Below are 42,087 nucleotides of genomic sequence, written 5' to 3'. Positions count from 1 at the left end.
TTTTACAACAACATCGTAGGTACCGTTTTCTTGGTTTACATTTTTAATTGTACCTTCGATTGGTTTAACTTCTTGAACTGCTGCTTGTACGGCTACCTCAGAAGTCGTATTGGCAGTGTTTGGCGCAGTAGATGTTGTTTCCTCAGATTTGGTAACTGAGGTTGTGGAAGTTGTAGTCGAAGTTTCATTTAATGCATTCGTTGTACTTATTGATTGCGTATCATCGGCGTGCACGGATTGAAAAGTAGGATATATCCCTGTTAGCATTGATAGTGTTGTGACACATACACCTAAAGTCATCCATTTTTTCATTTTCATAAATTCATTTATTCCTCCTAAACGTATTATTTTATCCCATTTCAACCTTGTTCTATTCTTCTTGTGCAACTGCTGCTAGCATGCCTTGAAGTGCTTCTTGCCATGTAGGAATATGAAATCCAAGTGCTTTGGCTTTAGATAAGTCCATGACTGAATATTGTGGGCGAGTTGCTTTTTGTGGAAATTGTTCTGAAGTGACTGGTGAAACTTTAACATCCGTATCTTTCAAAATTTCCTTAGCAAACTCATACCATGAACAAGCATTGTCATTTGATAAGTGATAAATGCCAAATGGCGCTTTTTGATCAATCACAAAGTACATAAACTCCGCTAATGTACGTGTCCAAGTTGGGCGGCCGAATTGATCATTAACGATTGTAAGTTCATCACGCGTTTCAGCCAATTTTTGCATCGTAAAGACAAAGTTGTGACCATACTTACCAAATACCCAAGAAGTGCGGATAATGTAGTAATCATCCATAATCTCTTGAACCGCTTTTTCTCCTAAAGCTTTTGTACGTCCATATTCGTTTAATGGATTGATTGGGGCATCTACTGCATATTCGCCATCCTTTAACTTTCCGTCAAATACATAGTCCGTACTGATATAAACTAATGTAGCACCTACTTCTTTAGCTGCTAGTGCAACATTACGTGTACCATCCACATTGATTTTTTCATCTAATGCTTTTCCTTCATCTTCTGCCTTATCTACTGCAGTATAAGCAGCACAATGATAGATAACAGTTGGTTTTAGATTAGTGATATAATCCATTGTCGCTTGAGCATCCGTAATATCCATTTCCTTGGCATCAGTAGAGACATACTTCACTCCTTTTTCATCAAGTAAATGACGTAATTCGGTACCTAATTGACCATTTCCACCAGTTAATAAAATCATATTTTTCTCTCCTTTAAAAATCTTTTAAATGACTTTATACTTTGAATCGTTGAAAAAGGCTGCTCAGATTGATTCGAGCGAGCCTTTTAAAAGTTTTTATTGAGTTTTTTATCAGTCGGATTGCTTATTGACCGTTTTTCGCATAGTTTGCTTCCACAGCTTGTTTTTCAGCTTCCCACCAACCGCGGTTTTCTTGATACCATTTAATTGTATCAGCTAAACCATCTTTGAAGTTAGTGAATTGTGGTTGCCAACCTAATTCTTCGCGAAGTTTGGTTGAATCAATGGCATAACGTAAATCATGTCCTGGACGATCATTGACATGGTCATAAGCTTTTGGATCTTGACCCATCAATTCAAGAATCAATTCGATGACTTCTTTATTATTCTTTTCACCGTCAGCTCCGATTAAGTAAGTTTCACCAATACGGCCTTTAGTAAGAATCGCCCATACAGCTGATGAATGATCATTGGTATGAATCCAGTCACGTACATTTTTACCATCGCCATATAATTTTGGACGAATACCACTTAAAATATTGGTAATTTGACGTGGAATGAATTTTTCAATATGTTGGTAAGGACCATAGTTATTTGAGCAGTTTGAGATTGTTGCTTGTAAACCAAAAGAACGAACCCAAGCTTTTACTAAAAGGTCTGAACCAGCTTTAGTTGAAGAATATGGGCTTGAAGGATTATAAGGTGTTTTATCCGTGAATTTTTCGCCTTCTCCTTCACCATGTCCTGGTAAATCTTCGCGTAATGGTAAATCACCATATACTTCATCAGTTGAAACATGGTGGAAACGTACATTATGTTTGCGACATGCTTCAATCAAAGTATACGTACCGATTAAGTTGGTTTGTACAAATGGGAATGGATCTTTTAAGGAATTATCATTGTGTGATTCAGCAGCATAATGAACAACAGCATCTGTATCTTTAACCAATTCATCGACTAATTTCGCATCCGCAATATCACCAACTACCAATTGTACACGGTCTTCAGGTAGTCCTGCTAAGTTTGCTTTATTCCCAGCATAGGTTAATTTATCCAAAACAGTGACATGCACTTCTGGATGATTATTGACAACATAATGTACAAAGTTTGAACCGATAAAGCCGGCTCCTCCAGTTACGATAATTTTCTTCATTTCTCTCTCCTTAAATTTCACCATATACAAATGGGTTTTCTGCTTCAAATTCTTTCAAAGTAGGATGTTTTTTGTCCTTGTCAGATAGAATCGCTTTAGAAATATCGATTGGCCAGTTAATTGCCAAATCTGGATCATCAAAAGCAATTCCACCATCTGCAGGGGCATTATAATAATTATCACATTTATATAAGAAATTCACATTATCTGTTAAAGTTACAAAACCATGCGCAAAGCCTTTTGGTACAAGTAATTGACGATGGTTATGTTCTGAAAGGATATAACCTTCCCATTGTCCATAAGTTGGGCTACCTTTACGAATATCCACAATCACATCTAATACAGCACCAGTGACGACACGAATTAATTTGGTTTGTGCTGCTTCTCCTTTTTGGAAATGTAGGCCACGTAAGACACCCGCTTGTGAAGATAAGGAATGATTATCTTGCACAAAATCATAGTCTAATCCATGTTCTAAAAATTTAGCTTTTGAATAACTTTCTGTAAAGAAGCCACGATGATCTCCAAAGACGTCCATTTCAATGATTTTTACGTCTTGTAGCTTTGTATCATAAACTTTCACAACAAATCCTCCTAGTTTTGCGCTGCTAATCGTAATAAGTATTGTCCATATTGGTTTTTCTTCAATGGTTGAGCTAATTCAACCAATTGTTCTTTTCCGATATACCCCATACGATAAGCAATTTCTTCTAAACATGCGACTTTTAAGTTTTGGCGTTTTTCAATCGTTTCGATAAAGGTAGAAGCTTCTAATAAAGATTCGTGCGTACCTGTATCTAACCATGCAAAGCCACGACCCATCACTTCAACAGATAATTTACCGCGCTCTAGATATACTTTATTGACATCAGTAATTTCTAGTTCACCGCGCGCAGATGGTTTGATATTTTTAGCAATTTCAACCACTTCATTGTCGTAGAAGTAAAGACCCGTTACTGCATAATTTGATTTTGGATGTTCTGGTTTTTCTTCAATTGAGATAGCTGTCATATTTTCATCAAATTCAACCACACCAAAACGTTCTGGATCGTTGACATGATAGCCAAAGACCGTCGCACCTTCTGTTTTGCTAGCAGCACGTTGTAACATTTTTGATAAACCGCCACCATAATAAATATTATCTCCTAAAACAAGGCAGACACTATCATCACCGATAAATTCTTCACCGATAATGAAGGCTTGTGCTAATCCATCTGGACTTGGTTGTACAGCATATTCAATATGAATTCCTAGCTCATGACCATCACCGAATAATTCTTCAAATCGTGGTGTATCTTGAGGGGTAGAAATAATCAAGATTTCCTTAATTCCTGCCAACATCAAAGTAGACATTGGATAATAAATCATTGGTTTGTCATAAATTGGCATTAATTGTTTTGAAGTTGCACGAGTTAATGGATATAGACGTGTGCCACTTCCGCCAGCTAGAATAATTCCTTTCATAAGTAAAAATCTCCTTCAACTTTTATTTACTATCTGATTATCTCATTTTACCAAACATTTGTCACAAGTTTCTATATTTTGATAAAAAAATGTAAAAAATTTTTATTTTCTAATGAATTTCTTGTAAATAATGGCCCAAATCAGATTCACACGCCAGATGAGTTGCTGTAATTTTGACGATTTGGTTTGTAGTTGGCTCGCGTTGTCCTCGTGACGACGATAATCGGTCAATGCTTCTGGTAAAAGTGCAACATTGGGTTCAGCCATAATTCCGATAAACATATCATGCATCGGTACATGTTTAGGAATTGGTAGAATTTCGTGCTTTAAGTCTGCGCGAAAGGCCATCCCTGCACCGATATAGCGATTGCGAATAATATTGGCAATCGTTCCTGTTTTGACCTTTTTATACTGAAAATAAGAAGCATGCACAAGTTTTAAATCAGAATCGACAATGGCTAAATCACTTAAAATCAACTTGGTTTGTGGCTGCAGTTGAAATAAAGCTAATATTTTTTCTACTTTATTCGCATGCCAGACATCATCTTGATCCGCTAAAAAGATAAAATCTCCTTTACTTTGAGAGATGCAGTAGTTGAAATTAGCAATGACACCTTTTCTTGGCCCCTGTAACAAGCGAATTTGTGGGTATTTATTTTGAAATTCTTGAATAATTGCAATCGTGTGATCAGTGGAGCCATCATCAGAGATTAAACACTCATCGTCATAAGAAAGCTGACTGAGGATACTTGATAACTGTGCTTTTAAATATTTTTCTCCATTATAAGTCGTCATACAGACCGAAATCATAGTTACTTCCCTCGTTTCAACTCAAAATAACTTCGTAAAGTCATCTTCCAAATTTGGCGATTTTTAACCTTCACCCATTGTTTGAGTGTTCGTTTTAATAATTGTTTGAGATGATTGTCAAGCTGTTGTGTTTCATAATTTTGATAATAATTTTTTTCTGCTTGTAAAATAGATTGGTAGCGTTTGGTTGTCATGCTTTCATAATGCATGACTGATAATTCATGCTGTAGTTTAGATTCAAGGACATAAACTGATTTTTGTTGCTGAAAAATTTCAAAAAATAGCCAATGATCCAAGAAGTCTAGTGGAAATTGCGTATTAAATCCCCCAAGCTGCAGAAGAAAAGATTTACGCAAAACAGTCGCAGAATTAATAGCCATGACTCTTTGCTGATACAGACCAGTAGTTAGTGCTTGAAAATGGCGATTAATATATTGATTTGCTTGAATGGGTGAGATTTGACGCTTTTCTTCAAAGACTTGTGGACAAAGCGCGACACAATCTTGTGGTACGTGTTGACTTTGTTGGGCTACTTCTTGTAAATAGGCACTTGTAATTGTGGTATCATGATCTAGTAAGATAAGCCATTGCGCATCCCCCATCCTCTCAAGTGCTATATTATATGCTTGGGCTAATCCAGCATTTTTAGGACGATGAATATACGTAATCGGTAAATCAGCCGGTAATTTTTGGGCAAATGAACTATGATCAATCAATAAATAGCCGCTAATCGTTTGACCGACTTGCTGGGCTGTTTCTTTAATATTCGGTATGTCTTGCCAGTTTTTTTCGTAACAAACTTGCACCAGATAAGGTAATGTTAAAACCATCGCCATCCCCACTTATTGAAAAATTTTGCCATTGATTGCATAAAGACCATAAATAATTTTCGACTACGATGTGCGCCCTTACCATACAAATGAATCACCGTATCAAATGGTGAATACAAAATATGATTGCCCGTTTGATTCAGGCGTAAACAAAAATCATTATCTTCAAAATACATAAAGAAGCGTTCATCATAGCCTTGAATTTGTTTAAATACATCGACATCTACTAGCATGAAACAACCTGAACCCATCGTAATGATACTACTTCTATCATCAGGTAAATTGCGACACTCATAATCCGCTAGCCGCGCGTCAAATAGCTTTTTGACAAATTGAAAAGGCACAAAGCGTAAAAAATAATCGAAAACCGTTAACTTATGCCGTACCAAATGTTGGGTCGTACCATCTTCATTTAAGACTTTCGGACTCACGGCAGCAATTTTATCTCTTCGAATCAGCGTCAACATATGCGTCAATACTTCTTTTGTCACAATGATGTCTGGATTGCAGATAAACGCATATTTACTTGAGGTATTTAGCAAGACTTGGTTATGTCCGTGACCAAAACCTAGATTTTCTGATGCTTCAATTAAGCGGATAAACTGATATTTTCGTAATTTTTCACGATAGCTTTCCTCTGAGGCATTATCATAAACGACCACTTCAAACCGCTCATCTTGGCCCACTTCTCTTTGTAGACAATCAAGCGTCCGAAATATATCGCTACTATTATGACTGACAATGCTTATCAATACTTTTTCCATAAATTCTTCCTATTCTTCTCTTTCAAAAGCCAATGATGGTTTCGCATTAAGACTTAAATCAGCAAAATCGCCTTTTTTCATAGCAGTAAAAGCGTAACTAGCCACCATTGCTGCATTATCCCCACATAATTTTAATGGTGGGATTAATAAAGTCACTTCTGGTAATGCTTCGGTCATGGCTTCTCGTAGTGCTTCTCTTAGTCCTTGATTGGCAGCCACGCCTCCTGCAACGATTAATTGTTTCACAGGATATTCTTGGCAAGCACGAATAGTTTTCGTTACTAGTACTTCGACGACACTTGCTTGAAAACTTGCGGCTAAATCTTCTTGAACAAGGCTTTCATTACGCTGTTTGGCATTATGCACTAGATTAATAAAGGCACTCTTTAAGCCACTAAAACTAAAATCAAAATTATCTTCATGAATCATCGCTCTTGGAAAATGATAAGTATCTTTCCCACGGTGTGCTAATTCATCGATTTCTTTCCCGCTTGGATAGCTTAAGCCCATCACACGACCGACTTTATCATAGGCTTCTCCAGCGGCATCATCACGGGTTTCACCGATAATCTCAAATTCACCATCTGCTTGCATATAGACTAATTCTGTATGACCGCCACTAACCAATAAAGCCATTAAGGGAAACTCTAGTGGTTGCACAAACTTGGCGGCATAAATATGTCCTGCCATGTGATTAACTGGAATTAAATGTAATCCATGCGCCCAGGCAAAAGCTTTAGCCGCTGACAAACCAATGAGTAACGAACCTACTAAGCCTGGTCCAAAGGTTACGGCCACCGCTTTTAAATCATCTGGTTTCACGTTCGCCTCACTTAATGCTTCATTGATACACAAAGTAATTTGCTCGACGTGATGGCGGCTGGCTACTTCAGGCACGACCCCGCCAAAACGACGATGGCTTTTAATTTGAGAAGCAATCACATTACTTAATATTTCATCCTCACTAGAAACCACAGCCACTGAAGTTTCGTCACAAGAACTTTCAATAGCTAAGATTAATTCTTTCATGTTGTTACTAATCCTCTCTTTGATATTGATAAATCCAAGCATCTTCTACTGGATGTTGATAATAATTTTTACGTTCCGCTATTTGTTTAAACCCACATTTTTCATATAGCGCAATGGCTGGCAGATTACTTTGACGGACTTCTAAAAAAATAGTTTGCCCTTGTTTTTCAAAAGCCTCTTGTAGAAATTTTTGCATCAATTGATAGCCAAAGCCCAGATGTTGAAACTCTTTGAAAATTAGGACTTCATCAATTTCGATTTCATCTAGAATTTGACGATAACTAACAAAGCCAACCAATTTTGCTTGTACTTCCAAAAACAAATAATTGGTCGCTGTACTATTCAAATCAGCCATAAACTGTTCCAACGTCCAAGGTGCCCCATGCGTAAAGGCTTGATTCATTTTTTGATAGATTTGAATGATTTGTTCTTCTAAAAATTGTATCTTGCTAACTGCATTTTTTTCATCAATTTTGCTAATCATCTAACATTTTCACCATTTCTAAGGCATCTTCATGATTTTTATCATAATAACGTGGTAAGCGTCGTCTGGAAATGAATCCAAATTTGCGATATAAGCGTTGGGCATCTAAATTGGTTACACGAACTTCTAAACTCATTTGCATACAGACATTTTTTCGTGCAAACTTCTCCACTTCTCCTAATAAAAAAGAAGCAATTCCCTGTTTTTGATATTGTGGTAAAACCGCTAAATTAGTCACATGTCCATCATAAATATCTACGCGCATCCCGATAAAAGCTACTAATTCACGCTTATCAAACACGCCAAGATATAAGTGTGGCTTTTTCGAATAGAGCTCAGACAAGAAAATACTTCTCGTCCATGGTAAATCACCTTCATACACCACACGTTCAATCCGTAATAATTCTTTCATATCTGTTGGGAAAATTTCGCGCACCAAATAATCAAGTGCATTAAAGCGTACGAGTTTGGCGTGATATTTGCGTTTTCTACGAGTAATGAATGAAAAAATGAAATTTTTAGATTTTTTCCACATATTCCTGATCGCTCTTTTCTTGTGCGTGGGTCTGCAACCACTTCTCCTCAGCTTCTACTAACTTCAAATATGTTGGTAAAAAGCTAGCTACATCCGCTACTGGTGTTTGAGTACAACCTAATTGTGCTAATATACTTGCACTTGGATATTGCCAGTTTTCGATGGTGTTCACTTTCGCTTGTGGTGCATACTGCGTAATTTCATCAGTGAACTTTGCTACATCTTTGCCGACTAAATAAATGGCTTGATCTTTAAAATGCGCTAACACTTCAACGATTGGATAATGTCCGGCTGGCATCACTTCTACTAGTTCATTTTCTTGCCATACAAAAGCTTGTGCATACACATTTTTCCGTCTAGCATCAAAAATAGGCACAATAATTTCTGAAATATTGACACAATTTGCAGCGAGCACTTTCAAACTAGATACGCCCACCAAATCAATATTTAAGGTATCCGCTAATGTTTTGGCCGTGGTTACTCCAATGCGTAGACCGGTATATGAACCTGGACCTTGTGCCACGACAATTCGATCAAGCTCCGTTGGTTTTACATTGACCATTTGCATTAATTGATCAATTGCTGGCATTAATGAGATGCTGTGATTTTTATTTACTGTGGTCTGAATTTGACCGAGTAGTTGATGATCTTCATGTACAGCCACTGCCAAGGTTGCATTTGAAGTATCCATCGCTAAAATTTTCATGTTTTTTCCCTACCTTTTCAATGTCTTTTCTATTATAACAGAAAACTGTGACCATGACTAACTTTCATTAAAGGATTTCAAATTCTTACATTATTCAATAAAGTAAACATACAACAATCTTTCATCAATAAAAAAAGAACCGAACATCTGCTGTATACAAATTCGCATACAGTTTGGATGTTCGGTTTGAATTGATTAGATTTTTTGCCATCTTAGAATCTGCCAAATATACATTGCAAGAATTCCTCCAACGACTAGTAATGACAAGAGCATATTGGGCCAAAAAGCACCAAAAAGCGCAACTAAAACAACCGCAACCACCACTGTGATAATTGTTGCAATCCATTTAGCAAACATAATTAAAACCATCTTGGCATTACTTCGACCACGATTAATTAACTGGATATAATCACTCCACTCAAAGAACGGTTGAAGATAATCTTTTAGTAAATAATTGGCTGTTGCTGGAATCGTATATAAAACACCGCCTAAAACAAATACGGTTGCACTTAATAACGTAAATTTACCAACCAATGCAATTCCAAGTAAAATAAGAAGTGTGAGTGCTCCTTGAATGATTAAGATAAATTGGAATTTCAAGCGCAAATATTTTTTTTGATCTTGTGGTGTAGTAGCCAAAAAGTGAAAATTTTGCCGTTCAAGCGAAACTAATATGGCCGGTAAACTATTTGGTGTAACCATTAAGCTAGCCAATAATACACCGACCAATAAAAAGATACCATAATACTCAGTGCCAGCTTTTAATTCTGCTATTACCTGCATAAAACTAAAGCCAAAAAATAATGGTAATAAAATTGTCGCACTAAAAATTTGAAATAATAAAGTACTTTCTCCTATTAATCGCCATTGATAGCGCCAAAGAATAGAATGGGCGTTGTCTTTTTGACCAACTGCTTTTTTCGTCGCTTTGGTTACTACATTGACTTCATTTTGGCTCAATAATGGATAGATTTTGCTACGTGTAAGAATGACCATCAATGCAACCACCATCACAAGGCCAAGCAGACTGCTCACTCCTGAAATGGCAAAAGGTTGCGCTAGTGCAAATAACAATGGACGGATAAAGAAAACTGGTGCAGCTTCTAAATTTTGCGCTGTGTAACTATTCATTAAGATGGCAATCACGACTAATACTGAGGTAAGAATCATCATCACCTTAGCTACTTGTTTGAGGCGATGCTTGAAAGCCGGAATCAAACTCAAACCAAAAAGCAGCAATAATGAAAGCAAGAAGATAAAAACGATAAGTACAATCCATAAAAAGATGGAAAGAATGATAGCAAGTACAGGATTCGTCCCTGCGTGTAGACTGTAGTTTATAAAGGCAGCTAAACAAGGGAACAGATAGATGATTATCGTAAAGACCGTGATAAAAGACTTACTCAATATCACTAAATTTAGCGGAATGGGCAAGGTTTTATAATGATCAAAATCATTATTATCAAAAAAAGTATTGTAAATCAGAGAAATACCTTGAGATAGCGAAATACCTACTAAAACTAAAAATAAACCATTGAATTGCCCAGGATATTGATAAAGATTTTGTACCATGAATATACCGCCATACAAAATAACGATAAAAATTGGGAATATCAGATTTTGCAATACCAAACCTTTGATTAAATCATCGCCATACTTTCCTTTACTGCGGAGACGATTGGTCATTTGGGGATTGCTTTGGATTAATCCTAGTTTGAGCAAGGCCACAAATTGTTGTTTATTCATGTGCCTCACCTACTTTTTCTTCACCAGTCATCGATAAGTAGATTTCTTCTAATGTTTTTCCTGGTTGACTAGCTAATAAATCCTCCACAGTTCCGGAATAAATGACTTCTCCTTTTTTCAGGATAGCCAATTCATCACAAACTTCTTGGGCAATAGCTAAGATATGTGTTGAAAAAATAACTGTATTACCATTTGCTACATGTTTTTTAATCAATTCTTTTAATTCGAATGCTGACTGAGGATCTAAGCCCGTCAATGGTTCATCTAAAATCCAAATATCAGGATCTAATGTCAGAGCACCAATTAATATGACCTTTTGGCGCATCCCATGAGACATACTAGAAATTAAAGTATTTTGGTCGGCTTCCATCGAAAACAATTGAATATATTCTTGCATTTTTGCTGCTACATCTTGGTAGTTGATGCGGTAAATATCAATCATTAACCGCCAATATTCCATCGCTGTTAATTGTAAAAAGAGGTCAGGACTATCAGGTACATAACCAATTTTTTGCTTAATTTCTTGGCGATGCGTCGTTAATTCTTGACCATCTACTTTAATTTGACCTTTTGTTAAATCATGGGCACTGACTAAACTCTTAATCAGCGTGGACTTTCCTGCACCATTATGTCCCAACAGACCAAACACCGTACCATTTTTAATTGTAAGGTTCACATCTTTGAGCGCTTGTTTTTGGTCATAAAACTTATCCGCATGAATCACTTCAATCATTTTTCATCACTCCTTGTCAATATAGAATAATTGTACCATACATCACAGACGCCAGTCATCAAACCTAAGAACTAGATTTTGCAATAAAATAGAAAAACACGCACTTGATGAAAAGCACGTGTTCATTTCTTATTTTGTTGAATCGCGTAAAATTAATTTTGTCGCAATGGTAATCTTTCGCGGAAACGGGGCCTCTTCTTTGGCTAACTGAACCATCGTATCCAGTGCTAATTCCCCCATCCATTCGGTAGGCACTTGGATGGTACTTAAGCTCGGGCTGACATATTTAGCCACAGAGATATCATTAAATCCTATCACAGCAATATCTTCCGGCACCCTTAATCCGTGTTCTTGAATTGCTTGCATCGCACCAATTGCCAAGGCATCACTAGCAGCAAAAAACACATCTGGTAACACATCAGGCTGTTTGGCTAGAAATTTTCGCATCGCTTGTTTGCCACCCTCTACTGTAAAAGGCGCAAACAGATAATTTTCCTCATGTGAGAGTTTTAAACGTTCTAAATTCGCTTTAAAATATTGATAACGTTTGTCTGCTACTTGATGGTGATTGGATTTCGTATATTCTACTCCGCTAAGCATACCGATATTTTCATACCCAGATTTCACGATATAATCCACCACTTGGGCCACACTTTGTTCAAAATCGATGACTAAAGAATTATACCCCGATATCAGTTCATCGGAATCGACAAATAAAATCGGTTCATTGGTTTGCGCAAGTAGTTTGATTTCTTGGGCTTCAAATTTACCTAAAGCGATAATGCCATCTGTGGTTTGTTCCGATAGATGATGCAAAGACTCTTTTAATAAGCCAATATTTAATTCTTCCGCTTTTTTCTCAATACCTAATCGAATCGCTAAATAATAAAGATCGGCAAGTTCTTCTTCGCTGTCATACCACTGCACTAAACGAAAGGTCATGACTTCTTTTTTCTTATTTTTGTGCTTGGTATAATTGAGCTGTTCGGCAACCTCAAAGATTTTTTGACGTGTTTCTTGGCTCACCGAAAGCTCCATATCATAATTTAGGACTCTAGACACCGTGGCTGGTGAGACTTGAGCAAGATTTGCAATATCCTTGATTGTTGCCATAAACTTCTCCTCCTAAAGCGTTTGAATGAAGCGCATGAAGGCTGCTTGACCTTGTTCATTACGTTTAAACACACCAGCATCTGCTAAAACTTGTGAGAAAATTTGTCCTACTTCTTGGCGGATGATTTCTGTTGCATTATCTTTGGTGAATGAATATTTCTTCTTCATTTCATCTGCCCAAGGACGATGATAATCAGCTAGCTCATTTTCTTGATTTAACACATATTTTTCAACTTCGACTAATTCTGCTTTTAGTCTTGGTGGTAAGACTGCCAAGCCCATCACTTCAATTAAGCCAATATTTTCTTTTTTAATATGATGAACTTCTTTGTGTGGATGGAAAATACCGTCTGGATGTTCTTCAGAGACGTTATTATCGCGCAATACTAAATCCAATTCAAACAAGCCTTCTCGTTTTCTAGCTATCGGTGTAATGGTATGGTGTGGCGTACCATCTGGCGTAACTGCTATCACTTGCACATTTTCATCACTATATTCACGCCATTTGATTAAAATATCATTGGCAGCTTTCACTAAAGGTTCTTTTTCTAAGCCTTGCAAACGAATCACTGACATTGGCCATTTCACGATACCCGCTTTGATTTGGGGGTAATTTTCAAGTTTAATTTCTTTTTCGATTGGTGCTTTGGCCATCGGAAACTCATGACGGCCACCTTGATAATGATCATGCGTTAAAATCGAACCACCCACAATTGGTAAATCCGCATTCGAACCGACAAAATAATGCGGCAATACTTCAACGATACGTAATAATCTTTCAAACGTTGCCTCATTAATTTGCATTGGGCGATGTTCTTCAGAAAGGATGATGCAATGTTCATTATAATAAGCATATGGTGAGTATTGGAAGCCCCAACTTTGACCATCTAAATTCATACGGATAATACGGTGGTTCGCTCTAGCTGGAAAATTACTGCGACCTTGATATCCCTCGTTTTCCATACAAAGCATACATTTTGGATAGCTTACAGACTGAACTTCACGCGCCTTCGCAATGTCTTTAGGATCTTTTTCTGGCTTGGATAAATTAATCGTAATCTCCAAATCTCCATATTCTGTTGGTGCGGTGTAAACAATATTTTTAGCAATATCACGCGTTTTAATATAATCGTTTTGCTTAGATAATTGATAAAAATAATCCGTTGCCGCTTCTGGTGACTTAGAATAATGTTGTGCAAAAAAGGCGTTCACAACAGATGGCGGTGGCGTTAAAAAGTCCATTATCTGTGCTGTTAACTGTTCTTTTTCGCTTTGGCTATTTTCAATGACCTGATTTGTTAAAGCTTGTTCTAATAGTTGATCCAATAACTCCAAAGAAGATTGTGTAACCGGGCGCACTTGGGTATTTTCTAACGCGTCTTCACCGATTAAATGTAATAATCGGTTTTGTACATAAATTCTATCCATTTCCATCCAGCCACCTGCTTGAATGGCAATTGTTGTAAAATCAGTAATCACTTGACTAATTGACATCTTTTCACCTTCTATTTAGTAAAGCGATAACCTAAAATAGATTATCGCTTGACTTTTTTATTTTTTATCATCGTAACCATGTGGATGGGATACATGCCAATTCCACGCAGTCTCAATAATTTTTTCGATATCTGTGTATTGTGGTTGCCAACCTAAGATTTCTTTGGCTTTTTGACTTGAAGCCACCAATGTACTTGGGTCCCCCGCTCTTCTTGGGGCAATTGTAGCGGGAATTTCTTTACCTGTAACCTTGCGTGCAGCTTCTAACATTTCTTTTACAGAATAGCCTTGATTGCTACCAAGGTTAAAGAAGTTGCTTTCATTGCCAGCATTTAGATATTCAAGCGCTAAAATATGGGCAGCAATTAAATCTTCCACTTGTACATAATCACGAATACAAGTACCATCTGGTGTTGGATAATCATCACCAAAGATTTTTAATTCTTTGCGTTGACCTAAAGCGACTTGTAAAATGATTGGCACTAAATGTGTTTCTGGTGTATGGTCTTCACCAATACTTGCATCACTTTTAGCCCCAGCGACATTAAAGTAGCGCAAAGCAACATATTTCATGCCATAAGCGTTATCGGCCCATTTCATCATTTTTTCCATCATTAACTTACTTTCACCATATGGATTTTTCGGATTGGTTGGTGTTTCTTCAGTAATGGGACTTTCTTTAGGCTCACCATATGTAGCTGCCGTTGAAGAGAAGACGATTTTCTTCACATCATGTGCTTCCATCACTTCAAGTAAGATTTGCATCCCGTAAACATTGTTATTAAAGTATTTTAATGGATTTTCAACGGATTCACCAACTAAAGAACTAGCTGCAAAGTGCACGACTGCATCAATGCTTTCTTTTTCAAACACTTGACTTAAAAATGCTTTATCACGGATATCGCCTTCATAAAAGGTAGCATCTTTGTGTACAGCTTGACGGTGACCGGTTAATAAATTATCCACAACCACCACTTGATAACCTTTATTAATTAATTGATCTACAGCATGTGAACCGATATAGCCTGCCCCACCTAAAACTAAAATTGACATGATTTTTTCACCCTTAACTTATTTACTTAATTTACGTGCACCATCATCAATCTTCGCTAAATAAATATCGGCATCATAACCAACGACTTCACGATATTTATGTTTGACTTCTTCGGCAAAGGAATCAAATGCACTTTGTTTCACTAAAGCAATCGCGCAACCACCGAAACCAGCACCTGTCATCCGCGCGCCTAAAACAGCAGGATTTGCTTGAGCCGCAGCGACTAAAGTATCTAATTCAACCCCAGTTACTTCATAATCATATTGCAAAGATTCATGTGATTGGTTTAATAATAACCCAAATTTTACTAAATCTCCAGTTTGTAATGCATTTTTTGCTTTTAATGTTCTTTGATTTTCAGTTACTGCATGTTTTGCTCGTTTGATTAAGGTTGCATCACCAATTAAATCTGTATTGGCATTAAAGGTTGCTTCATCTAAATCACCCAATGATTGAATATCTAATTTCTTTTGTAGGCGGGATAAAGCTTCTTCACATTCAGCGCGACGTTCATTATATTTAGAGTCTGCTAATTCTCGACGTTTATTCGTATTCATAATCGCTACGACATATTCACCGAATGCTGCTGGAATCACTTCATATTCTAAAGTATTGGTATCTAGTAATAAGGCATGATCTTTTTTGCCCATACCAATAGCGAACTGATCCATAATACCTGAATTCACACCGATAAATTTATTTTCAACTTTTTTACCAATTTTTACTAAATCTAACATTTCAAATGGTAAGTCAAATAAATCACGTAAAATGACTCCGGTTAATAACTCAATTGATGCAGAGGAAGAAAGCCCGGCACCGTTTGGAATATTTCCGTTATAGGCAATTTCAAAACCTGAGTCAATGTTACCGCCAGCTTCGATTAAGAACTTCACCACCCCTTTAGGATAATTAGCCCAATCATGCACTTTTTGATAGCTTAAATCTGCTAATTCAAATTCAATAATCCCTTTTTCTGGGAAGTTGGCAGAATATAAGCGGATTTTTTGATCGTCTCGTTTGCGCGCTTGACCGTATGTTCCGATTGTAATAGAAGCTGGAAAAACATGTCCACCATTATAGTCCGTATGCTCACCAATCAAATTAATTCGACCTGGTGCAAAGTAACTTCCAGTTGGTGCAACGCCAAATTGTTCAGTAAAGATTGCTTTTAATTCATTTTCCATTATGAACGCCTCACTTATAAAAGTTTTAGTAAATTTATTATAGTTTATTTACTAAATATTTTCAATAGCTTTCTATCAAAAAAATTAAAGGCTTTCATTTTTTGTTAAATTCATGAGATATAAATGGAGTTATATATTATCTTTTGTTATAATAGAGCTAGGAAATAAATGAGGTGATTGCAATGAAAAAATTTTTTAGTGGATTTTTAACAGGTACTGCAGCAACTGTTTTAGCTGCGTTAGGTACGGCTAAATTGGTGAAAAAAGTTTATATTGAACCAATGGAAGAAAAAGAAAAAGAATTAGAAGAAAAACGACGTCGCGCACACCGAAAAAGCTTTGCACGATAAAGGTTGTGAAGCAGCTCGCCCAGACATGAAGAAATTCGTGTGCTTACCTACCGCTGAGAAAATCGGATGAAAGGAGATTTTCTCAAGCGTTAGGGCGAATTTCACAATGTCTAGCTGCTGAACACCGTCTATATCTAAGTTGTGAGGCAATCAAGAATCTCTAAAAAAGCGGTTTATCATTTACGACAAACCGTCTTTTTTTATTCGTATTTCTTTCCTTTAGTTTTGCCTGTCCAGCCTTCAAAACCATCTTTTAAAATAAAGATATTGTTGTAGCCGTTTTTGCGTAATTTCTTAGCAGCCCGGGTACTTAAAGCTGTACGGGTATCATAAAGATATACAGGTTGATCTTTGCGGATACTTGCCAAAGATTGCATCAACATTGGATAAGGAATACTACGCGCACCTAAAATATGTCCGCTATCAAATTCATTTTTTTCGCGTACATCAATAATTTGTGCTTTACGCATTCCTTCTTTAAATTCATCTTCTTCTAATACTGTTGCGAATCGACGTGCCATATATTTATAGTACGCCCAATTCAAAATCAACGCTATTAAGATAGCAAGTAATATGATATTTACCCAAAATAAAACTGACATTGATTAGACCTCTTTCACACTTTCAATAAATTGTAAGGCTAAAGATGCAGCGCCAATTACCCCAGCATCATTACCCAATTGCGCTAATTTAATTTCTGTACTTTGACGTACTTGTGGGAAAGCAAACTCACGGAAGTATTTTTCAACACGACTGCGTAAAAATTCACCAGCTGCTGAAACGCCGCCGCCAATCACGATGCTTGCTGGATTAAGTGTATTTCCGATATTACCTAAAGCTAAACCAAGATAGTAACAAACTTGGTCAACTACTTTTAAGGCTAATGGATCATTATCGTTGGCTAATTCAAAGACATCCTTACTTGTGATATCTTGACCATCATCCAAGCGACGTTTTAATTCTGAATCGCCAGCATATTCTTCAGCTAATTTACGTGCAACACGAACAACACCTGTAGCAGATGAAACTGTTTCTAGACAACCTTTCTTACCACAAGTACATTCAAAGCCGTGTGGATCAACTGTTACGTGGCCGATTTCGCCAGCACAGCCAGCTTTTCCGTGTAATAGATTGCCATCCATGATCACACCGCCGCCAACACCTGTTCCTAGTGTGACGAACACAACATCTGGATTATTATCACCGGCACCTTGCCAACGTTCACCTAAAGCCGCAACATTGGCATCATTATCTAAAGTAAACTTAATGCCTGTTCCTTTTTCGATTTGTTCACGAACAGGTTGTAATGTTTTCCAGTTTAAGTTGTAAGCACCGATGACCGTACCTGCTTCACGATCAACGCTACCTGGAGTCCCCATACCGATACCGATAAAGTCACTTGGTTTTAAGTCATATAATGATAAATGATGATTAATTGATTCAATAATATCTGGTACGATATGGCTACCTTCGTCCAAGATATTTGTTGGGATACTCCATTTTTGTTGGATTTCCCCTGTTAATGTTAAAATTGCAAATTTAACCGTGGTACCACCTAGGTCAATCCCGATTATTTTTTTAGCCATTTAAAGTCATCTCCTCTACTTTCCTCAAGTGTGTGTTCGCGTTTTAAGATTGCCCATGCAGTCAGATAAGTTTCCTTGTCAATCAGATGGCTGTCAAATAACTGTTTCACTTCCATGCTCATTAACTCGATATCATAAATCCGCTTACCTACATAGACATAAATGCCAAACTGTTTAAGCAACTGTTGCACATCATACAAAGTTTTCACCTGACACACTACCTTTCCATTATACTAGCAATTGATATTTTTTGAAACCATATAATAAGCAAAAAATGCATAAAAAGACAAAAATTAAGGCAAATAATACTTGCATCGATTTTCGATAGCTGTCTTTTTGATAAGGCACCGCAATCGTTTGCCCTAAAACAAAGCCACCCAGCACCCCGCCAATGTGTCCAAAGATATCAATGCCGTTTCCTACTAAGCCAAATGCAAGATTGATTCCGATTAAAATTAAATATTGTTGCGTTAGTTCTTTAAAGCCAGGATAGTGCTTAAAGTGCATGCCCATCGCCACAAATGCCCCAAATACCCCAAATAAAGCAGTAGAAGCCCCAGCAGATGAGACGTTTACCTGATTAAAGGCAAAACTCGTCATATTACCTAAAATCCCGCTCAATAAATAAATGGCTAAAAAACGCCAATGCCCATAAATCGCTTCAAGCTGTTGCCCCATATAATATAAAACAACTGAATTAAAGACAATGTGCATCAAGCCATAGTGAATAAAAATTGGGGTAACAAAACGCCAATATTCATGTAAGTAGGCAACAAATGGACCATACATGCTACCTAATTGCTTCACTGGTAAAAGGTACTCCAATAAAAATACGACCACTTGAATCGCAAATAAGGTGTAAGTAATAAAAGGACCGTTTTTATATTTTTCTAACATTTCTTCACCTCTCAACCTATAATGAGTTCACTAACTGGCACATCATAATCATCAGCTTGCCAATTTTCATTAAGCTGCTCTTTAAATACCAGACTTAGTGTATCATGAGGGTAATTTGCTAAGTAACAATCAAAATAACCGCCACCATAGCCAATCCGATAACCATCTTTACGAAAGACGACTCCCGGTACAATTAATAAATCAATTTGTTCAGCTGTAACTTCATGACTACTATGCGGTTCTTCTACCCCAAATTTGGTCACGTAGTAGTCTGTTTTTTCAGTTACTTGATAAAAAATCATTTGGTGGTTTGCCAAACTTTTGGGTACGACGACTTTTTTTCCTTCTAGAAAAGCTTGTTGCATGATAGGTTTGGTATCTAATTCTAAATCCGTTGAGCGAATCATGCCAATACAAGTAGCTGCTTGCCATTTAGGATGAGCAAATAGTTCTTGATAAATCGCCGTTTGACGTTGTTTTTTTTCAGTCGTGCACTCCCTTAATTGACTTAAACGCGGCAATACTTGTTGTCTTAAGGCTTTCTTTTCCATTTGTTCACCAACCTTTTGAGCTTATCATACCTTTAAAAAAGAAAAAAAGCTAGAATGGTTTAACCCATCCCAGCTAACTTCAATTATTTTGTTTCACGGTGTAAAGTAACTTTTCTTTCACGTGGGCAATATTTTTGCTTTTCTAAACGATCTGGATTGTTACGTTTATTTTTGCTTGTTAAGTAGTTACGTTCTTTACATGAAGTACATTCTAAAGTAATGTTTACGCGCATGTTATTCCCTCCTCGTACTTGAATACTCTAAGAAATCTCTCAGACTGAATTATCATACCATGTTTAAAGAAAGAATGCTAGTCTTTTTCTAAAAAAATGTTAAGTAATTTTACTTGACGCTCGAAATTTTAAGGGGCTTTCTTAGCCACGCCGGTCAAATAATTAATTTCATAGCCTTTTTCGGCATTATAGATAAAGACATGATAACTAATTTCATCTGTTTCGATACTTTTAGCTTGCATTTCTACGCCTCGACAAACAAGTTCATCGCCAACAAAAATAGGCTTCACTTGATAGCGAACATGATTGCCAGTATTCTTCACATAGCTGGCTACCTGCTGTTCATAAATCGTCATATACTCTTGATTCATTAACTCTGTGCCAGTAAATAAATTCTTCCAGTTGGCATCCTCACCCGTTAATTGATGGGCGATTAAATGGGAGCGATTATACAGAAACTCACCATTACTCATTTTCTTTTGCTTCCAACCGGTTGGATACACTTTTGAGATGTCGCCACGTTTTTCATGAGGCAGTAAATCTTTTCCTAACATCGCATTGGCCACACCAACACGATTTAACCGGTCCAAATCACTAAACGTTTGCCAACTCCCATTTTTTAAGGACAAGTCTGCTTTGCTAAAAGTCGGCTGATTGTGATTGACTTGCAGTACCATTTCCCCACTAAAGATAGGAATTTGATCCGTATTATCAATATTTTGGGCTTTGGTCGTTTGCGTAACTTCCACTTGATGATTATTAGATGTGGTTTGACTTGGTTGGTCAAAAAAGACATACCATATTCCTACAATAATGATTAGAAGAATCGTTGCACCTAGACTGTGTTTTTTCTTCAAATGCTTCATCCTTTCTAAAAGAAGTAACGATTCCATTTAACCAATTTTTTATTGAATTGTCTAGTCAAAGAATCCTTGTTCGCACAAAAAAAGAGGAGTACTTGCCCCCTCTTTTTAAAATCATTTTAGAAATTTGCACCATACACATCATCAACATTTTTAGTTGGGTCGATGACAATATATAGACAACCATTCTTTTCGCTTACTTTGGTTGATTGATGTACGTTATCTAAGCCATCGCCATCTTTGTCTTCATATGGGAAGTAAACAATATCTGGCGTACCAGCACGATAGATAATTTCCATTCTTTCAATATCTTCATATTTTAAAGCGCGATCAAACATACCAAGTTCAAGACCACCTAAGTTGATATCCGTTGTTGCCACATTATCAGCTTCAGGATAGATTTCAATCTTGAAACCAGCACATGGATGAATTTCTACAAATTCGCTACCATTGATACGTCCATAGCTTGTAGTGATTTGTTTAATCCACAAATCGCCAATGTGACGGCGTTCAATCGTCCATGTTTCACCATTTCTAAATAAAAATTTTAATGCTTTCATTTCTCTTGCCATAAAAGATTCACTCCTTCAATTAAAAGACAGCACCAAAAAAGCGCTATCTGAAAGTTCTTACATTGTTAGTTTAGCATAGGTTTTAGAAAACGTAAACAACGTGCAATCTTCACAAAAAAACGATTTTTAGAAAATAATTTTTATTTAAAATAAATAAAGATTACAAATGTGATAATTCGGTATTTTTTATCTTTTTATAGTCATTGATAGATAACAACGCAAAATATAAGAAAATTCTTAGTCAGCAGTCTTATTACTCAAATTCACAAACTCTCGGGCATAATTTAGCAATGCCTCACGTTCATTAGCCACTTCTTTTAATAGGACGGCTCGCTCACAGTGTGCAAGGGTTTCTTTTAACCATAAGCCACCACGACGATTCATAGCCTGCATTAAATCATTCCCATTAATTGCTAAATCTTTGAGCGAATGAATGACAAGCAAACGATATTGATTCAGCAAACTTTCTTTTGATAAGGCTAAATCATAAAACGGAGCAATATAGAAAAGTTGAGTCAAACAAGTTTCATTCAATTGATAATAATCCAAGACATTCAATGGTCGTTGTTTGATTATTTCTAGCGCCTCACGTAAAAGTAGTACTTCATGTATTCTCTGATTGGACAACTTCCATTCTTTTAAAAAGGCTTTTTGATGTTTTATCGCAATTTCTAATTGATCGATTAATAAACACCAGGCCACCGATAAATCCTGAATAGGAAAACGCAAAATTTCACTCATTTGTTGTAAAAAATGCTGTTTATCTGCCAGTTGTGGACAATATTTAAAGCAATCAGTTGTAATAAATAATTGAAAAGCTTGTTGCGCATTTTGGCCTAATAATAATTTTTCAAACTCAATACAAATTCGTTCAACAGAAATTTTACTCAATAATGGTGCGTGTGTAGTAATGGCTGCTTGCGTCTGTTCTTCTAAATCAAAACCTAATTGCGAAACAAATCGTAAGCCACGCATCATCCGCAAAGCATCTTCTTGAAAGCGTTCGGCGGCAATCCCCACTGCTTTTAATCTTTTATTTTGTAAATCTTCCAGGCCATGGAACAAATCAATAATCTGACCTTGGGCATTTAGGGCTAAAGCATTAATCGTAAAATCACGTCGTTTTAAATCTTCTTCTAAACTACGAACAAAATCCACATGATCTGGCCGACGATAATCTTGATAGGTCGATTCTGTACGAAAAGTGGTGATTTCATAGCTTTCATCTTGATGTAAAACTAAAACCGTACCATGCTCAATGCCAACATCAATTGTTTTTTCAAAGACCTCTTTAATTTCAGCCGGAAAAGCACTAGTGGCGATATCAACATCATGAATCGGTAAGTTTAAGATGCAATCACGGACACTGCCGCCAACAAAATAAGCCTCATAGCCTGCTTGATTCAGTTTGTCAATAACTGGTAATGCTTTCTTAAACTCTTGAGGTAAGTTATTTATTCGCATTGCTACTTCCTTTCTATTCGTTTCATACGTTTTTCAACAAATCCCTAATCATTATAACATAAGTTTACATTTTGACTAGCAACAATCAAAAACTAGAAAATGAGAGATTTACTTATTTTTCAGTATTTTTTAGCACATTTATTGTATTTCATGGTTGTTTCTGCTACATTAATATCGTTGAGTAAATTTTAGGGGAGGTATTCAAATGCAAAAGAATTTATCTTGGAAAGTGTTTTTTGATATCTTTGTCATTATTTTAGGAACAGCCATTTTTAGTTTTGGCCTTGTTTTTTTTAACATTCCTAACAAATTAGCTGAAGGTGGTATCGCCGGGATTACCTTGATTTTAAAAGCTTTATTTAATTATAATCCTGCTATCACAAACTTGTTATTAAATATTCCTATTGTATTGTTAGGTGGCAAGATTCTAGGACGTCAAACATTAATTTATACAATTTTTGGTATTTTTGGTGTTTCTTTCTGGTTAGATTTCTGGCAAAAAATTCCAATTGTAATTGATTTAGATCATGACTTATTAATTGTCGCACTCGTTGCTGGGATTGTAATGGGTTTTGGTAGCGGGATTATCTATCGCGTGGGTGGAACCACTGGTGGTAGTGATATCGTTGCGAGAATTTTAGATAAAAACTTTGGGATTCCCTTAGGACGTGGGCTTTTTGGATTTGATGTGGTAGTCTTAGTTGCTTCCTTGACTTATGTTGATTTACACCGCATGATTTATACTTTGATTTTTAGCTTCGTCTTCTCTCGTGTCGTTGAAGCAGTCATCAATGGTGGTTATTCTGAAAAAGGAATTTTAGTCGTTTCAGATAAAAGCAATGAAATCACTGAATATTTGATGGCTAACGTGATGCGTGGAATTACTTATATTAAAGGAGAAGGAGCTTACTCAAAAGTCCAAAAAGATATTATTTATATGGTAGTCGGCGTTAGAGAATTACCTGCCATTAAGCGAATGATTCATGAAGTGGATGAAAAAGCCTTTATTTCTATTATCAATGTTCATGAAGTGATTGGCGAAGGATTTACTTATCTTAGACCGAAAAAAACCGTGCTAAAGAAAAATAAATAAAAATAAGGCCACAGCGCAAAACAAATGCTGTGGCCTTTTTGTTAACTTAATGCTTTTAATTCAGAAGATAATTGAGCAAAAGTAGCTTGATCATTTTCTTCCAATGCTAAATTGATTCGTAATAATAACTCCTTCTTCTGACTTTCCCTTGCTAATTCATCAAAGTAATCTTCTACTTGGCGATCAAATTGTGGATCTAAGGTTTCGTTCCAACTAGCATAAGGATTATCTTCCAAAACACCCAGATAAATGGCTTCTTGCCAGGCATCTTTAAACCGACATTCTAAATACAAATCTTCTTGCCAATGGAAACGAATCTCATGGAAAATCTGATCCACATCTGCAAATTCAATCTTTTCTTTATATAAAAGAATGGGCGTATCAGAATAATCCGCTGTTTGAATGACTAATCCTCTTGGTGTTACCTCTGCTTTTTCAACAAAGTGGACGTTTTCTAAAATGGCTTCGTGACTAATTAAATAATTGACTAACCATGAAACTTCGCGACGTGTAAATGATTGACTCGTTACAAACCAAGCCAGAAAATTCTTCTTTTGTGCCAATGTGATTGCCATTTGCTTCACCTTCTTTATTAGTAATCCCAATCGCTTTGTTTTAATTCATCATAGAGTTGGTGTAAAGATTCATCATGTATTTCTTTGGCTAAATGACTCTCAAGTAATGCCAATGCCTCTTTTAAGCGACCTTCATCACGTAAAAAGTAACAATAATCGCGAATAAATTCAGGAACTTCTTGCATTTCTTCTAAAGCCATTTCATAGTAATGGGCTGCCTTTTCGAACTCTTCCTCTTCATTATAGATTCGAGCAACCATCCAAAGTAATTCGCCTTGATAGGCATTTTCGATTCGTTCAAAATAGTGCAATGTTTGCTCATATTCTCCTTGATAAAAGGCATTTTTAGCCAAAGCCGTCAACACACTATCTTCCTCTTCATCTAATAAGAGTGCTTGATTCAGATAAAGGTTGGCTTTTTGATAGTCTTCCAACTCTTCTAGCACTTCAGCCAAATGTAGGTAAAAATGCACATAATATGGATTCTCTTTAATCGCTTGTTCCAATAATTGCGCTGCTTTTACTGGCTGTTGTTCATGAACATAGATGTCGGCTAACTCTAGATAAGCTTCTTTAATATTTGGATTTTCTTTGATTAGCTCTTCATAATAGATAATCGCTTCATCCATTTCATGCATTTGTTGATTCAAACGAGCTAAGTTTAATAGAATTTGATCATTTTTCTTATGGCGATATGCTTCTTTATAGTAGTCTAAGGCCTCTTCAAACTTCCCTTGATGTGCAAGTGTGGTCGCTAAACGCTCTAAAATTGACACATTAGAAAATTCCGTATAGCCAGCATCTAATAAAAGTTCATACATATTTTGCGCTAGCGTCAATTTATTGGCTAACAAAGCAATTTCTGCATAGGCAAATTGAACGGTTTCATCCTCGGGTAATAAAGCGAGCAACTCTTGCAATTTGGCTAGACTCACTTCGATAAACCCAATCGCTTGGTAAGCATCAGCCATCATAAAGAGTGCGCGTGGATAATATTCGCTCGTCTCTTTGATTTGGTCTAAGTATTCAAAGGCGCTTTCGTAATCATCTTCTTCAATTGCAATTTCAGCCAAATAGGTTAATACCAAATCTTTTTCAGGTATTTGACGCTCCACTAAATCTAAAAAGACTTCCTTAGCCTCAATCAAGAATCCTTTTTCAATTAATACTTCACCCAACTCAATTAATACAGGTAATTCATCATGGGTTAAAGCTTGTTGTAATAATAAATCAGCGCCGTCTAAATCACCATCAGACAACGACTGTAACATTTTTTCACTAAAAGACATCGTATATCTCCTTTAATCTAGTCTAGCTTTATTTTACCACAATTTGACTGGCAATGCTCTTATTTATTATTTTTAGATTATCGTAAAAAAAGCATAAACCAAGAGAATCAGTTCTCCTCTTGATTTATGCTTTATCATTATACTAACAAGGTGTGCAAAGTTGGATGCTCACTTAATTTCAAGAAGTTTGGATCAAATTGTTCGATTCTAACCAATAAACCGGGAACATCTTCTTTTTGTTTAGATAAAACGCCCAAGACAACCGGTCCTGTTCCGCGATTGACTTTTTTCGTGTATTCAAACAAGGTAATATCATCATTTGGACCTAAAACTTCGGTAACAAACTCTTTCAAAGCACCTGGACGTTGTGGAAAGTTTACTACAAAATAATTGATTAATCCTTGGTACATCAAAGCTCGCTCTTCAATTTCAGCCATACGATTAATATCATTATTTCCTCCACTGATGACGCAAATGACCGTTTTTCCTTTGATTTCTTCTTTCAGCAATTCCAAAGCAGCTACACTCAATGCGCCGGCTGGTTCTGCTACGATAGCTTGTTTACTATAAAGATCTAAAATAGTGGAACAAACTAAACCCTCATCCACACTTATTAGTCGATCAACAAAAAGTTTAGCAATTTCAAAGGTATGTTGCCCAACTTCTTGAACAGCTGCCCCATCGACGAATTTATCGATACGTGGCAATCTCACTGGATGTCCCGTCGCAAAAGCCGCTTGCATACTAGGCGCTCCCGTTGGCTCAACACCAATGACTTTCGTATCTGGACTCACTGATTTTACATACGTACTCACGCCACTAATTAAGCCGCCACCGCCAATCGCTGCTAAGACATAATCAGCTATTAGATTTTTATCAGCCAAATCATTCATCATTTCTAAAGCCAATGTCCCTTGTCCAGCAATGATATCTACATCATCAAACGGATCAATAAAGGCCATTTGATTTTCTTTTGCATAATCTTTGGCTGCTTGAGCGGAGGCATCAAAAGTATCCCCCACTAGTTTGATTTCAACATAGTCCCCCCCGAAAAAGGAGACTTGGGAAATTTTTTGAGCGGGTGTCGTTGTTGGCATAAAAATGACTGCTCGAACTTTGATTTCGTTACAAGTATAAGCCACGCCTTGTGCATGATTACCCGCACTCGCACAAACAACGCCATTTGCTAATTCAGCTTGAGGTCGATTTTTGATTGCGTAATAAGCCCCTCGTAATTTGAAGGAACGGACCTTTTGTAAATCTTCTCTTTTTAGATAGACATTTGCTTGATATTTTTCTGAAAGGTAGCGATCATGTTGCAAAGGGGTATGACTAACCGCCTCTTTTAGTACCTCGTAGGCTTGTTCTACCGATTCTTTGGTTATTAGCGTCAAATTCTCTCACTTCCTACTTTCTAGTCGTTTGGATTTTGCACAAATGGCATCATCTTACGTAGTTTAGCTCCTACTTCTTCGATTGGATGGCCTGCATTTTTCGCACGCATTTCTTTAAATTTAGGGAAACCAGCTTTGTTATCTTCAACAAAACCTTTGGCAAATGAACCATTTTGGATATCTGCTAAAACAGCTTTCATATTCGCTTTTGTTTGTTCTGTAATGACGCGTGGTCCGGATACATAGTCCCCATATTCTGCTGTATTTGAAATAGATTGACGCATTTTATCAAAGCCACCTTCATAGATTAGGTCTACAATCAATTTCATTTCATGGCAAACTTCAAAGTAAGCTAATTCTGGTTGATATCCTGCTTCCACTAAGGTTTCAAAACCAGCTTCAATCATGCTTGTTAAACCACCACATAAAACAGCTTGTTCACCAAATAGGTCGGTTTCTGTTTCTTCTTTAAAGGTTGTTTCTAACACCCCAACACGTGTTGAACCGATTCCTTTAGCATAAGATAAGGCAATATCACGCGCATTGCCGGTAGCATCTTGTTGGACCGCAAATAATGAAGGAACAGCAAAGCCATCCACAAAAGTACGACGAACAAGATGACCTGGTCCTTTAGGGGCAACTAAGAAGACATCCACATCTTTTGGTGGGTGAACAACATCAAAATGAATATTAAAGCCATGTGCAAAAGCTAGGGCATTTCCCGCTTCTAAGTTTGGCGCGATTTCATTTTCATAAAGGGCTCCTTGGATTTCATCTGGTGCTAAGATCATGATTACATCCGCTTTTTTCGTTGCTTCTGATACTGGAAAAACTTCAAAACCATCTTCGCGAGCTTTTTGTGCTGATTTTCCTTCACGTACACCGATAACGACTTTGTTACCATTATCGCGTAAGTTTTGTGCATGGGCATGACCTTGTGAACCATATCCTACAACTGCAATTGTTTTTCCTTCCAATGCATTTTTTTCTACTGAATCATCATAATAAACTTTAACCATTTGAATACCTCCAATAATATTCCTTTTTATTTTTTTATATTAAAAGCAAAATTGCTTCTAACCACGAATTAAACTTGTGACTCCTGTTCTTGCCATCCGCTTAATGCCATAAGGTTTTAATATTTCAATACAAGCTTCTACTTTATCAGGATGTCCGACTACTTGAATCGTAATCGTTGAAGCAGCCACATCCACGATATCTGCTCTAAAAGGAGAAACCATTGCTTGAATTTCTAATCTCGTATTTGCTGGTGCATTGACTTTAATTAAGGCCAATTCTCTTTCCACATGTGGCGTATGTGTTAAATCAGTCACTTTCAGCACTTCTATTTGTTTATTTAACTGCTTGATGACTTGTTCGGCATCAGCTTCTGATTCGACATTAAAAGAGATTGTCATGCGTGAAATGTCTTTTCGTTCCACAGTACCAACAGAAATACTTTCAATATTGACTTGGCGACGATTTAAGGTACTGGTAATGCGACTTAAAACCCCCGCTTGATTATAGACAACTGCTGTAACGGTTCTTCTCATTTACTTCACCCCAATCATCTTATGGTTTGGTGCTCCGGCGGCAACCATTGGTAATACATGTTCTTGAGCTGGAATTTCCACTTCGATTAAGACTGGTCCTTCTAAGGCAAAGGCAGCTTTTAAGTCTTCTTCAATCGTTTTTGGATTACTTAAGCGCACCCCTTTGACATGATAGGCCTCAGCAAGCTTCATAAAATCTGGCTGCGTCTTAAATTCAGAGGATGAAAAACGTGCGCCATGGAATTTTTCTTGCCATTGATGCACCATGCCTAGCACATGATTATTCATTAACACAAATTTGATATCTAAGTTGTGTTCATTTAAAATCGCAAATTCTTGGTTTGTCATTTGGAAACCACCATCGCCCACAAAGACGACAACTTGGCTTTCAGGATGCGCAAATTTCACCCCAATCCCCGCAGGAATACCATAACCCATTGTTCCCAAGCCACCAGAAGTAATCATTTGTCTAGGGAAACTAAATGGATAAAATTGGGCTACCCACATTTGATGCTGACCGACATCGGTAACAACATAAGCTTTAGAATCGGTAATCTCACCCACGATTTCAACCACTCGTTGGGGCTTAATTTCTTCATCTGTCTCATCATAATATAATGGATGTTTAGCTTCTCTTTCTTGACATTCTGCAATCCATTCACTGTAATCGCCTGGTTTTGTATCAAGTGCGAGCATTTTTTCTAGCGCATCTTTGGCATCGGCTACTACAGGAATATCGGTACGAATGACTTTACCAATTTCTGCTGGATCAACATCAATATGGGCAATCTTCGCATTTGGGGCAAAACTATTTGGCGAAGTAGCTAAACGGTCTGCAAATCGTGAGCCAATATTTATCAAGTAATCACAAGTTGATAAAGCCATATTTGCTGCATAAGTTCCGTGCATACCACCCATTCCTAAATTGAGTGGATTTTTGCTTGGCACTGTTCCTAAAGCCATCATGGTTTCAACGACTGGAATTTGATACTTATCGACAAAGGTACGTAATTGCTCGGTTGCATTGGCATAACTTACTCCAGCTCCCACTAGAAGTAATGGCTTTTTCGCGCGTTTTAATTGTTTCATGACTTTTTCAATTTGTGGGAGTGAAGCTGAAGTATTAGGTTGATAACTTGGAATATCCACTTCAAAATGTTCCAGAAACTCGCCCATCGATTGGCTGATATCTTTCGGCAAATCAATTACTACTGGACCAGGTCTACCCGTAGAAGCAATATGGAAAGCTTCATGGACAATCCGTTGTAAATCATTTACATCGCGCACTTGGAAGTTATGCTTGGTGATCGGTAAGGTAATCCCTAGAATATCAGCTTCTTGAAAGGCATCAGTACCAATCCCGCCTGTTCCGACTTGACCCGTAATCACAACTAAAGGTAGCGAATCACTCATCGCATCAGCAATTCCGGTAATCGCATTGGTTGCTCCAGGACCAGATGTAACAACCACAACACCAGGTTTGCCCGTTACTTTGGCATACCCTTCTGCTGCATGTACGGCCCCTTGTTCATGTCTCGTTAATACATTTGGAATTTCAAAATCATACATGGCATCATATAATGGTAAGACCGCACCGCCAGGATAACCAAAAATCAATTCAACCTTTTCTTTTTTCAAACATTCTAACAAAAGCTCGGAACCATTTAGCTTTGTTTGATTCTCCATATAATCCCCTCTATTCTTTTATTTACTCCGTTACTCTCATAATTCCGCCAGTATTCGCTGAAGTAACTAAGGCTGTATATCGTGCTAACCAACCTTTCTTCACTTTAAATTCAAATTTTGGTAAGTTTTCGCGACGTTTGGCTAACTCTTCTTCGCTAACCAATAAATTCAAGGTACGATTGGTCAAATCAATGGTAATTTCATCACCATCTTCAACTAAAGCTAATGGACCCCCGGCAGCGGCTTCTGGTGAAATGTGACCAACCGCAATACCGCGTGTTGCTCCTGAGAAACGACCATCTGTAATCAAGGCCACTTCTCGACCTAAACCACGACCGACAATACTTGAAGTAGGAGCTAACATTTCCGGCATTCCTGGTCCGCCTTTTGGACCTTCATAGCGAATAACGACTACGTGGCCTTTTTGTACGCGACCATCATCAATAGCTGCCACGGCTTCATCATGAGAATTAAAGCAAATGGCCTTACCAGTAAAGCTCTTAATATCTGGATCGACACCACCCACTTTAATGACTGAACCATCTGGCGCAATATTTCCATAAAGAATGGATAAACCACCAACTGGACTATAAGGATTTTCTTTGCTACGGATCACTTCTGGATTATTGATTTTCGCATCCTTGACATTTTCACGAATCGTTTTACCAGTGACAGTGATACGGTCTGGATGGATTGCACCAGGTACATCAATTAATTCACGAATAATCGCACTTACCCCACCTGCTTCATGAACATCATGCATCGAATAAGCGGATGAAGGTGCAATTTTTGATAAGTAAGGTACCCGTTTGGCAATTTCATTGATATCTTCTAAGTTATAGTCAATTTCGGCTTCATTCGCAATGGCCAGTGTGTGTAGCACTGTATTGGTTGAACCGCCCATCGCCATATCTAAGGCAAAGGCATCATCAATGGCTTCTTTCGTGACGATATCACGTGGCTTGATTTGCTTTTTCACTAAATCCATTAAATGAAAGGCTGCTTGACGAACTAATTCACGACGGTCTTGTGAAACAGCTAAAGTCGTACCATTACCTGGTAAAGCAAGTCCTAAAATTTCTAATAAACAGTTCATAGAATTTGCTGTAAACATCCCCGCACAAGAACCACAAGTCGGACAAGCATTTTGTTCCATAAATTGAAATTCGTCATTCGTTAAATTACCAGCTTTATAGGCACCAACTGCTTCAAACATCGTTGATAAAGTCATTTGATGGCCACGAGGATCGACATCGGCTTTCATTGGACCACCCGAACAAAAGATAGCTGGTACGTTGGTTCGCATCGCTGCCATAATCATTCCAGGCGTAATTTTATCACAGTTAGGAATATAAAATACGCCGTCAAACCAGTGCGCATTAATGACAGTTTCAGCTGCATCGGCAATTAATTCACGACTTGGTAAGGAATAGCGCATGCCAATATGGCCCATCGCGATTCCATCATCGACGCCAATAGTATTAAACTCAAAAGGAATTCCACCAGCCTCACGAATCGCTTCTTTGGCAATTTCCGCTAATTCTCTTAAATGAACATGTCCGGGAACGATATCAATATAAGAATTGCAAATAGCAATAAATGGTTTTTCCATGTCTCTAGCACTTTTCACTTGTCCTGTCGCATACAACAAACTTCTTGCTGGTGCGGCATCAATACCTTTTTTGATTTGATCACTTCTCAATTGCATTTCCTCCGTTTATCAAAATTTTGATTGTAAAGCTATCATCATTATTACAGCCTGTGTTTCATTTTGAAGTACTTTTTAGTTTCAAAGATTTTTCTTAAAAACAAAGAAGCATCCCACCCAATGATTTATCAGTGAGTGGGATGCTTAGTAAGAATCCCATTCACAATGCACAAATAGGACTCAAACATGTGGGAAATTTTTCCATGTTCTAAGTCCTCTAGGTAATAATGACAATTAATAATAATCCTGTTAATTTTTGTTGCATATGAATCGTCTCCTTACAATTCAATGTATTTTTTAATTTTTTTACAATATACTTCTAATTTAATTAAATGTCAATAGTTTTTCTAAACATTTTTTAATTTTTCGGGTAATTTTCTGAATTTTTTTATTATTTTCCGTATTTCTTTCAAACAAAAAAAGAAATGCCCCTTCGATATCCCTCGAAAGCACATTTCCTTTACCATTGCCAAAGTAGTGCCAATATCAAACTTGGCAGTAGATTGGCTACCTTGATTTGCGGTCCAAAAAATAAGTTGATACCGACACAAAAGATTAAGATGGAGCCGATGAATGATAATTGACTCAAGCCTTGATTACTGATAAATGGGGCTAAATAATGAGCAAGTAAAGTCAAACTCCCTTGGAAAATGCCCACGGGGATGAATGAAAATAAGCTTCCTTTCCCCATTGAACTCGCCATAATCAAGATAATAATTAAATCAAGAATCGCTTTAGCAAACAAAATGGCATAATTATGGTGTAATCCATCCTCAAAGGCGCCAACCACCGCCATCGCCCCAATACAAACCGTTAAAGAACTAGTCACAAAGGCTTCTAAAAATTGAGAATCGTTTTCGGAATGACTTTTCTGCTTTAAAAATGTCCCGAATTGAACCAATCGCTTTTCTATATCAAGCCATTCTCCAACCATTGCGCCGATTGTCAGGCAAAATATCAACATCATACTGCCTTGACTACTTAAGCCAGTTTTAGTTACTTGTAGCATTTTTTCCATTGTGCCACCTAAACCTAACATCAACACGGCTAAACCAGCTGTTTTCGTTAAAGTTTCCTGCATAGAGGCTTTTAATCGTTTGCCAAAAAATAAACCAAAAATTCCGCCAATAATAATTGCGAATACATTTACAATTGTTCCTAAACCAATCATCATCTGACCTCGAAAAAATGAATAAAAAAAGAGCCCCTGAATCATCAAGAGCTCCATAGATAGAATACCTTATTTAACGGCTTCCTTCAAAGCTTTACCTGGTTTAAATGCAGGAACTTTGCTTGCTGGAATAATAATTTCTTCGTTCGTTTGAGGGTTACGTCCTTTACGTTCTGCACGATTGCGAACTTCAAAGTTACCAAAACCGATTAATTGAACTTTTTCACCGTTAGCTAAAGCGTCTTGGATTGCTGAAAAAACAGCGTCTACTGCAGCAGTAGCGTCTTTTTTAGATAAATCTGTAGCCGCTGCAACTTTTTCGATTAATTCTGCTTTATTTGCCATGGATGATTCACCTCCTGATTTTTGATGTGATGTTAAACACCATTCACCATCCTTGAGTGGTCCAAGGCTAGTGAGAAATATTGAATAATGAATCAATATCCTGTTACTAAGTTATCACAAGAAGCCTTTAATATCAAGACTTTTAGTTGTATTTTCGTGGGTTGTTTGTTTCATTTTGATTACAAACTAAGAAAATAATTGAAAGTATTCCCGTTATTTTCTTTTTCGTGCAATAATTCTTATCGGTGTACCTTCAAAAGTAAATGCTTTACGAATCTGATTTTCTAAAAAGCGTGCATATGAGAAATGCATTAATTCTTCCTCATTTACGAATATGACAAAGGTTGGTGGTTTCACGCTAACCTGAGTCGCATAAAAGATTTTGAGACGTTTGCCTTTATCTGTTGGTGTTGGATTAATAGCCACAGCATCCATAATAATATCATTAAGGACTGCAGAAGGTACGCGTAAGTTTTGATTTGCACTTACTTCTTCAATCATCGCTGGCAACTTATTCAAGCGTTGTTTTGTTTTCGCTGATACAAAAATAATTGGTGCATAATCTAAATATTGAAATTCTTCTCTAATTTCTAATTCAAAATCGCGCATCGTATTCGTATCTTTTTCGACAAGATCCCACTTATTCACCACGATAATGACACCTTTACCTGCTTCGTGTGCAAAACCAGCAACTTTCTTATCTTGTTCACGAATCCCTTCTTCAGCATTAATCACAAATAATACCACATCCGAACGGTCAATTGCTCGCATCGCCCGCATGACACTGTATTTTTCTGTTGATTCATAGACCTTGCCTCGTTTGCGCATTCCGGCTGTATCGATCATGGTAAATTTTTGACCATTTTCACTGATAAAATGCGTATCAATGGCATCACGGGTTGTTCCTTCGACATCAGAAACAATCACCCGTTCTTCCCCTAAAATCGCATTAATGAGTGACGATTTTCCGACATTTGGTCGTCCAATCAAACTAAATTTGATAACACTCTCATCTTCAGGTTCAATCTCAGTGCTGAAGTGTTTGACAGCTTCATCTAAGACATCCCCGATTCCTAAACCATGACTCCCTGAAATTGGAAATGGTTCGCCTAAACCTAGCGCATAAAATTCAAAGATATCATTTCTTAATTCAGGATTATCTACTTTATTTATTGCCAATATCACAGGTTTTTTACTTTTATAAAGCATGCGTGCAACCATTTCATCCGCATCAGTAATCCCTTCACGAACACTGGAAATAAAAATAATTACATCTGCTTCTTCAATCGCAATTTGGGCCTGGGCTTTAATTTGCTCCATAAATGGTTCGTCACCTAGGTCAATCCCACCAGTATCAATAATACTAAACTCACGACCTAGCCATTCGCCTGTTGCATAAATACGATCTCGCGTCACTCCAGGAGTATCTTCAACAATTGAAATACGTTCCCCGGCAATTCGGTTAAAGATAGTTGATTTACCGACATTTGGACGACCGACAATTGCAATAGTTGGATTTGCCATTTTCTTCCCTCCATTTTTATCAATCTCAATTAGTTTACCGAAACTTTCATCATCTTGCAAGTAAAAAAGGCGCAATACCTTGAAAAATGGATAAATTGCGCCTTTACTATTCTTTTTGGTATACAGAACAAGAAAATTTAGTTGGTTTTTATCTAAAGACTTATTCTTCAGTTTTTAAAGCTTCTCCTAAAATATCACCCATAGTAAAACCAGTTGATTCTTCAGGTAGTTCATAGCTTTCTTCTTCAGCGACTACTTCTTCAACTTTTGGTTCTGGTTTTTCTTCAAGTGCTTTGATACTTAAAGCAATACGTTGATTTTCTGGAGATACTTCCAAGACTTTAACTTTAACTTCTTCGCCTTCTTTTAAGACTTCATGTGGCGTAGCAATGTGTTTGTGAGCAATTTGTGAAATATGCACAAGACCTTCTACACCAGGGAATAATTCCACGAAAGCGCCAAAACTTGTCAAGCGTTTCACTGTACCCGTTAACACACTGTCAACTGGTGCTTTATCTTCAATATCATCCCATGGTCCAGGTAAAGTATCTTTAATAGATAAAGAAATACGATCACTAGCTGGATCAACAGATAATACTAAAACATTTACCTTTTCACCGACTTTTAAGACATCACTTGGTTTGGCTACATGTGTATGAGAAATTTCAGAAACATGAACAAGTCCATCAACGCCACCTAAATCAATGAATGCGCCAAAGTTCGTTAAGCGAGCGACAGTCCCTTCAATTTGATCTCCTTTATGAATTGAAGCAAATACCGCTTCTTTTTGTTTTTGCTTTTCTTCTTCAGCAACAACTTTATGTGATAAAATTAAACGATTTTCGCTTGGTTCGATTTCAACAATCTTACATTTTAAGGTTTGGCCTTTATATTTACTAAAGTCCTTAACAAAATGGTCTTCAACCATTGAAGCAGGAATAAATGCACGAATACCTAAATCTGCCACTAAACCACCTTTAACCACGTTGGTAATAGTTGCATCAACGATTTCACCTGCAGCATATTTTGCTTCGATTTCTTCCCATAATTTTTTAGCATCCAAGCGACGTTTAGATAATAAGTAGCTACCATTTTCTTTATCATTACCGATTCTTGAAATCACTACTAAATCTAATTCATCACCGACTTTTACCAATGATTCTAAATCATCAGTTGGTGTTGTAGATAATTCTCTTGATGGGATTACACCTTCTAAGCCTGTTCCCAAAATTGCAACAATGACTTGCTTGTCTTCAATAGCTAACACTTCACCTTTGACCGTATCGCCAATATGAATTTCTTGTACGCTATTTAAAGCTTCTTCCATTGTTTCTGTTACTTGTCCTTCAAATTCCGTCATACCTAATTTCCTCCTGACCAACATTTGTTCATGTATACACTACAATATCTAGTTTATTGCAATTTCACAAAAAAATAAAGCGATTTCCAATAATTTCTTTTATTTTTTTGCTGAATTTTCGTCATTTACTAAATTAATGATAGCTTGAACGACTTCATCGATGCTCATTCCCGTTGTATCAATACTTACCGCATCTACAGCTTGCACAAGTGGCGAATTTTCGCGATGAGAGTCAAAATAATCTCTTTTTTCAATGGCGACTTTCAATTCTTCAAAATCACTTGGGATGCCTTTTTCTAGATTTTCTTTATGACGTCTTTTCGCACGTTCTTCAACACTAGCGACTAAAAAGACCTTCACTTGCGCATCAGGTAAAACCACGGTCCCAATATCACGACCATCCATGACGACCCCACCATCTTTAGCAATGGCTTGTTGTTGTTTCACTAATTGCTCACGGACTAACTTGTAAGCAGCCACTTTGGAGACATTTTTGGTTACCTCTGGCATCCGAATCTCCTTAGTCACATCCTGACCATCCACAAAAACAAGTTGTTGTTCACTTCCTTGTTTAAAAGTGATAGGAAAGCGTAAAATAAGTGAAACTAGAGCTTGCTCATCATCCAAACTGACTTGATGTTTTAAAGCTAGATAGGTCACTGAACGATACATCGCTCCTGTATCGGTATAAATAAATCCTAATTTTTTGGCAATTATTTTCGCAACGGTGCTTTTCCCTGATGAAGCCGGACCATCGATTGCAATATTTATTTTTTTCATTCCATTACCCCTAACTAAATCACTATTTACACAAAAAGAGACTGAGGAGACACGCCCCCAGTATCTCTATTTTTATTTAATTCGAATTTGTTGTCCTGGTGTTAAATGGAAGTTATCAGCAGTCATTCCATTTAAACGATAAATATCTTCTACGCTGACACCTGTTCGACTAGCAACTGTTGCCGGACCTTCACCAGCTTGAACAGTTGTATATTCTGCGCCATTTTCAGTAGTTGTTTCACCATTTTGGCTATTTTGGCCCTCTTGATTTTCTTGGGTATTTTGTTCAGCAGCATTTTCAGTTGCTTCTTGGTTTTCTGCAGTGGTTGCTTCACTTGAACTTGTTTGGTTTTCTTCAGTTTGAGTGGTTGATTCACTCGTAGTTGCTGAACTTTCTTTTGTTTGTGAGGCACTTGATTTTTTCGTGCTTGATTTGGTTGTTTGCGTTTGTTTGGGTTGATTATCTACATAATGTTTCCAAATACCAAATGCGGCCGGACATGCGGCAATTAAGAATAACAAAAGTAAGACAATGGTTAAAAACTTACTATTCCCTCTTTTTCTTCTTCCTTGTTGTATCCGACTTGGCATTTGATTTTCTTGGTCATCTACATTGTAAATAGGTTGTTCCCATGGTTCATTAAGCTTTTTTGTTTCTTTTTTCTTATCTTTGTTTCGCAAAATAATTCCCTCCTACAATCTTTCCGTCTCATTATATCATAGCAAAGATTGCTTGTGTTCAAAAAATTTAGGAGAATCGATTAACTTAAAAAATTTTTAGCAAAACATCTTGCCAACTTGCTATTTTTTCATTTTGAATTTTAGACTTTATCAATAATTGATAATCAAAAGGCCCATGATTATCACAACATATCGCTTGTTTGCCTGGCAATGAATTGTCAAAATATCGGGCAATGAAATCACGACGACATTCGCTAGTATGAATATAAGCTAACATCGTCTGCAATTGCTCTTGCTTTACTTTCTCATTATCTTTGATTTCTTCCATAAACAAATGATAATCTTCACGTTGAATTTGACGAAACCATTTTTGTTGCAATTCGCTAAAATATTTTTGTTCACCATTTTTTGCAACATCTAACAACTCAAAGACTTCACGTTCATTTCTTGTTTGATTTTGCATATAATAATGAATTTGTTCGTCATGGTTTTGATAAAGTAAAATTGCGATACTTGGCTCGCCATCTCGTCCTGCACGACCAATTTCTTGTACATAGCTTTCCAAATTATCTGGTAAATCATAGTGAATCACAAAACGTATATCTGGTTTATTTATCCCCATTCCAAAAGCATTGGTAGCCACAAGTAACTGTAATTGATTTTTTTGAAATTGCGTTTGAATTAAGCGTCTTTGATTACTAGAAAGTCCACCATGATAAAACCCAATTGCATAGTCACTTTTTAAACGTTCATACAATTCTTCCACTTGCACACGGGTAGCGCAATAAATAATCCCTGTCCCCGATAATTCTTTTAAATATTTCAACAATACGGCTTCTTTATCATTTGTTTTTTCAACTTGTAAATAGATATTTGGACGGTTCACTGGCAATTCAAATACTTGAGCATCAGGATGTAGCAACAACTCTTGAATTTCCGCTTTAACTTTTGGGGGTGCACTTGCGGTTAAAGCTAAAGTGGTCGGATTATGTAATTGCTTTTTCACCCATTTTAAGTTGCGATACTCTGGTCGAAAATCCACACCCCACTGAGAAAGACAATGGGCTTCATCAATAACAAAAAGGGCAATCTTTTGTCTGCTAAGTGCTTGAATACACTCAGGCTGTGAGAGCATCTCAGGGCTTAAATAAATATATTGATACTCCGATAAATGTGTCAGAACATATTCTCTTTCAGCTTTCGTTAATAAACTATTGATAGCCACTGCCGAAAACTTTTTCATTTGTAATAAACCATTCACTTGATCTTCCATTAAAGATAAAAGCGGTGAAACAATCACAACAAGTCCTTCAAGAAGTAAGCCAGGTAATTGATAACACAAACTTTTACCGGTACCTGTGGGTAATATCGCTAAGCAATCCTGATTGGCTAAAACAGTTTGAATAATTTCTTCTTGTAATCCACGAAAAGAATCATAGCCAAAAGTTTCTTTTAAAACTTGTTCTAAATTATGATTCATGCTTATTTCTTCCCTTCAATATTGCGATTTGACTTAAACGATACTGTAAAAATGAAATTTCAGGATTTTCTTCTACAAGTTCTTTATATCGATAATCTAATATTTTTTCATCTTGTGTCAGTAATCGAAAATCTTTAAATGGAAATTTATCATCTAAAATTGCCCATTCAATTAAATGGTCTGTTATTGTCCCTTCTTTCAATCCTCTTATCTGCGCAATTTTCTCTACGTCATAACCAAATTTATAATATTGACGCGTAACAAGCATACTTTGTTTATAATTTTCTAAAATAAAGGTTTTGAATAATTGAAATAATACTAGCTCCGTATGTGTCATCAAATAAGACCAAAATCTTTCCACACACGCCAAGGTGTAACAAATATCAAAGGGCGAATGCAAATCTTCAGGTAATACTTGATAGAAAGTTTTTCCAGAAATTTGTTTTCCAGAAAAAGTATTTGCTAAAAAATCAGCCTGGTCTTGCGGCATCTGCGAGAAAACATGACTCAGCTCTTCATAAATTTTTTGTTTTTGCTCTTCATCCATTTGCGCTATCATCTGATCCACATTTAGCAAATAAAATGGACTGTTCTCTAATACTGGTCCTTGATAATCTGCTGGCCAATAAGATAATCGACAAAGAAATAATTGTAACATACGCCATAATGAAAGACTATTTTTAATGCGAAAATGGTTGAGATGGCAATAAGGTTCTTGATTTAATAAAAAAGGTTGGATTTGTACACGTACAAGTTCATTTCCAACTATTGATAATGCTTTTTGATTGATCAATTGTTGGATTATTTTTTCGTACTCTGCTTTTGATAAATGTGGAAAAATACCTACAATATCTAATAATTGATGATCATAAGCATAGTACAACATCGAAGCTGACTTTCTACCTACCAAGATCTGATATAAGGTATTCATCCTTAACTTGTCATTTTCACCAAACAAAGCTAAAATAAATTCATACATATTAACCTCCAGAAAGTAGTGATAGAATGCGTACCAAACGCTGCGAAATTATTCCAGAACAATGTATTGCCTGTGGACTTTGTGCGCTTTATGCCCCAGATATTTTTGATTATGATGAGGAAGGAATCGTTCTATTCAAGCAAGAAAAAGAGACCAATCATCAATATATTCCCAATGAGGCGTATTCATCTGTATTACAAGCTTACCAAAAATGTCCAGTGCGAGCAATTATACTAGAAAGATAATCTCTCTAGTATATTAATACGCAAAAAATTAAAAAAAGCGCTAAAAATCTGTCAAGAAAATTCCTGACAGATTTTTTATTTATCAACTTTTTTTACGAGTTCATAGCCATATAAACCAGCAATTTGATTTAATATTTGAATGATGGATGTCCGCATATAATTTGGTTTATTAACTCTCATTGAATTCGATTGACTTAAAATCCACATTTTAGTTCCATAGCCATCATTGGTAGGGATAACCATTTTTGCAACCTTCTTTTCCTCATCTTGAGAGATTATCTTCGCATCAGGAAATCTATCTAGAATATAAGAAGGATCAAATAGACATTCTACTTCTAATTCAATCGGCTTTCCTAAAAATGCCCAACGACCTGTTTGATTTCTAAACTCACCTAATTTTGGAAATTGTGAATACTGTAGACGAGGAACCGAAACCTTCTCATCAATCCGCAGATTTGACATATTATTGATACGAAATTTATTGGCATGTTCAAAATCTAAAAAATCTTCAGAAGTATGAGAAGAAGAAATCATATAAAAATAGATATCTATAAATACCACACCTAAAGGGATTCGATTATATTCAAAGGTCTGAAAGTTCTTTTGATAGGTAAAAGAAACTGGAATTTGATGTTCGGTCGCATATTGAATCAATTTGATACGTTCGAGCATATCCACACATTTAGGCACACCCATATAAGCAAACTTTTCACTTTTTACCATGGTTTCTAGTCTTTTAGGTTCACTCGATTGTTTAATTAACTTATCAATAATCGGCAACATTTCTTCACGATGTAAAGCGCGACTTGAGAGCAAAACCTTAATCATCGCAATTCTTTCATCATCAGTTAAGGTAAAAGAACGGTCTAAATAAAATCCTACACCATGTTGATAAGCCATTTGTCCAAATAATCCACGATCTAAATCTTTTTCTGCTAAAAAATCACGAATAGAATCTTTATCTTTACGAATTGTGTCTTCAGTCCCATATTTTTTATCAACTAATTCACTAATTTTAATCGGTTTTCCTTCCAATAGTTGTGTAAATATATCTAGTAATCTCCATCGGTTGTCCTTCATTTTATCCATCCCCAAACAAATAAATTGTGTAACTTTTTCATCCTCGAATATTTACAAATAAATAATATTATATATTATTTAATCACCATTATTTTACCATAGTTTTCGTAAAAAAAATACGCAGACAGACCGACCTCTTTAACTGATTAATGAACAAAAAACTGTATCTAAATAAATTAGATACAGCATTAGTTAATTTGGGTCTAAGATATTTAGTGTTGTTACTCAAACGGAGGATAACACTAAATATCTTTTTTTATACTCATAATAATAGAAAAAGACATCTGTTTCCTCTATAATTAAGTCGACC

Annotated in this window: 45 protein-coding genes and 1 pseudogene; 3 read left to right on the top strand and 43 right to left on the bottom strand. The window is 36.6% G+C overall.

The genetic code is table 11. From position 1 onward, the window contains the following. The 18 genes and pseudogenes from ACTQZM_RS07110 to ACTQZM_RS07025 all read right to left on the bottom strand — a co-directional run. Positions 1-318: pseudogene (locus tag ACTQZM_RS07110) on the bottom strand (GBS Bsp-like repeat-containing protein); the annotation flags it as partial. A 52-nt stretch (positions 319-370) separates the two neighbouring features. Continuing rightward, positions 371-1,219 carry a dTDP-4-dehydrorhamnose reductase gene (gene rfbD, locus ACTQZM_RS07105; protein ID WP_441653331.1) on the bottom strand — a complete coding sequence of 283 codons (849 nt, stop codon included), beginning with the start codon at positions 1,217-1,219 and terminating at the stop codon, positions 371-373. Between the two features lie 124 nt (positions 1,220-1,343). After that, positions 1,344-2,372: a dTDP-glucose 4,6-dehydratase gene (gene rfbB, locus ACTQZM_RS07100; RefSeq protein ID WP_047242458.1), complete on the bottom strand. Its 1,029-nt coding sequence runs from the start codon at positions 2,370-2,372 to the stop codon at positions 1,344-1,346. A gap of 10 nt (positions 2,373-2,382) precedes the next feature. Beyond that, positions 2,383-2,955 carry a dTDP-4-dehydrorhamnose 3,5-epimerase gene (gene rfbC, locus ACTQZM_RS07095; protein ID WP_047341304.1) on the bottom strand — a complete coding sequence of 191 codons (573 nt, stop codon included), beginning with the start codon at positions 2,953-2,955 and terminating at the stop codon, positions 2,383-2,385. A gap of 11 nt (positions 2,956-2,966) precedes the next feature. After that, complete coding sequence (rfbA, locus tag ACTQZM_RS07090; RefSeq protein ID WP_441653330.1) at positions 2,967-3,836, bottom strand: glucose-1-phosphate thymidylyltransferase RfbA; 870 nt, start codon at positions 3,834-3,836, stop codon at positions 2,967-2,969. A gap of 102 nt (positions 3,837-3,938) precedes the next feature. Beyond that, positions 3,939-4,646, bottom strand: coding sequence for a glycosyltransferase family 2 protein (locus ACTQZM_RS07085; RefSeq protein ID WP_349279219.1), 708 nt, complete (start codon positions 4,644-4,646; stop codon positions 3,939-3,941). A 2-nt stretch (positions 4,647-4,648) separates the two neighbouring features. Next, positions 4,649-5,476, bottom strand: a complete 828-nt coding sequence (locus ACTQZM_RS07080) for a glycosyltransferase (RefSeq protein WP_441653329.1) — start codon at positions 5,474-5,476, stop codon at positions 4,649-4,651. After that, a complete protein-coding gene (locus ACTQZM_RS07075) occupies positions 5,467-6,240 on the bottom strand; it encodes a glycosyltransferase family 2 protein (RefSeq protein WP_441653328.1) in 774 nt (257 codons plus the stop codon). The genes ACTQZM_RS07080 and ACTQZM_RS07075 overlap by 10 nt, the downstream gene beginning before the upstream one ends. A gap of 9 nt (positions 6,241-6,249) precedes the next feature. Next, positions 6,250-7,269, bottom strand: coding sequence for a tRNA (adenosine(37)-N6)-threonylcarbamoyltransferase complex transferase subunit TsaD (gene tsaD, locus ACTQZM_RS07070; protein ID WP_441653327.1), 1,020 nt, complete (start codon positions 7,267-7,269; stop codon positions 6,250-6,252). 7 nt (positions 7,270-7,276) lie between these two features. After that, positions 7,277-7,753, bottom strand: a complete 477-nt coding sequence (rimI, locus tag ACTQZM_RS07065) for a ribosomal protein S18-alanine N-acetyltransferase (RefSeq protein ID WP_171309650.1) — start codon at positions 7,751-7,753, stop codon at positions 7,277-7,279. Then, on the bottom strand, positions 7,746-8,288 hold the full coding sequence (gene rimI, locus ACTQZM_RS07060; RefSeq protein ID WP_171309649.1) for a ribosomal protein S18-alanine N-acetyltransferase: 543 nt from the start codon (positions 8,286-8,288) through the stop codon (positions 7,746-7,748). Before rimI (ACTQZM_RS07060) ends, rimI (ACTQZM_RS07065) begins: the two co-directional genes overlap by 8 nt. Continuing rightward, entirely contained in the window at positions 8,272-8,994 is a 723-nt protein-coding gene (tsaB, locus tag ACTQZM_RS07055; protein WP_441589997.1) for a tRNA threonylcarbamoyladenosine biosynthesis protein TsaB, read from the bottom strand. Before tsaB ends, rimI (ACTQZM_RS07060) begins: the two co-directional genes overlap by 17 nt. Before the next feature lie 195 nt (positions 8,995-9,189). Beyond that, a complete protein-coding gene (locus ACTQZM_RS07050; RefSeq protein WP_441653326.1) occupies positions 9,190-10,740 on the bottom strand; it encodes a hypothetical protein in 1,551 nt (516 codons plus the stop codon). Beyond that, positions 10,733-11,473, bottom strand: coding sequence for an ABC transporter ATP-binding protein (locus tag ACTQZM_RS07045; protein ID WP_441653325.1), 741 nt, complete (start codon positions 11,471-11,473; stop codon positions 10,733-10,735). Before ACTQZM_RS07045 ends, ACTQZM_RS07050 begins: the two co-directional genes overlap by 8 nt. 129 nt (positions 11,474-11,602) lie before the next feature. Beyond that, positions 11,603-12,586, bottom strand: a complete 984-nt coding sequence (locus tag ACTQZM_RS07040) for a LacI family DNA-binding transcriptional regulator (protein WP_441653324.1) — start codon at positions 12,584-12,586, stop codon at positions 11,603-11,605. A 12-nt stretch (positions 12,587-12,598) separates the two neighbouring features. Then, on the bottom strand, positions 12,599-14,080 hold the full coding sequence (gene galT, locus ACTQZM_RS07035; protein WP_441653323.1) for a UDP-glucose--hexose-1-phosphate uridylyltransferase: 1,482 nt from the start codon (positions 14,078-14,080) through the stop codon (positions 12,599-12,601). Positions 14,081-14,137: 57 nt separating this feature from the next. Further along, positions 14,138-15,133, bottom strand: a complete 996-nt coding sequence (gene galE / locus ACTQZM_RS07030) for a UDP-glucose 4-epimerase GalE (RefSeq protein ID WP_060470892.1) — start codon at positions 15,131-15,133, stop codon at positions 14,138-14,140. 18 nt (positions 15,134-15,151) lie between these two features. Continuing rightward, positions 15,152-16,318, bottom strand: a complete 1,167-nt coding sequence (locus tag ACTQZM_RS07025; protein WP_441653322.1) for a galactokinase — start codon at positions 16,316-16,318, stop codon at positions 15,152-15,154. A gap of 182 nt (positions 16,319-16,500) precedes the next feature. On the opposite strand from ACTQZM_RS07025, the gene ACTQZM_RS07020 reads away from it, so the two are divergent. Beyond that, positions 16,501-16,668, top strand: coding sequence for a DUF3042 family protein (locus ACTQZM_RS07020; protein ID WP_016252474.1), 168 nt, complete (start codon positions 16,501-16,503; stop codon positions 16,666-16,668). A gap of 200 nt (positions 16,669-16,868) precedes the next feature. On the opposite strand, the gene ACTQZM_RS07015 is transcribed toward ACTQZM_RS07020, so the two are convergent. The 9 genes from ACTQZM_RS07015 to ACTQZM_RS06975 all read right to left on the bottom strand — a co-directional run bounded on the left by ACTQZM_RS07015 (position 16,869) and on the right by ACTQZM_RS06975 (position 22,834). Next, positions 16,869-17,270: a rhodanese-like domain-containing protein gene (locus ACTQZM_RS07015; protein ID WP_016252473.1), complete on the bottom strand. Its 402-nt coding sequence runs from the start codon at positions 17,268-17,270 to the stop codon at positions 16,869-16,871. Between the two features lie 3 nt (positions 17,271-17,273). After that, positions 17,274-18,254: an ROK family glucokinase gene (locus ACTQZM_RS07010; RefSeq protein WP_113785187.1), complete on the bottom strand. Its 981-nt coding sequence runs from the start codon at positions 18,252-18,254 to the stop codon at positions 17,274-17,276. Continuing rightward, the gene (locus tag ACTQZM_RS07005) at positions 18,239-18,463 is read right to left on the bottom strand and encodes a YqgQ family protein (protein ID WP_087402416.1); all 225 of its coding nucleotides are present in this window, start codon (positions 18,461-18,463) and stop codon (positions 18,239-18,241) included. Before ACTQZM_RS07005 ends, ACTQZM_RS07010 begins: the two co-directional genes overlap by 16 nt. A 19-nt stretch (positions 18,464-18,482) precedes the next feature. Next, a complete protein-coding gene (locus ACTQZM_RS07000; RefSeq protein ID WP_441653321.1) occupies positions 18,483-19,151 on the bottom strand; it encodes a rhomboid family intramembrane serine protease in 669 nt (222 codons plus the stop codon). A gap of 11 nt (positions 19,152-19,162) precedes the next feature. Further along, the gene (locus tag ACTQZM_RS06995; RefSeq protein ID WP_441653320.1) at positions 19,163-19,702 is read right to left on the bottom strand and encodes a 5-formyltetrahydrofolate cyclo-ligase; all 540 of its coding nucleotides are present in this window, start codon (positions 19,700-19,702) and stop codon (positions 19,163-19,165) included. Positions 19,703-19,785: 83 nt separating this feature from the next. Beyond that, positions 19,786-19,935 carry a 50S ribosomal protein L33 gene (rpmG, locus tag ACTQZM_RS06990; protein WP_002296119.1) on the bottom strand — a complete coding sequence of 50 codons (150 nt, stop codon included), beginning with the start codon at positions 19,933-19,935 and terminating at the stop codon, positions 19,786-19,788. Positions 19,936-20,063: 128 nt separating this feature from the next. Further along, on the bottom strand, positions 20,064-20,792 hold the full coding sequence (locus tag ACTQZM_RS06985; RefSeq protein ID WP_441653319.1) for a DNA/RNA non-specific endonuclease: 729 nt from the start codon (positions 20,790-20,792) through the stop codon (positions 20,064-20,066). A gap of 125 nt (positions 20,793-20,917) precedes the next feature. Further along, positions 20,918-21,370, bottom strand: a complete 453-nt coding sequence (locus ACTQZM_RS06980) for a hypothetical protein (protein WP_016252467.1) — start codon at positions 21,368-21,370, stop codon at positions 20,918-20,920. A 237-nt stretch (positions 21,371-21,607) separates the two neighbouring features. Then, entirely contained in the window at positions 21,608-22,834 is a 1,227-nt protein-coding gene (locus tag ACTQZM_RS06975) for a CCA tRNA nucleotidyltransferase (protein WP_441653318.1), read from the bottom strand. Positions 22,835-23,039: 205 nt separating this feature from the next. Between ACTQZM_RS06975 and ACTQZM_RS06970 the strand changes: the two genes are divergently transcribed. Then, positions 23,040-23,927 (top strand): YitT family protein, encoded by an 888-nt coding sequence (locus ACTQZM_RS06970; RefSeq protein WP_016252465.1) that lies wholly within the window; start codon positions 23,040-23,042, stop codon positions 23,925-23,927. Positions 23,928-23,968: 41 nt separating this feature from the next. On the opposite strand, the gene ACTQZM_RS06965 is transcribed toward ACTQZM_RS06970, so the two are convergent. The 15 genes from ACTQZM_RS06965 to ACTQZM_RS06895 form a co-directional block, all read right to left on the bottom strand. Beyond that, positions 23,969-24,502 carry a ReoY family proteolytic degradation factor gene (locus ACTQZM_RS06965; protein ID WP_113842510.1) on the bottom strand — a complete coding sequence of 178 codons (534 nt, stop codon included), beginning with the start codon at positions 24,500-24,502 and terminating at the stop codon, positions 23,969-23,971. A 17-nt stretch (positions 24,503-24,519) separates the two neighbouring features. After that, positions 24,520-25,791, bottom strand: a complete 1,272-nt coding sequence (locus ACTQZM_RS06960) for a tetratricopeptide repeat protein (RefSeq protein WP_441589985.1) — start codon at positions 25,789-25,791, stop codon at positions 24,520-24,522. Positions 25,792-25,928: 137 nt separating this feature from the next. Beyond that, on the bottom strand, positions 25,929-27,185 hold the full coding sequence (gene ilvA, locus ACTQZM_RS06955; protein WP_349279183.1) for a threonine ammonia-lyase IlvA: 1,257 nt from the start codon (positions 27,183-27,185) through the stop codon (positions 25,929-25,931). Between the two features lie 20 nt (positions 27,186-27,205). Beyond that, positions 27,206-28,204, bottom strand: coding sequence for a ketol-acid reductoisomerase (gene ilvC / locus ACTQZM_RS06950; protein WP_047339155.1), 999 nt, complete (start codon positions 28,202-28,204; stop codon positions 27,206-27,208). A 57-nt stretch (positions 28,205-28,261) separates the two neighbouring features. Continuing rightward, the gene (ilvN, locus tag ACTQZM_RS06945; protein ID WP_016252460.1) at positions 28,262-28,738 is read right to left on the bottom strand and encodes an acetolactate synthase small subunit; all 477 of its coding nucleotides are present in this window, start codon (positions 28,736-28,738) and stop codon (positions 28,262-28,264) included. Further along, positions 28,739-30,424, bottom strand: a complete 1,686-nt coding sequence (gene ilvB / locus ACTQZM_RS06940) for a biosynthetic-type acetolactate synthase large subunit (RefSeq protein WP_441589984.1) — start codon at positions 30,422-30,424, stop codon at positions 28,739-28,741. Between the two features lie 22 nt (positions 30,425-30,446). Then, positions 30,447-32,126: a dihydroxy-acid dehydratase gene (gene ilvD, locus ACTQZM_RS06935; RefSeq protein WP_441653317.1), complete on the bottom strand. Its 1,680-nt coding sequence runs from the start codon at positions 32,124-32,126 to the stop codon at positions 30,447-30,449. A 466-nt stretch (positions 32,127-32,592) separates the two neighbouring features. Further along, positions 32,593-33,303: a DUF554 domain-containing protein gene (locus tag ACTQZM_RS06930; RefSeq protein ID WP_441653316.1), complete on the bottom strand. Its 711-nt coding sequence runs from the start codon at positions 33,301-33,303 to the stop codon at positions 32,593-32,595. A gap of 69 nt (positions 33,304-33,372) precedes the next feature. Next, positions 33,373-33,648 (bottom strand): HU family DNA-binding protein, encoded by a 276-nt coding sequence (locus ACTQZM_RS06925; RefSeq protein WP_016252455.1) that lies wholly within the window; start codon positions 33,646-33,648, stop codon positions 33,373-33,375. Between the two features lie 213 nt (positions 33,649-33,861). Beyond that, on the bottom strand, positions 33,862-35,172 hold the full coding sequence (der, locus tag ACTQZM_RS06920; RefSeq protein WP_047342339.1) for a ribosome biogenesis GTPase Der: 1,311 nt from the start codon (positions 35,170-35,172) through the stop codon (positions 33,862-33,864). 160 nt (positions 35,173-35,332) lie between these two features. Next, complete coding sequence (gene rpsA / locus ACTQZM_RS06915) at positions 35,333-36,532, bottom strand: 30S ribosomal protein S1 (RefSeq protein WP_171309631.1); 1,200 nt, start codon at positions 36,530-36,532, stop codon at positions 35,333-35,335. Positions 36,533-36,631: 99 nt separating this feature from the next. Beyond that, the gene (cmk, locus tag ACTQZM_RS06910; RefSeq protein WP_441653315.1) at positions 36,632-37,312 is read right to left on the bottom strand and encodes a (d)CMP kinase; all 681 of its coding nucleotides are present in this window, start codon (positions 37,310-37,312) and stop codon (positions 36,632-36,634) included. Positions 37,313-37,384: 72 nt separating this feature from the next. Further along, positions 37,385-37,993, bottom strand: a complete 609-nt coding sequence (locus ACTQZM_RS06905; protein ID WP_441653314.1) for a LysM peptidoglycan-binding domain-containing protein — start codon at positions 37,991-37,993, stop codon at positions 37,385-37,387. 85 nt (positions 37,994-38,078) lie between these two features. Then, positions 38,079-39,473, bottom strand: coding sequence for a RecQ family ATP-dependent DNA helicase (locus tag ACTQZM_RS06900; RefSeq protein WP_441653313.1), 1,395 nt, complete (start codon positions 39,471-39,473; stop codon positions 38,079-38,081). Beyond that, complete coding sequence (locus ACTQZM_RS06895; protein ID WP_441653312.1) at positions 39,463-40,452, bottom strand: helix-turn-helix domain-containing protein; 990 nt, start codon at positions 40,450-40,452, stop codon at positions 39,463-39,465. The genes ACTQZM_RS06900 and ACTQZM_RS06895 overlap by 11 nt, the downstream gene beginning before the upstream one ends. Positions 40,453-40,478: 26 nt before the next feature. Between ACTQZM_RS06895 and ACTQZM_RS06890 the strand changes: the two genes are divergently transcribed. Beyond that, entirely contained in the window at positions 40,479-40,697 is a 219-nt protein-coding gene (locus ACTQZM_RS06890; RefSeq protein ID WP_441653311.1) for a ferredoxin, read from the top strand. 75 nt (positions 40,698-40,772) lie between these two features. On the opposite strand, the gene ACTQZM_RS06885 is transcribed toward ACTQZM_RS06890, so the two are convergent. Beyond that, entirely contained in the window at positions 40,773-41,777 is a 1,005-nt protein-coding gene (locus ACTQZM_RS06885; protein ID WP_441653310.1) for a helix-turn-helix transcriptional regulator, read from the bottom strand. Positions 41,778-42,087: the final 310 nt, after the last annotated feature.

This window comes from Enterococcus cecorum, from assembly GCF_052119425.1.
Classification (GTDB): Bacteria; Bacillota; Bacilli; order Lactobacillales; family Enterococcaceae; genus Enterococcus_E; species Enterococcus_E cecorum_C.
The sequence above is the reverse complement of the archived record's forward strand: the minus strand, read 5'-3'. Positions and strand labels throughout refer to the sequence as shown.

Coding starts and splice junctions, on each gene's coding strand:
- rfbD (WP_441653331.1), bottom strand. CDS start 1,219: ATGATTTTATTAACTGGTGGAAATGGTCAATTAGGTACCGAATTACGT.
- rfbB (WP_047242458.1), bottom strand. CDS start 2,372: ATGAAGAAAATTATCGTAACTGGAGGAGCCGGCTTTATCGGTTCAAAC.
- rfbA (WP_441653330.1), bottom strand. CDS start 3,836: ATGAAAGGAATTATTCTAGCTGGCGGAAGTGGCACACGTCTATATCCA.
- ACTQZM_RS07085 (WP_349279219.1), bottom strand. CDS start 4,646: ATGATTTCGGTCTGTATGACGACTTATAATGGAGAAAAATATTTAAAA.
- ACTQZM_RS07080 (WP_441653329.1), bottom strand. CDS start 5,476: ATGGTTTTAACATTACCTTATCTGGTGCAAGTTTGTTACGAAAAAAAC.
- ACTQZM_RS07075 (WP_441653328.1), bottom strand. CDS start 6,240: ATGGAAAAAGTATTGATAAGCATTGTCAGTCATAATAGTAGCGATATA.
- tsaD (WP_441653327.1), bottom strand. CDS start 7,269: ATGAAAGAATTAATCTTAGCTATTGAAAGTTCTTGTGACGAAACTTCA.
- rimI (WP_171309650.1), bottom strand. CDS start 7,753: ATGATTAGCAAAATTGATGAAAAAAATGCAGTTAGCAAGATACAATTT.
- rimI (WP_171309649.1), bottom strand. CDS start 8,288: ATGTGGAAAAAATCTAAAAATTTCATTTTTTCATTCATTACTCGTAGA.
- tsaB (WP_441589997.1), bottom strand. CDS start 8,994: ATGAAAATTTTAGCGATGGATACTTCAAATGCAACCTTGGCAGTGGCT.
- ACTQZM_RS07050 (WP_441653326.1), bottom strand. CDS start 10,740: ATGAATAAACAACAATTTGTGGCCTTGCTCAAACTAGGATTAATCCAA.
- ACTQZM_RS07045 (WP_441653325.1), bottom strand. CDS start 11,473: ATGATTGAAGTGATTCATGCGGATAAGTTTTATGACCAAAAACAAGCG.
- ACTQZM_RS07040 (WP_441653324.1), bottom strand. CDS start 12,586: ATGGCAACAATCAAGGATATTGCAAATCTTGCTCAAGTCTCACCAGCC.
- galT (WP_441653323.1), bottom strand. CDS start 14,080: ATGTCAATTAGTCAAGTGATTACTGATTTTACAACAATTGCCATTCAA.
- galE (WP_060470892.1), bottom strand. CDS start 15,133: ATGTCAATTTTAGTTTTAGGTGGGGCAGGCTATATCGGTTCACATGCT.
- ACTQZM_RS07025 (WP_441653322.1), bottom strand. CDS start 16,318: ATGGAAAATGAATTAAAAGCAATCTTTACTGAACAATTTGGCGTTGCA.
- ACTQZM_RS07020 (WP_016252474.1), top strand. CDS start 16,501: ATGAAAAAATTTTTTAGTGGATTTTTAACAGGTACTGCAGCAACTGTT.
- ACTQZM_RS07015 (WP_016252473.1), bottom strand. CDS start 17,270: ATGTCAGTTTTATTTTGGGTAAATATCATATTACTTGCTATCTTAATA.
- ACTQZM_RS07010 (WP_113785187.1), bottom strand. CDS start 18,254: ATGGCTAAAAAAATAATCGGGATTGACCTAGGTGGTACCACGGTTAAA.
- ACTQZM_RS07000 (WP_441653321.1), bottom strand. CDS start 19,151: ATGTTAGAAAAATATAAAAACGGTCCTTTTATTACTTACACCTTATTT.
- ACTQZM_RS06995 (WP_441653320.1), bottom strand. CDS start 19,702: ATGGAAAAGAAAGCCTTAAGACAACAAGTATTGCCGCGTTTAAGTCAA.
- rpmG (WP_002296119.1), bottom strand. CDS start 19,935: ATGCGCGTAAACATTACTTTAGAATGTACTTCATGTAAAGAACGTAAC.
- ACTQZM_RS06980 (WP_016252467.1), bottom strand. CDS start 21,370: ATGGCAAGAGAAATGAAAGCATTAAAATTTTTATTTAGAAATGGTGAA.
- ACTQZM_RS06975 (WP_441653318.1), bottom strand. CDS start 22,834: ATGCGAATAAATAACTTACCTCAAGAGTTTAAGAAAGCATTACCAGTT.
- ACTQZM_RS06970 (WP_016252465.1), top strand. CDS start 23,040: ATGCAAAAGAATTTATCTTGGAAAGTGTTTTTTGATATCTTTGTCATT.
- ACTQZM_RS06965 (WP_113842510.1), bottom strand. CDS start 24,502: ATGGCAATCACATTGGCACAAAAGAAGAATTTTCTGGCTTGGTTTGTA.
- ACTQZM_RS06960 (WP_441589985.1), bottom strand. CDS start 25,791: ATGTCTTTTAGTGAAAAAATGTTACAGTCGTTGTCTGATGGTGATTTA.
- ilvC (WP_047339155.1), bottom strand. CDS start 28,204: ATGGTTAAAGTTTATTATGATGATTCAGTAGAAAAAAATGCATTGGAA.
- ilvN (WP_016252460.1), bottom strand. CDS start 28,738: ATGAGAAGAACCGTTACAGCAGTTGTCTATAATCAAGCGGGGGTTTTA.
- ilvB (WP_441589984.1), bottom strand. CDS start 30,424: ATGGAGAATCAAACAAAGCTAAATGGTTCCGAGCTTTTGTTAGAATGT.
- ACTQZM_RS06930 (WP_441653316.1), bottom strand. CDS start 33,303: ATGATTGGTTTAGGAACAATTGTAAATGTATTCGCAATTATTATTGGC.
- ACTQZM_RS06925 (WP_016252455.1), bottom strand. CDS start 33,648: ATGGCAAATAAAGCAGAATTAATCGAAAAAGTTGCAGCGGCTACAGAT.
- der (WP_047342339.1), bottom strand. CDS start 35,172: ATGGCAAATCCAACTATTGCAATTGTCGGTCGTCCAAATGTCGGTAAA.
- rpsA (WP_171309631.1), bottom strand. CDS start 36,532: ATGACGGAATTTGAAGGACAAGTAACAGAAACAATGGAAGAAGCTTTA.
- cmk (WP_441653315.1), bottom strand. CDS start 37,312: ATGAAAAAAATAAATATTGCAATCGATGGTCCGGCTTCATCAGGGAAA.
- ACTQZM_RS06900 (WP_441653313.1), bottom strand. CDS start 39,473: ATGAATCATAATTTAGAACAAGTTTTAAAAGAAACTTTTGGCTATGAT.
- ACTQZM_RS06895 (WP_441653312.1), bottom strand. CDS start 40,452: ATGTATGAATTTATTTTAGCTTTGTTTGGTGAAAATGACAAGTTAAGG.
- ACTQZM_RS06890 (WP_441653311.1), top strand. CDS start 40,479: ATGCGTACCAAACGCTGCGAAATTATTCCAGAACAATGTATTGCCTGT.
- ACTQZM_RS06885 (WP_441653310.1), bottom strand. CDS start 41,777: ATGAAGGACAACCGATGGAGATTACTAGATATATTTACACAACTATTG.